Here is a 57,671-nt window from a genome sequence, read left to right as displayed (position 1 = left end):
TCCTTTCAATGCCCGAACGCCATTGGAATATGTCTTAGTTAAATTATTTATTTCGAGTTGCATAACAAGAAGGTAGGGAGTATTTGGTTTTAGCTACAAAAAAGCGAATATGATAAAAGTACTCGAAATCTATGACCAAACTTTTGCAGGCGGTTTATATTGAGGCTGAAAAGCATAAAAAAACTCCGCTAGCTGGCGGAGTGAACGTTATCGAAGTAAAAACAGAATGATTACGCCTTCGGCCGTTTATACAGCGGCACCGTGCTACATGGTTCTCCAAAAAGCAGGCTTTGAGCAACGGGACGTAGTAAACGTGTGATTTCGACATAAGCGGCCGTTGGAACAGGCACTTTCGAACAACCTTTTACCACAACACGAGCATCGCGATAATCCTCGGGATTGATCTGGGCAATCGCATCAAAATAGAGCTTCTCTTCCAGGTCAGTCAGATTGCCGAACACAATGGTATTAGCGTAAGGCTGTAGCTGAATCGTCAGAAGCATATACGCCCAAGTGGGCACAATGGCATCTTCGGTGCAGGTGATGGCTACGTTTTTGCCTGTATATTGGCTCCAGTCGTGCTCTTTCAGAAAAGCCCGAAAGTCTTTTTCTTTCAAAATTAACCCCATGAAGAGGTTGTCTTTCAAGTCATAAACAACTCGCTCACCAGCGTGGTAATAATCTTCCAGATCAAGTGTAACAAGGCCGCTATTGGCAACGCGATTGACGATTTCAGCTTCCATTTTTTCAGGTATCAGTACCTCATGAACAGTAAGCGGTGGCCTACCGTTCACTACCCTTCATTATCTATCTCCGTTTATTAAAATCTGAACAAGCTCTCGGCTTTTTTTGCTACTTTTGCTCTCATATACATTAATGAACCGCCTTAGACAATTGGCCCATGAAATTTATAGTTTCCTCATCAGTCCTGCTTAAAAACCTTCAACATATAAACGGGGTTGTGGCAACCAATCCAATTGTGCCAATTCTCGAAAATTTCCTGTTTCGCATTGAGGATGGGACACTTACCGTGACGGCTTCCGATTTGCAAACGACGATGACGACGCAGATTCCGGTCGATGCCAGTGAAAATGGAGCGATTGCGATTCCCGCCAAATTATTGCTGGATACGCTTCGCAGTTTGCCCGAACAGCCCGTTACCGTAAACATCGATACCGAAACATTCGGCACCGAAATTCTGACCGACAACGGTCGCTATAAACTCTCGGGCGAAAATCCGATTGACTTCCCAAAACTGCCAACGGTCAACAAAAATATGTCGGTCGAAATGACGTCGGACGTATTGCTAAGCGCCATCAACAACACGGTTTTCGCAACCAGCACCGACGATCTGCGTCCGGCTATGACGGGAGTTCTTTTGCAGATCAATGATGACAACGCGACGTTCGTAGCCACGGACGGCCACCGACTCATTCGTTACCGCCGGACTGACCTTGGATCGTCGGCCAGCACATCGATCATCATTCCGCGCAAAGCCCTGCAATTGTTGAAGGCTTCGCTGCCTGAAGGTGTAGCTGTCGTTGCCGAATTTAGCCAAGCCAATGCATCGTTCACATTTGGTCCAACGCAATTGATCTGCCGCCTGATCGATGAGCGTTTCCCAGACTACGAAAATGCCATTCCGACCAACAACCCGAACGTGATGACCATTGGTCGGACGGATCTGTTGAATTCGCTGAAGCGGATTATGATTTACGCCAACCGCACTACGCATCAGATTCGGTTATCGCTTAAGACAAACTCCCTGACGATCTCGGCAGAAGATTTAGACTATTCTAACGAAGCCAACGAGAAACTCCTCTGCGACTACGACGGCGATCCAATGGAAATTGGCTTCAACGCCAAATTGATGTCGGAGGTATTGAGCAACCTGAGTGCCAAAATGATTTCTCTCGAAATGTCGGCACCCAATCGTGCGGGTCTGCTTATTCCGGCCGATAAAGAGGAAAACGAAGACATCCTGATGCTGGTCATGCCCGTGATGTTGAATACATACGCATAATTTTTATGAAGGAGTGAGGAGCGAGGAGTGAGGAGTGAGAAGTTGTTGATAGGCCGTTTTCATGCGTCAGCAACTTCTCACTCCTCACTCCTCGCTCCTCACTCCTTTTGTCTTTATGAAAAACCGTACCGCTCCGGCCCTTATATTCATTTTCATTACGCTTCTTATTGATGTTACGGGGCTGGGAATTATTATTCCGGTTTTCCCGAAACTGATTGAACAACTCATTCACGGCAATATTAGTCAGGCGGCAAGCTGGGGGGGCTGGCTGTCGTTCTCCTATGCTGGCATGCAATTCCTTTTTTCACCCATATTAGGTGGATTAAGTGATCGCTTCGGACGACGACCAGTCTTGTTGTTTTCGTTATTCGGTTTTGGCGTCGATTACGTATTTCAGGGCTTTGCGCCAACCATCGAATGGTTGTTTGTCGGGCGGCTGATTGCGGGTATTACAGGCGCTAGCTTTACAACGGCTACTGCTTACATCGCCGACATTAGCACGCCCGAAAAACGGGCTCAAAACTTTGGGCTTGTTGGGGCTGCGTTTGGCGTTGGCTTTATTTTAGGACCAGCCCTTGGCGGATTCCTGGGGCAGTATGGGCCGCGCGTACCGTTTTTTGTAGCGGCAGGCTTAACAATAGTTAACTTCCTGTATGGCTTTTTTATCCTACCTGAATCACTTGCTCCCGAACATCGTCGTGCGTTTGATTGGAAACGTGCCAATCCGGTTGGGTCTTTGATGCGATTAGGTAAATATCCCGTTATTCTAGGACTGGTGGCTTCTTTAGTGCTGGTTTACATTGCCGGTTTCGCGGTGCAGGGAACCTGGACATTCTATACGATGGAGAAATTCAAATGGGATGAGAAAACAGTTGGCTTGTCGCTGGCTACCATTGGGCTCTCTTTTGCGATTGTGCAGGGAGGATTAAGTCGGATTATTATTCCGAAATTAGGTCAGGAAAAATCCGTGTACGTTGGCATGATGTTCAGCGCGATTGGATTTGCCTTATTTGGCTTTGCTAATCAGAGCTGGATGATGTTCGCCTTTATGGTCGTTTACGCGCTGGGTGGCATTGCGGGGCCATCCATTCAGGGAATTATCTCGAATCAGGTTCCAGCGAATGAACAAGGCGAGCTACAGGGGGCCTTAACCAGCCTGACCAGTACGACGTCTATTTTCGGGCCGCTCATTATGACCAATCTGTTTTCATTTTTCACGTCACCAGCAGCCCCCTTGTATCTGCCCGGAGCCCCGTTCTTTTTGGCGTCGTTACTGATTATTGTGAGTGCCAGTTTAGTTGGTCGTGGCTTGAAACGACAGACGGTGGCCAGTTGATTTACATCCAGCCTAATCCAAAACTGACGTACTTCTTCGTGAAGTCGGGTTTTAGAACCCGACTTCACGGAATACATTAGGTAACACGCTACAACTCCTTTTTAAACTCCAGCCGGTCAAAAACCAGTGTATCGACCTTCCCGGATATACCAAGGATAAAACGGGCTCTGGCTTTCCCAAGCCAGGCTTTCGTATAAGGCCCGTAAAATGTATCGTAATGCCAGTGCGCCAGATTCGCGTTCAAGCTATTATCATTTACGTTGATAACTAGTTGATTTCCCTGTACACTCACTTCGGCCTTACCATACAAGGGGCTGGTGTATTTTCCGGCGTAGGCTGCCAATGGCAGCGATGGTGATGTGTTCAGCACCCGTTTGTCGAGAAATGCTTTCTCGGCTTTTTTGCCCTGTTCTTTTAAGCCATCATAGAGCGTCTTAAACTCGGCACTCCAATCCCGATTACCGCCTAAGGCAAACCAGTCGAAGGTTTTATAAACGAGTGCGTGGCGAACTTCGGCGTGGTCGTAATTGCCGAATACGTAAACACCCAGTTTCGCATCAGGCAGTTGCGCCGTTATAGCCGTCAGACCTGATAGGCTACCCGTATGGAAATTAACTTTATGGCCTTTGTAATCGTGCTGGTACCAACCCAGGCCATATGTTCGCCAGTTGGGTTTCAGGATTTGCATGGTTGGGTACTCGTCTTCGGGAAAAAACGTTTGTGGCGTAAACATCTCTTCCCAGGTTTCAGGCTTAAGCAAGCGACCACCGCTGTATTTGCTACTGTCGAGCATACAGATAACCCACTTGCTAATATCCTCCGCCGACGACCAGACGGCTCCCGCCGAACCAATTTCACTATCGGCACCATACTCAATGACTCTTATCGTGTCGTTAATAGTAAAGTGCGGTTTGGTCAGGTTATTGTCTTTGATGTAGCCTCGCTTGGGTGCCGTCCGGTTCATTCCCAAGGGCGTAAAGATTCGCTCTTTCAGAAATTCAGCCCATGTTTTTCCAGTAATTCGTTCGATTACACGACCGGCGGCTGAGTAAAATGTGTTCTGATAGGTAAACCCAGCCCGAAAGGGATAACTTGGCTTGACCATCTGCATACGACGAAGCATTTCATTGACCGGAATCGTCATGGCTCCGGTCATAAAATCGGTGCTGCCGATGCCCGTATCATGAATCAGTAAATCACGAATTTTCAGTTCGCGAGTAACATAGGCATCGTACAGTTGTAGTTCAGGCAAGTATTTCGAAACGGGGTCATTCCAGGCAAGTTTCCCTTCATCGACCAGCATACCCATCAAAGCAACGGTCATGGCTTTCGTGGTAGAGGCACAGGCAAATAACGTCTGGGTATCAACCGGATCAGGTTTGCCTAGTTCGCGAACGCCATAGCCTTTTGTGAAAAGAACTTTATTGTCTTTGACAACGGCGATCGATAAACCGGGAACCTGCCACTGCTTACGAACAGCTTCGACATAGGCATCGAATTCCTGAATTTGTTTGGGAGAAATTGGCTTTTGGGCAGAAGCCGTGAGGGAGATCAGGGTAAGAAGAAGTACTAGTCGTTTGCTCATATAGGTTAGCGGTATCGTGTGCTAAGCTCAATGTACAAACAAGTCTATTTCGCTCTAAAACGATCACAGGATTTACTGGACATCTCCTAAAAAATGTTCGGTAAATCCTGTAATCGTTTTGTTAAATCCGTAGAGTTTTTTGTCATTCCGACGTAAGGAGAAATCTCAAGCTTGCCTAATACTCAAGTTTAAGATTCCTCCTTACGTCGGAATGACAAAAAATAGAATACCCCTTATCACGCTACAACCCAAAAACCACATTAAACTTAAGCGTCATTGCATCCTCAGTCTTGAGACCCATTAACGATGGTCGTTCAATGTTATAATCACTCATGTTTACGGGAAACTCGCCAGTTAGTGTCATTTTACCACCAGCATCTTTGCGAGTAGCCTCCAGTGTAACCGGCTTGGCCACACCATGAAAGGTAAGCGTGCCTTTCGCGGTCAACGTCCCATTTTCGCCCGCTTTAATATCCGAACTAACAAACGTAACGTTGGGGTATTTCAGCCCATCCAGCACTTCCATCGCGTGCGAATCTCGGTTGTTGTTATCACTATCGAACGACGATACTTTTAAGGAAACAGCCACGCTTTCGGGCTGTTTGGTATCGTCGTTGTACATGATGGCACAGTTTACCTCTTTACTTACGCCATCCCACTTATGCAACGGATGCTTAGCCGAATACGTGACCGTCGATAAGGCTTTGTCAGCCATAATCTTGCGCTTGGTCATCGGTGCCGAAGTAAAGGCAAAGAGAATCCCGATGGCTAACCAATAGCCATACTTAAGCGTATATTTCATGGTCTTAGAATGTTAAAGAAAGTATCGAAGCCGCATAGGCCCCAAACGTGGTATAGGCAGCCGCTCTATGGATAGGCTTCAGGTCCGGATTGTTATCAATCATACCTGCAAGAATATTGGTGGCTACCATACCCGTTAAGTGAACAATGGCCAGATACTTGTGCAGTTTTATTGACGTAAAACCCTTTTTTGCACCCACTACAGGCGGAGGGGCCGTAAGTGACAGGAGCAGCGTAGTACCATAGGTAACGTTGATCAACGCAGCCGACCGTTCGTGCCATTTTTTGGTATCGACATAATCCTGCCCTTTGGCATTATATAGTTTTGCTCCCAGAAGTCCCTGAGCCACAAATCCAGCTAGCGTCACAAACCCACCAATCTGGTGTGCCACAAGCATAGTTCGTCGAATTTTCAGCTCATGCGCACGTCCTTCTGGCGTTAACGGCGCAATATTCATGGTTCGCAACAGCCCTTTAGGTCCCCAAAATGCCCGTTGTGTAAAAATCATTTTATGGGGCAACAACGGTTGCGATTCGGTCGAATCGGAAAGGCCAGCCAGCAAATCAGTGGCCGAAGCATCGGTTTTTGCTGGTGCAATAACGGTATCCCGACGAGCAGCCGTCGAATCCTGGGCTCGGAGCCCTCCTATCCCGAGCCACAGGAGCACGGCAACATGAATGTACTTCATCGAGCAAAATTTAGTTGTTAGGCAGTCACTGTTAATGTATTTCCATCCGTACTCAGGGATGTTTTATATTGCGTCAGGGCTTTAGTAGCCGGGCCTACTTCTACAGCACCGGTCAGACTGTATTCTGAACCATGATTTGAGCAATAGATGTCGTCCTGAGTAGCTCGGTACTGTACTTCCGTCCCTTCGTGCGTACATGTTTTGGAGAGCGCGACGAATGAACCACTTGTACTTTTAGCTACAATCAGGCTCCCAATAATTGCGTACTGACCCGCTGTTTTCAGCTTACTATAATTTGAGTTAGTCAAATCAATGGTAAAGCTAACGGTTCCAGCCGAAGCATCTGCATTGCCCGTTACGCCAGCCGCAGGCGTTACAACTGTACCTCCCGGCGTGCCATCGCTACTACTTTTCGAGCAGGCAGTTAGTCCGGTTCCCATGCAGTAGAAAGCCATCAGGGCGGCACTGCTCATACCAAGGCTACGCATAAATTCTCCGCGATTCATTTGGCCGGTTGTTGGATTGCTTTTCATTTGGTCGATTGTTTTCATGTAGTTACATTAATTAATAGCCTCCTGTAGGCTACCATCTGTAAATGTTCACATCATAATTTATAGCGGAGAGAAAAAAATGCGCCGGTGCTCAATAAATTGACTTTAAAAAAACCTACTCCTCGTAAGGGTGCTTTCATAAATGGCTCAACCTGCCACGATAACCGTCGGCTGATGGAGCGTTCGTAGCCTATCGATACGTTTAAATTACTGAAACCATAGCCACCCGTACCTCCACCAGGTGGACTCCATTCGGTAGGTTGATTGTACGTATGCGGAGGGTACGTATAGGTATAATCTTCCTGCTTCATGATATAACTGGTTACGCCTGCACTAACAAACCAGCGAGTTGGCAATCGTCGCTCGTCCAAGCGTGGTATCACAGCAACATCGTAGCGTATATTGATCGGTATATCGAACATATTGCAACGACCATCAACCATATCCGGCGATTTCATAGGCGGTTGCCACCAAGCCGCTGGTGCCGTATACTCGCTCGGCAAGGTTTTATAGACTTTCGTACTCTTAATCACGCCAGCCTGAACACTCCACCGAGACGCTAGCCGATACTCCAGTAATAGACCAATATTTGTACCCGGACGATCAAAGTTTTTCAAGCCAACCGTACTTAAATCGGGCGATACCACAAATCGAACGCTCAAGCCCCGCATAGGCGGCAGCTTCGGTGTAACTTGCTGGGAAACAGGAGCAGGTTCTGCTTCAACCGACCGATTCGTAAACGTGAGCGACTTTGGCCAACGCGCTGGCCGACTTGCCAGTTCATTGATCTCTGGTAATACTTCAGTGGTAGCCTCACTCGATTCAGCAACACCTACCTTATTTTCGGTAGAGGCAACATCCGGTGTGCCGGGCTCCTGCCCTTTTGCTACAGATCGTTTACTAAACGACGGAGTAGAGGATAACGCATAGGCTTCTGTTGAAAAAGCAACCGAATTTCGCTGAATACTACGCCGTTTTCGGCTTGCTAAGCTACTTTTATTTTCAGACGAGAACGGCCGATTTAGGCGATTCGTCAGTAGGTCTGCGTTATCGGTCACCAGGGATGTTTTGGCAAGCCGTGAAGCATTTGCCCGGGGCTTGTCCTTTGTTTCCTTTTGCCTGTACGCCGATGTTACTGGTTTTGTTGCAGAATTCCCTTTAGGACTAGCAAGCGACTTAACCCCTGAGGCTTCCGTTGCCGTACGATTGGGAGCCTCAGTTGCCTTCGCCGAAGTTGTTTCGGTAAGCCTGATAGTCGATTTTTCAAGTCGATTTTCTGAACTACCTGGCTCCCTTGCCGTCTCTCCCCGATCAACCAATTGTCCAACTTCTCTAACCTGTTGTTCGGAAGAACGCGTAGGTTTTGTTTCTGCTGATTCTGTATTGGCTAATCGGGGCGTTTCGGCCTGCGATACTCCTTTAGCGGTACTCGTTAAGGCTGTTCCAGAACTTGTTATCTTTTTCGACGAGGTAACTTTACGGCCAGAATTCGCTTTATGATAAACAAACCAGCTACCACCCGTCAGCAGCAACAAAAGCGCGACAGGCAAGCCCCAACGGAGCAGGTTCTTCCAGTTTAATGCACCGCTGGGTGTGATGCGGTCGTTGGCATCCAGGCGGGCTTTCATGTCCTGCCAGGCTGCCGGATCGAACGGGGTATCGAACTCTTCTGCCGACTTTCTGAAGAGCCCGTCCAATTGGTCATCGGTTAGCTCTGGCATACTCGTCGTAGTTTATGTGTTTCAATAGTTGGCGCAGATTTTCGCGCGCCCGAGCCAGGTTCGATTTCGACGCACCAACCGAAATGCCAAGTTGTGTGGCAATTTCTTCGTGCGTAAATCCTTCCATAACATACAAATTAAAAACAAGCCGATAGGCCGGTGATAAGCGTTGAACGAAGCCTAGTAACTCCTCGTGCGACAATTGACTGAATGCATCGGCCGCTTCTGAAACAGCTATCTGGGCAACCTTATCAACATCTTCGTGCTGGTGACGCACTTCCTGCCGATAATGGTCAATAGCTGAATTAATCAAAATGCGCCGAAGCCAGCCTTTAAACGGTTGCGCCGAGTCATACTGCTCCAATCGGGTAAAGACTTTCAGAAATCCATCATTCAGGACTTCCAAAGCCTCATCGCGAGTGGGTGCATAACGCAAACAAACGCTCATAGCATACCCATAAAACTGCCGGTACAGCAATTCCTGACTTCGCCGGTGGTTGCGCAAACAACCCGCCAGAATGTCGGTTAAAGCCGGTATGTTAGGAGCGTTGGACAAAGCAAGTCAATCTATGGGTTATCGCTTACAGTTTACTATTCATGGCTAGAAATCGCCTACCAACCAGAATTACCTTTTATGGATTTGGTGCATCAACCGAGGTAGCATTTACTACCGGCCACACACCAGGCCTTGGAACACTCACACCTTTGGTACTCCCTCGCTGCCCATTATCTGAGCCAAAATAGTAGAGCGGCCAGCCTTTGTAGGTAAGTTGTGTTTTCCCAAAAACCGTAATCGTTGCAAAATCTGTTTTCTTCAGTACCGAAGGGACTTCTCCGAGCGTAGCCACCTGGAAGATTGGCCAGGTTCCGTCATTGCTAAAATCGGACTTGGTGTATTTGTTAACGTTCTTCTTATCATTCGCAAACGCATAAAGCGTACGCCCAGTACTATCGGTCAAAAAGATAGAATTGCCCGTACCTTCTTTCGTATCAAATGTATAGCTTTTGCCATCATTACCAACTAGTTGGCGCGATGCAAGCTGAACCGTGTAGTTTGGCTTGGCCACCATCCATACATTGCCCACATTTTCCCCTGCCACATCGCCCGCTTTTGCATCATTCTTAAAATAATAAAGCGGCCAGCCTTTAAAGGTCGTTTGCTTGGCACCATCAGCCCGCGTAATCGTTGCAAAGTCAGACGCTTTCAGGCTTTTACCAAGTGTAAGATTTTCCTGGTAAAATATGGGCCAGTTATCCCGACAAGTTCCCGAGCAGGTTGCATCACCCGCTACGTCGGGGGCAAAAAAGTAAAGTGTTCTACCACCTTCGCCGGTTAATACCTTACCGAGTGTAGTTGTACCTACTTCTACCGAAGCCACGGTAGTCGGATTTTCTTCATCCTTGCAACTTAGCAATGCGACCATTAAGAAGCTGGTCAGCACCACGAAGCGATTAGCATACATGAATGATTTCATTCTATCAACTGTGTTTTAATGTGAGAAAAAGAACAGTTGAACCGGTTCAGTGGGCAATACGGGAGGCTTTATGAAAGGGTTGCGTACGATGTGAAAAGTTTTGTAGAAATACTCAGACAGGCAGGCAATGACCAAGCATAATTTCCTGATTTTCAGGCGATAGTCATATATAGCAGTAAAATTCTACGCTTGACTCTTTCTGACAACCACCTGACTAAGCTTGACAACCATCTAACCACTCTTGCCTATTCTTTATCTGCCCGACGGTCGGCCCGGATTTCAGGAATTGTGTCGGGATCGATCAAACCCAGAGAGGCTGCGTGTTCGGCGGCCGCTACCGTGTCGTTTACCAGCAACATCGGGACATTCTGGGCCGCTGTTGTTCGAATTAGCTCCCGAACCATCTCGTCCCGCCGATCTTCCGACACATCGCGAATGTAAATGGCCCGGATTCGACCCGGATTTTCGCGAACAACCTGTGCGTAAATTTCGGGATCTTGCTGACCGCTGTCGCCAATGAGCACAAAGGGCAGTTCTGGATTTACGTCCATCACTTTCCGAATCATAGCCAGTTTGTGCGTATGGTGTCCCTCCGACGAGAGGAACGACGGCGATATGCTAAAATCGCGTAGTAAAATTGGGCCTTTGGGAATGCCCTGAATTCGAAAAAAATCGACCAGCAGATCGTACAAATTCCAGGGGCTGCTCGACACAAAATAAATTGGATTGAATAGCGTCGTAACCGGCCCGCTCTGCAACGCCCGATAAAAAGCAGCAATTCCGGCAAAGGGCAAACGAGTATAGGCGTTGCCCAGAAATGTCAGACGGGCGGTCTGAAGCAGGTTGGTGGCATCCGTTACGAGCACCGTATCATCAATATCAGAAATTACCCCAAATTGGCTGAATGGGGGCGAAATCATCAAATACCCATCTTTCATAACCGGCTGGTTAGTCGTTTCTTCTGTTGAAACGGGCTGCATAATTCCATCCAGTGAATACCGAACCGGAAACCATACGCGACCAGGCGCCAGGTCGGTAGGTGGATGAATGGTCACCTCAAAATAACCATCCTTATCGGTGGTCGTCGTGTACGTTTGACTAAACGCTTCGATGCGCACCGTAACGCCCGGTACTTCATCACTCTCAAAGCGCTGGTAGGTAGCCAGTAAGTTTTGCCAGAACGTATCCCGATCGCTGGGTGTGCTTAAATCTCGCTGGCGCAAAACGCGGCCTTTCAGCCAAACTGCCCCCGGAGCAGGCCCGCCAAAACCGCGATAGTAAATAATTCGATACGGTGTTTCGGCATCCAGTCGTTCAGAAAGTCGGCTTTTGAGCCGATCAAACTGAGTCTCAACGTCAGTTGCTGTATTTACTAAAAAATCTTTCCAGGAAGACATAAGCTAACAATCAGATAGGTTTATAGGAGTCAGGACTCGTTTTTTAGCGAAGATAATGGAGCGATTTTCGGCCATCCGGGGTTTAGTGGTAACTTTGGCAATCGATAGACTATACCATTAAGTAAAGGCGGGTAATAAATTTGCCCTGATTGCCACTTGCAAGATTACTTCCTATCGACAAATCACTACTAAAAACTATGAGCAAGCAAATTGTTTATACCAATCAGGCGCCAGAGCCCATTGGACCTTATAGCCAGGCTGTTAAAGCGAATGGAATGCTGTTCGTCTCTGGCCAGGTTGCCATCGACTTAGCCCCTAAAGGCGATATTAAAGCTGAGACGTTGAAAGTAATGGAGAACATCGGTGCTATTTTGACAGCGGCTGGTCTGGATTATAGCAACGTTGTCAAATCCACCATTTTCGTGAAGGACATGAACAACTTCGCAGCTATTAATGAAGTCTATGGCCAATTCTTTACCAGCGAACCGCCCGCCCGCGAAACGGTCGAAGTTGCCCGCTTGCCCAAAGATGTTAACGTTGAAATTTCAGTGATAGCTGTACAATGAGTGAATGCGTGAATGAGTGAATGAGCGAATGAGTGAAAACATGCGTCAGCTATTCACTCATTCGCTCATTCACCGCTTCGGCGGCCCGGTCATTCACGCATTCGCAATTATTACTCTCCTATGTCAACTCCTGTACGCGTTCGTTTCGCACCTAGTCCTACTGGCCCGCTTCATATTGGCGGGGTGCGCACTGCGCTTTATAATTACCTGTTCGCCCGAAAAATGGGCGGCCAAATGCTTCTCCGAATCGAAGACACCGACCAAAATCGCTTTGTACCGGGAGCAGAAGATTACATTCTTGAAGCTCTACGTTGGGTAGGCATTCAAATCGACGAAGGTCAGGGAGTCGGTGGTCCACATGGGCCCTACCGCCAATCGGAACGTCGGGAAATTTACCAGAAAGAAGCTCAACGGCTAATCGACGAAGGTAAAGCCTATTACGCCTTCGATACGGCGGAAGAGCTGGATGCCATGCGCAAGCAGCTTGAAGAAGCCAATGCCCCTGCCGCGCAATACAATGCCATTACCCGGACAAAAATGCGCAACTCATTGACCATGAAACCCGATGAGGTTCGTGCCCGTATCGATGCTGGCGAACCATACGTAATTCGCCTGAAAACACCACGCAAAGAAGAAGTTCGGCTAAATGACCTCATCCGGGGTTGGGTCAATGTGCACTCATCGGCAATTGACGATAAGGTATTATTGAAATCGGATGGGTTGCCAACTTATCACCTCGCCAATATTGTGGATGATCACCTGATGGGCATTACGCACGTCATTCGGGGGGAAGAGTGGCTGCCTTCGGCTCCGCTCCACGTATTGCTGTATCGTTACTTAGGCTGGGAAGATACCATGCCACAGTTTGCGCACTTGCCGCTCTTATTAAAGCCAGAAGGCAATGGTAAACTCAGCAAACGGGATGCTGACCTCGGTGGCTTTCCGATTTTCCCGCTTCAATGGACCGATCCCACAACGGGTCAGGTAGCGAAGGGCTTCCGCGAGGATGGTTATCTGCCTGAAGCCACCGTCAATTTCCTGGCCTTATTAGGCTGGAATCCCGGTACTGAGCAGGAACTCTTCACGATGGACGAACTGATTGCCAGTTTCGACATTGCGCAGGTTCATAAAGCAGGAGCGCGGTTCGACATTCAAAAGGCGCAGTGGTTCAACCATCAGTACATTCGTCAGCGTTCTGATGCCGATCTGGCCCCCACCGTTCAGCAACAGGCCGAAGCTGCTGGCTTTGTTTGTTCGACAGAAAAGGCGGAGAAGATTGTAGCGTTGCTGAAGGGTCGTGTCAATTTCGCGCACGAAATCTTTGCAGAAGCTGGTACCATTTTCAACGCACCAACTTCGTATGATGAAGCCATTGCTACGGCGAAATGGAATGATGATGCCGTGCGGGCCGTAACCGCCTTCCGCGACGCGTTACAATCCTTTGAGGGTGACTTCCTGGCTGACAATATCAAACACACCCTGTCAGATACCATGCAACAGGCAGGCATTAAGCAGGGAAAAATCATGCAGGCTATGCGGCTGGCTCTCACCGGCTTAGGCGCAGGTCCCGACCTGATGCTGACGATGGAAATTATTGGTAAAGATGAAACGATTGGGCGGCTGGAGAAGGCGTTGGAGACATTGAAGGTGAATGTATGATGTCAGATATATGATGTATGTTTAAGTGACCAAAGTACCCACCTAAACATACATCATAGCAAATGAGTCAAAAAACGAATATTACTAAAGACAAAAGCTTTGCGTTTGCCATACGCATAATTAGGCTAGAGCAATACCTCCGAAAAACCAAGAGAGAAACCGTTTTAAGTAAGCAATTACTGCGAAGTGGAACCTCAGTAGGAGCAAATATCCGCGAAGGCTATAATGCGGAATCAGACGCCGATTTTATTCACAAGTTTGGGATTGCTCAGAAAGAATGCGACGAAACATGTTATTGGCTAGAGTTGTTAAACGCAACAGACTATCTTGACGAAAAACAATTCCATTCCATATATGCTGATGCCGAAGCGCTTCTTAAAATCATCAAGAGTATTATCTTGACCAAGAAACAAAATCGCGTTTAAGCCATACATCATATAGCCTATATCATATATCCCTTAATCATGGCAAAGAAAAAAACAAACCCCGATGAAAACGATAAACCTCGCGTTCATAAAGAACTCGAAGGTTTCGATATTCAGATTAACTCATTCGGCGAGATCACGACGAGTTTTGATATCGACCGGATCAACCAGTTTCTGAATAAAACCGTTGATGACAAAAAACTTCGCCATCGCACCGATCTGAATCTGAAAGGCGATTCCACGCCGGATGATCAAGAACCTGATGAGGAAGACGATGATCGACTCTTCGATGAGACAGATAACGATCTACCCGACGACATCAACCAGCGCTAAAAGCCCGACCTGCTAAAATGCCCGGTCGGGCTTTTTTTGTACCGCTTATCAGAAAAACTATTCGCGAATTGCAGGGGTTTATGTAGTTTTCCTTTACAAATAACCACTAACAACACTCAGTATGTACTCTCACGAAATCGACTACAAAATCATTGGTGAAGACATCCAAATTGTAGAAATCGAACTCGACCCCAACGAAACCGTTATTGCCGAAGCTGGCTCCATGTTGTTTATGGAAGACGGTATCACCTTCGAAACCAAAATGGGGGATGGTTCGCAACCTGATCAGGGTTTTCTGGGTAAACTCCTTCAGGCTGGGTCGCGTATGGTTATGGGCGAATCGTTGTTCATGACACATTTCACGAACCGGGGTGTTGGCAAGCGTAAAGTTGCTTTTTCGGCTCCCTATCCAGGTACGGTTATGCCGGTCAATCTGGCGAATGTATATGGCAACACGCTCATCGTTCAGAAAGATGCTTTCCTGTGTGCAGCTCTTGGCACAAAATTGAGTATTCAATTTAACCAACGACTGGGTGCGGGTTTCTTCGGTGGCGAAGGCTTTATCCTCGAAAAAATACAAGGCGATGGTATGGCGTTTATTCATGCCGGTGGCGTTGTGATCGAACGAACCCTCAATAACGAAACGCTACGGGTCGATACGGGTTGCGTTGTTGGTTTCGAACCAAGTATCAACTTCGATATTCAGCGGGCAGGAGGTCTGCGTAGTATGGTATTCGGTGGCGAAGGCTTGTTCCTGGCTACCTTACGCGGTACGGGTAAAGTCTGGATTCAGTCGATGCCAATCTCTAAACTGGTTCAGCGCCTATCGCCCGGTAGTGCACAAAGCCATAAAGAAAGTGGTTCGGTGCTAGGCCAGTTGGGTAATCTGTTTGAAGATTAATGTCTGAACCGCACGGGCGGCCCCGCGGGATTTTCAGGATTTAAATGATTTTCTTGATTTTTCTCTGCCATTCATCGTGGTGAAATATTAATTCAACCAGTTTAGGACATTTTTAGAAAAAATCATGTTAATCACTAAAATCAAATAAATCCCGGTTCGGATGGAAGTTATTTGCACTAACGACAATTTTGCAACCCCTGTACTGGCGTTTTACGCGGAGTTTGGCGTGCAAACCCCAAAACGCGATAAAATGTATACGATTCGTCAGGTAAAACGGCATACTACCGGCGAAACGGGTGTCTTGCTAAACGAGATTAAGAATCCCGACGTGCCTGTAAAACATCCGGTTATGGGCGAAGTCTGGTTTGAACCTACATTCAATATCAACCGGTTTGCAACGTTGATGGGTCAGCCTGTACGTCAGGAAGAACTAGAAGACGTAAATGCCTAACAGAATTTACAGTATATAGGCAAAGCCTGGCACCAAATCGCCGGGCTTTGTCGTTTTCTTTTTTGTCATGCTGACGAAGGAAGCATCTTCGGCGGCTGTGTGTTCTGCTTATAGCTACCGAAGATGCTTCCTTCGTCAGCATGACAAAAAACACTGGTGCAGACGTATTCACTCGCTCTTTTTATTGGTTTGGCGCTTGCTGCCTGTAGCAGCAATTCCTCCGAAAACTACGTTCCGAAACCAAAGGGGTTTCCCCGTTTCGACTTGCCCACAGCTCACTACACGCCCATCGACCCCACGCACCCATACCAGTTCGAATATAATAGCATTGCCCGGATTTTGCCGGATACCTTTGCCAGAGCAGAACGAGACTGGATTTTCATTAATTACCCAGCGTACCATGCCAGTATCCAGTTAACCTATAAGCCGGTTAACAATGACGTAAATCGCTTGCGGGCTATGCTTGACGATTCGTATAAACTCGCGGCTCGGCACAACATAAAAGCCTATGCGATTGAAGAGAAAAAACTCCGCTTAAAGTCAGGTCTGGAAGCAAGTGTTATTGACCTGTCGGGCGAAGTGCCCAGCCAGGTGCAGTTTATTACGACGGACTCAACGAAGCATTTCTTACGCGGAGCACTGTACTTCAACACCGCAACTGAAAACGACTCACTGCAACCCGTTATTCAATATATTCGCAAAGACATATTGCATCTGTTGAACACCCTGAAATGGAGAAAGTAAATTGATTTACGATGAGCGAATTACGATTTACGATTTGCCGGACATTGATCCTGGCTTTATTTGCGCTTTCAGCGGCTAATGCGCAAACGAAGAAACCGCCAGTTAAGGCACCGCCTAAACCAGCAGTCGCAGCAATAAAAGCGCCGGGACAAGTCATTTACGAACAAAACTGCCTGACCTGTCACCAAACAAACGGCTCTGGCGTACCGAATCTAAACCCACCCCTACGTGGTACCGATTGGGTTCTGGGCGACAAAACCCGACTCATCAATGTGCTACTGAAAGGTTTACAGGGGCAGGAGATTGAAGGCGATATGTACGATAATGCTATGCCTGCTCATGACTTTCTAACCGACGTCCAAATTGCTGACGTATTGACCTACATTAGAAGCAGTTTTGGCAACAAGGCCGACGCTATTACAGCCGACGAAGTTAAGACCGCGCGGGGGAAATAGTTTTTCTGTTTCAGGTTCAAGGTTCCATGTTTCAGCCAATAAACTTGAAACCTTGAACCTGAAACAAACTCTTACGTCTGAATCACGCCCACCGAGAAAGGTTTCGTGATAGGAGCATGGTTGGCCGCAGCAATCCCTTCGGAGAGAATTTGTCGGGTTTGAAGCGGGTCAATAACGGCATCGACCCAAAGGCGGGCAGCTGCGTAGTAAGGCGATAGTTGCGCGTTATATTGGTCTGTAATCTTGGTCAACTGAGCCTGTTCCTCTTCGGGCGTCATGGGTTGGCCTTTCGCTTTTTGAGCCGCCACCTGAATTTGAAGCAGAGTTTTTGCGGCCGACGCTCCACTCATAACAGCCATCTGCGCCGTTGGCCAGGCCAGCATCAATCGTGGATCATAAGCTTTCCCACACATGGCGTAATTGCCGGCTCCGTAGCTATTTCCGACAACGACTGTAAATTTCGGAACAACGGAATTGGCCATTGCACTCACCATTTTGGCACCGTCCTTAATGATCCCCCCCTGCTCGGCGCGGCTACCTACCATAAAACCCGAAACGTCCTGCAAAAACACTAACGGAATCCGTTTCTGGTTACAATTCATAATGAACCGAGCGGCTTTATCGGCGGCATCACCGTAGATAACCCCACCCATCTGCATTTCAGTCGGTTGGCCCGTTCTTCCTTTAGCCTTGACCACTTTGCGCTGATTCGCCACAATACCCACAGCCCAGCCGTCGATTCGTGCATAACCACACAAGAGCGACTGACCATAACCAGGTTTATACGCATCGAACTGTGAGTTATCCACAAGTCTATCCACAATTTCCTGCATATCGTAAGGTTTTACACGATCGGAAGGTAAAATCTGGTAGATTTCTTCAGGATTTTTAGCGGGAAGAGCTGGCGTAACGCGATCAAAACCTGCCGTTTCGTGATGGCCAAGTTTATCGAAAATTCGCTTGATCGCATCCAGGCAACTTTTGTCATCTGGATACTTGTTATCGACAACCCCAGAAATATCGGTATGGGTCGTAGCGCCACCAAGAGTTTCTGCATCGACATCTTCGCCAATAGACGCTTTTACCAGATAGGGGCCAGCCAGAAAAATAGACCCAGTGCCCTCTACAATCAGGGCCTCGTCGGACATGATGGGCAAGTAAGCGCCACCCGCCACACAACTGCCCATTATGGCCGCCACTTGCAAAATACCCATTGCCGAGAGGTGGGCGTTGTTGCGAAATGTCCGACCGAAGTGTTCCTTATCGGCGAAAACCTCATCCTGCAAAGGCAGATAAACACCAGCGCTATCGACAAGATAGATGATCGGCAGGTGATTCTCCATCGCTATTTCCTGCGCCCGAAGGTTCTTTTTGGCCGTAATCGGGAACCAGGCCCCAGCTTTCACAGTGGCATCGTTAGCCACAATAACACACTGTCGGCCCGACACATAGCCAATTCCCACAACGACTCCACCAGAAGGGCAGCCGCCGTGCTCAGCATACATGCCTTCGCCAGTAAACAAGCCAATTTCGACAAAAGGCTTATCTGGATCGGTGAGATAGGCAATTCGTTCGCGGGCGGTCAGTTTGCCTTTCCGATGCTGATCTTCAATTTTTTTCGGACCGCCACCAAGTTGCGTTTGGGCAGTTCGTTGGGCGAGTTCGTCGAGCAGGGGTTGGAGAGCGTTCATAAAGAATAGTGCGAACGGTCTGCCATTGCGCGGGACTGCCGTGCGGTGGTAATCCGCTCCTGAAAATTTAGAAAAGGCGGGGTCACTCCCGCTCTACTTTTTGGACGAATCGGCAGGAATAACCGTTGTAACAGTTGTACTGGCCGTCGGAGCTACATATGGTTTTTCTTTCTTGCCAAATACTGAAAACTGTACGTACCGTTTAGGATGCTCACGCAGATCGGTTAACAGTTTTTCCAGGCTGGCAGCGGTTTTATTAACGTTGCTATAAAGCGCTTCGTCGGAAGTCAGCTTACCCAATGAACCGCGTCCGTTGTTGACATCAGCCAATATGCGCTGTAAACCCTCAATCGTTTTATTGACAGTCCCTAAAGTTTGCTTCAATTGCAAGCCCTGCAGCGAATCGGCGAAGGTATCGGCTTTGGCCAGAATGGGCTTAAGTTGCTTCTCGGTTTCGACCAAAGAAGCCGCCAAATGGCTTACACTGGCCAACGTTGCTTTCAGACCGGCCCGATTTTCGGCAATGGTTAAATCGAGTGTTTTCACACCGGCATCGGCACTTTTCAACGTCTGATTCAACATAACACCTGTTTGATCAAACTGACTAACAACACGATTCAACTGGTAAGTCAGCGAATCTACGTTGTTCAGAACGGGGAGTGTTTTCTCCTTAATCAGCGCCGACAAGCCCGTTTCTTTAACAGCCAGTAACATACCCCCGTCTTCGAGTTCAGGCTTTTGAGGATCTATGGTCAGTTGAATCAACTTACCTCCCAACAAACCGTCATCGACTAAAATAGCTTTTGTTCCTTGTGTAACCCGAATGTCTTTTCGAAGCTCTACCGTAACCAGAAGCTTATTTCCTTTATTCTGTAAAATTTCTATTGATTTAACCCGACCTACTGATAAGCCATTGATTCTAACCGGATTAGAAGGCACTAACCCATCAATATTATCGTAAATAACCTGGTATTTATTTGTTGAATTAAAAAAATCCGAACCCTTTAGAAATCGAAATCCAAAGTAGAACATCGCCAGGGAGACGACAGCTAATAAACCTACTTTTACTTCCTGCGAAACTTTCATGCGTTGTGTGAAGGTGAACCGCCCATTGGGCTGTACCAACCAGATTGGTTAGACGTATAACCAACTTTTGAGTCCATTTGTCCCGAAAAGTCAGGGAATTTAGTGAAGCGCCTGTGTTATGTACCCTATGGTATGTCGAATACCTGACCAACTCAATCTATTGCGCAACTCCCTACCCTCCTGCTTCAATCTCTTCTTTATAGCGTAGGAATGCTTTATAAATGGCATCGGTCATTTCGTCCTGGCCCTCTTCTGATCGTAAATAATCCTCTTCATCAGGATTGGTCAGGTACCCACTTTCAATCAGTACGCTGGGCATCGTCGTTTTCCAGAGTACGATAAAACCAGCCTGTTTAACGCCATTACTTTTTCGACTGGCATTGTACCGAAAACTGCGCTCCAGTTTTTCGGCAAAATTAATGCTACTTTCAATGAACGCATGTTGGTAGTTAGCCAGCATGATGGTCGCTAAAGGCGAGTTAGGGTCAAATCCTTTATAGGTCTGCTGGTAATTTTTTTCCTGCAGAATAACCGCGTTTTCGCGTCGGGCTACATCCAGATTACTTTGGGTTCTGTGTAAGCCTAGTGTGTATGTTTCGGTACCATATACCCGACTGCTCGATGGGCTGGCATTGCAGTGAATAGAGATAAATAAATCGGCCCGATTTCGGTTGGCGATAGCACCGCGCTCATATAAATCGACAAAATGATCGGATGATCGCGTATAAATAACCCGAACATTTGGATGCTTCTCCTTAATTTTCCGCCCTAATTGCAGAATTAGGTTTAGGTTGATCGTTTTTTCTTTAGCATAACGACCATGTGTGCCAGGATCTTTACCCCCATGACCCGCGTCCAGCACAATAGTGCGGAGTTGGTTGGGGGCATTACTCGTCGACGAAGTTGTTTCGGTATCCTGAGAGCCAGCCCGGCGAATGGTGTCCTGTTTTAGCTCAGAAACTAAAAAATCGGGCGTAGTTAAGGCGAGTAGAGGAACTACTACCAAAACCAGCGTTGTCATTATTCCGGGAGCCGGCAGGTTCATGGGTTTAATAATATTTAACAGCCGAAATCGTCTCAAAGCAATAGGTAGGATAACTGTTCATGGATACCTTTGTAAGCCATAGACTTAACGGACTTTTGGCAAATATAATTTTTTTAATAAACTCGAAAAAAGCATACTTTATTTTGTGGTCCTTACACACACGGCCGATATGGATACAGACTGTTTTCAGTCTTGCCCTGCTTTTGTGTACGCTTAACGTGCTAGGGCAGGGTAAGCCATCAACTCAAAAAAGAACCATTCCCGCAACAACCACTCCTCGCTCACAAACAGCGATGTCGCAGGAGAGTGATCTGGAACGGGAGCTTAATCAGAAATCGTCTGTACCCAATCGCCTTGGTCCTAGTCCATCTAAAAAGAATAGCGTACCCTCCAATACAGTTCAGTCAACCAGTAGCGATACAATTCGGTCTCGTCCAGTTGTTGCCTCCAGTGATTCAATACGATTTGACTCACTAAAGGCAATTCGGTTTCAAGTGTCAAAACTGACTCCTCGAGGTATTCAGTTGGCTAACGTTTCCTTACCGCGTTCAATTTCACCGGCTATAGTTCGTCCGGAACGTGTGGCCGTTATTCCTTTTAAGCCCGTTTATACTGTTGCAATACCCCAAACTAGTCCTGTCAAAAAGCCGGTTATCGCCCAGATAGCCTCCAAGTCGCTTCCATCGAAACAAATGCAGCCGGGTATTGTTTCGCCCAACGTAGTTCGTCCAGAAAGCCCGATTAAGCCCAATCCATCTAAGCTAACGCAGACGAGACGAAATCAGGCAAAAACAACAAAACCTGGCAGTACCACAGCGCGTAAACCTACTGTTTCGGCTGATTCATCACAGATTGCTGCAAGCGACTCGGTTAGCGCGGATTCCACACAGGTACCCGACGCGTTTAAAACTACTGTCAACTATCAGGCCAAAGACTCAACTATTTATGCTGCTGATGGTCAAACTGTCGAATTATTCGGTGATGCCAGCGTGATTTATGGTGATATATCTTTAAAAGCCGACTATATACGGCTGAATTATTTAACCAACGAAGTCTACGCCAAAGGCCGTTACGATTCAACTGCCAAAAAACTGATCGGTCGACCCATCTTTCAGGATGGCGAAGGCAAGTATGATGCTAAAGAGATTCGCTACAATTTTCAATCCCGAAAAGGGCGAATTCAGGGCGTTATTACGCAACAGGGCGAAGGAAATATACGAGGTACCACGGTTAAAAAGGATGCTGAGGATAATCTCTACATAGGCAAGGCGATTTATACAACCTGTAACCTGGCAACCCCACACTTTCACATCAATGCCAGTAAGTTAAAGGTTATTCATAACACACAGGTTGTGGCCGGGCCGTTCAACCTGGTCATTAACCAGATTCCGCTACCCATTGGCTTACCTTTTGGATTTTTCCCATTTCCGAAGCGGAAAGAAATTGGGGTTTCTGGAATCATTGTGCCGCAATATGGGGAAGAGCCAAACGGGCGGGGGTTTTATCTTCGCGACGGTGGCTATTATTGGGCGGTTAACGAAAATCTTGGTCTTCAGTTTAAAGGCCAGATTTATTCGCGCGGAAGCTGGGGGTTAGGAGTCTCATCAGCGTATAACAAACGGTACCGCTATAGTGGATCGGTCAACCTGCAATTCAACCGTAACCGCTCCGGCGACCGGGTCGATACCACCCAAAAACCACGGAGTGACTTCTCGTTTACCTGGTCGCACTCACCCGTACCACGCGGACGGGGCAGTTTCTCGGCCAATGTCAACGTTAGTAGCAACAGCTATAACCAGTTTAACTCCTATAGTACCCAGTCGTACATCTCCAATGTAGCGGGGTCGTCGGTACAGTATAGCCGCACGTTTGGGCAATACGTACGGGCGGGTGCCAACGTACGGGTGAACCAGCAATTCGGCCAGGTGAATCAGGTAACGGGCGTTCGGGCAAATGGGAAAACGGACGTATCGTCAGACTTCAACTTTGGTGTGAATCAGATTGCGCCATTTGCGCTCAAAGGTGGTTCGGGCCGCTGGTACGAAAGTTTCCGCGTAGGCTTAGATGTCAGTGGGTCTATTGGCGTAAGCAATACCATCAAAACCCAACTCGATACAACCGGTTTAGGCTTCCCGGTTGTTACAGGCTTAACAACCATTAGCGCCCTTCAACGCTATCAGGATAGCCTGACCCGTGTTAATAATCTTCGCCTTGGTATTGTTGCAGCCGATCCGACTTTAATTGCCTTTAGCTTTGCCAATGCAGATCGAATCTGGCAAAATCGGGTGATACAAGCTCGCTACAGCATCCCCATAGGATTACCAAACGTTAAACTGTTTCGGTACATTAACCTGACACCAGGCATTTCGCTGCAAGGGAATATATACACGAAAAAGTTGTCTCAGAATATGGCTGCCCTCGAGGAGAACGGTTCCATAAAGATTGATACGGCCAGAGGCATTTATGCATCCTATAACTTCGCGACCAGTGTCAGTATGAATACGCGTTTTTATGGAACGTATTTCCTTCGAGGCAAACGCATTGAAGCCATTCGTCACACCATAGCGCCTTCTATTTCATTTAGTTATACGCCTGACTTTACAAATCCGGCCTTTGGTCAGGTTTTTACAGTTGTGGGCAAACCAGGCACAGCTACAAATGATATCTTGATGAGTTTACCAGACTACCGCCGTAAGCTATCGGTATTCCGGGGAATCGATGGCGCAAGTACTAGTAGTGCATCGAGTTCGCAATCGGCTTTCATTTCATTCGGGGTTGTAAACCAGTTGGAAATGAAAGTCCGAACCCGAAGTGATTCATTGGGGCAGGAATTTAAGAAGATTCCGATTTTTGATAACTTCAGTATTAATGGAAGCTACAACTTCCTGGCACCTGATTATAAGCTATCGCCGATCTCGGTTAGTGCTAACACTCAGATTTTCAAGAATATTAGTTTTAACTTTTCATCAACATTCGACCCTTACGCAACTAAAGCTTACGGTGGTACAGCCCAGTATTATTTCCCAACAACGGTAACTGCGCTAACTCCGCTGGCTTATTCGCCCTCTATTCTGGCGCTGCGAGCTGGGCAAGAATATACCGGTCAGCAATACATTCGGGTACCCAATCTGTACGCCTTCCAGGCCGGACAAGGTCTGCTTCGCTTAACGAACTTGCAGGCTTACGTGAGTGCACGCTTTGCTCCAAAACAAGCCGATAAGAAGAAAAGCAGCCCAAATGCATCTGATGCGACTATGAAAGCCATCAATAGCAATCCGGAGCTTTATGTCGACTTTAATGTACCCTGGTCAATGAACGTGAGTTATACATTTGGCCTGACCAAACTAACGCCTGAACTATCGCAGGTGGTGCAGGCGCTGACACTAACGGGTGATCTGAGCTTGACTCCAAAGTGGAAAATAACCATCAATACAGGCTACGATTTTGCTTATCAGAGCCCTACGCTCACCACCATTGGCATTAACCGCGACTTACACTGCTGGGAAATGGCGTTCAACTGGACACCTTATTCTGGTAACAATTTCCGTTCTGGTAACTACTCATTCGATTTACGGGTACGGTCCGCTATCTTACAGGAACTTAAGCTGAGCCGTCGCCGGAGCTTCTATGATCGGGGCGGATTTTAGACGTTATAACTGATCGTGGTTTTTCTAAATGAAGCTGTTTAAACTTTCTAAAATCAAGTACTAATCGCTACTTTTTTGTCATCCCGACGCAGGAGGGATCTCCGGTATTATGGTTCTTTAGGCAGTTACCGAAGATCCCTCCTGCGTCGGGATGACAAAAACACTACTAAATCAAAAGTTTAAACAGCATCAATATCACGATCAGAAGGTGTCAAGTATATTTATTTAAGAAAAAAGAATAATAAACAAATTAACCCCTTCACTAACAAGCGAAAAAGTACTAACTTGCCCTAACAATGCTTTTTTAAGACCGATTCTTATGACTGACCGGGACAAACAACGGCTTGACGAACTAGAAGTAAAAACAGCTTATTTACTGGCCCGGCAAGATCAGCAGGAAGCTAAAATGAGTCAAATTATGGCGCGGCTAGTCTACCTCGAAGCTCGTCAGTATCGGCTTATGAAGGAACTCGGTATTCAACCCGAAAAACTCGATACGCCCCAAACTGCTCAGGATGATGCCCAGGCCATCAACCTAACGAGTATTCCAGAACAACGACTGAATTAGTGAAAACTAGCCTACAGATACATAGGTTAGCGTATTCGTTCGTTATAGTTTCCGTATGAAATCCGCTCTCTCGCGCACACTCCTTATTGTTGCGATATTAATTGCCGTCAATATACTGTCGGCCTTTGTCTTTTTTCGGCTCGATTTAACTCAGGAAAAACGGTATACCCTTTCTGAAGCCACACAGACATTGTTGGCCAATTTGCCCGATGACGTTCATATCGATGTGTATTTAACGGGCGATCTTCCTCCCGGATTTAAACGGCTCGAAAATGCCGTTCAGGAAACCTTAGACGGCTTTCAAGCTGAAGCGGGTACTAAAATCACCTATCGATTTATTAATCCTGATGACGTTACTAGTCCCGATGCGAAGAATAAGCTAATTGACAAATTACAGCAACGAGGCCTTTTCCCCACAAACCTGTTTGATAATGAAGGAGGAAAGCGTACCGAAAAGTTGATATTTCCAGGCGCGATTGTCTCTTATCAGGGTAAAGAAACACCTGTACTCCTGCTCAAAGGGAACAAAGCCGCTTCACCACAGGAACAATTAAATCAGTCGTATGAAGGGGTTGAGTTTCAACTAGCCTCGGCGATTCAGAAGCTGACGCAGACCAAAGAAAATCGCCATCGGGTGGGTTTGTTATATGGGCATACTCAAGTGCCACCTTCTCGTTTTTCGGATTTGCTTGCATCAGTCCAACAGAATTACGAACTGTTTTTCGTTGACATGACCAAGCCCGGCCCCATTACCGGCCTGGATCTGGTACTAGTTCCAAAACCCGATAAGGCTTTTTCAGAAGATGAAATCTTTAAGCTTGACCAATTTGTCGTAAACGGGGGGCGAGCGCTGTTTTTCGTGGATGGCCAACGCGTTGATAGTGTTAGTAACGAAGGCACCTATGCCCAACCGCTGAGCCTGAATCTTGACGACTTATTCTTTCGTTGGGGGGTTCGTATTAATCGCGATGTCGTGAAGGATTTGTACTGCGCACCTATTCCGCTCAACGTAGGCAATCTGGGCGACAAGCCTAATATTCAACTAGTTCCCTGGCGGTTTTACCCTCGACTTAACAATTTCGGCACATCCGGCAATCCGATTGTCCGTAACCTGGATGCTGTGGTAGGGCATTTTGTAAGTACCCTCGATACGGTTCGATCAGCGGGTATTCAGAAAACACCTTTGCTGTTAACCTCCCCCTATACGAAACTACTAAAAACACCAGCACTGATTTCGTATAATGAAGCTCGTCAGCAACCAGATCCGCAAACGTACAACGAGGGCACTCACATTATCGGTTGTTTGCTTGAAGGTAAATTCCAATCGTTGTTCGCCAATCGAATTCTACCCGGCGACCCACGCGCTGCTGGCTTTAAAGCAGAGGGTATAGCTTCCCGGATACTGATCTGTTCCGACGGTGACCTGATCATTAATGATGTGGATTACAAACGTCAAACGCCTTATCCACTCGGCTTCGATCGTTACACGCGTACTACCTACGCGAACAAAGATTTCGCCTTAAACGCCATTGACTATCTGGTCGATCCAAACGGCGTAATCGAAGCTCGTAATCGAACCATCACGTTACGTCCTTTAGACAAAATTCGCGTCGACGCAGGTCGTACAGGCTGGCAGGCGCTTAATCTTCTGGGACCACTGGCCCTGTTAGGAATTGTAGGATTAGTTTGGCAGGTAGTTCGGCGCAGACAGTATGGTCAGTGAACACAAGGAACTGTCAATCCTTTGTATGCTGTTCAATGTGTATATTTACCTGCTAACGACTGAGATACTAATGGAAACCAATCAGCAAACTCCCATAGCTCAACCGACTCCTGAACTCACAGCGCATGAGCGGGCTGTAGCGATTATGAAACGGCTAGTGGCCGATAAACGTCAGGCGGAAAAGGACATCGTTGAAAAATTTCACACAGATCCACTAATTCAGGCCGCTGTGGCAGAACTAAAGCGCAGACGTGAAGAGCGAGGAACAGCAGTCATCTAAGTATGATTTTATTTATGTGGGGGGTGAACGAAATTCTTACACCTTTATCACCGACTTATTAATTACTTACGAGATTCAGTTTAAACCAACACCTTATCTGTTTGGTGAGGATTTTGTATTGGCTGATGACATTGTTGAGCTAGTTATAAAAGTAGCTCACAACCCAACGGAACGGCGCCCTCCGCTCGACGCCCTCATTGCTCCAACGGTTGCCGCTATTATCAATGATTTTTATCAAAAGAGCAGCTTAACGATCACGATTTTCATTTGTGATACGGCTGACCGAAAACATGAAGCTCGCTGGCGAAAATTCAATCGCTGGTATGATCATTTTGCTGCCACTGACTACGTTCGAATCGACGATGCTTTTCGAGATACTAAAGAGGAGTTACTCTACCATTGTGCCCTGATCGCTAAAAAAGGTAATCCATATTTACGTGAAGTTGGATTAGCCTTTCTTGATCTAATGGCTGATTTTAACGCAGCTAAGTAAGGAGGATTACTCCACCGAAAACTTCACCAGCCATTGCCCTACTGTTGCACTGGTCAGGTTAAAAATCAGATTTGGAAATAAGCCCAATAGCAATGCCATTACCCCCAACGGAATGAGCATGAGTTTTTCGCGGGTGGTTAAATCGGAGAGGACCGCCGTTATCCCAGCTTGCGATTCGAAGGGGCGAACCCAGGTAGGGCCAAAAAACATGCGTTGAAGTGTCCACAGAAAATAAGCGGCCGCCAGCAGAATGCCTGTAGTGGCAATAGCTGTCATCCAACCCGGCAGCCAGCTCGATTGAAAACCGCCCATCAGGGTGAATAATTCACCCACAAATCCGGAGAAACCTGGCAAGCCGAGCGAGGCAAAAAAGGCAATAACGGTAAGTGTTGTATACCGTGGCATAGGCTGCATCAGACCACGATACGAGTCAATCTGACGATCGTGAGTACGATCATACAGAACGCCGACAATCAGGAACAGCATCGCCGACAATACGCCGTGACTCACCATTTGATAGATAGCGCCATTGATACCCTCCGCCGTCAGCGACGCAATACCTAGCAAAACAAAGCCCATGTGCGATACCGACGAGTAGGCGATCATCTTTTTAAGGTCACTCTGCGCCAGTGCGTTTAAGCCGCCGTATACGATTGATAATACACCCAATCCACCTAACGTCTGCGCATATTCGGCAGCTCCGTCGGGAAAGAAATCCCACACAATTCGCAGAAAACCATAACCACCAATTTTCAGCAACACACCAGCCAGTACAACCGATACCGGCGTAGGGGCTTCAACGTGCGCGTCGGGCAACCAGGTATGCACGGGAACAATAGGCAACTTAATAGCAAACCCTATGAACACGGCCCAAAAGGCCAGCATTCGGGCGGGTAAACCGAGGATGATCGGTTCAGCGGCTGGGTTCAGAAAGGCGTTCGGCAAATAATTGCTCCCGTCAGCCAGATAACGCATATCGAAAGTGTGTACGATCTGCGCTGGATTTAACTGACCATTTTGCAAATACGTCTGCAACGTACGAACCACATCGTCGGAGACCGACGATGGGTCAGCCACCAGGCCGGCAACAACTGCTGTACTGACGGGGTCCATGACAGACAAGTACAGGCCAATCATGACCAATAAAATCAGCAACGAACCCAGTAGTGTGTAGAGAAAAAATTTGATCGATGCATACTCCCGGCGTGGGCCACCCCACAAACCAATCAGGAAGTACATCGGCAAAAGCATGAATTCGAAGAACAGGAAAAACAGGAAGAAATCGAGCGCGACGAAACAGCCCATAATAGTCCCTGTCAGCAATAAATAGAGCGCGTAGTAAGCTTTAGCTCGGTGTGTCAGCGACCAGGAAGAAATAACGCCAACAAGCATCACTACTGCCGATAACACAACTAGCGGTAGGCTAATCCCATCGACACCAACCAAATAGTCAATAGAGGCTATGCCCAGCCTTCCAAGGGGTAAGGTGATCCAGTTAGCCTGTTCAAGAAGTTGGTAACCCGCCATGCTGGCATCGAATGTTACATAAGCGGCACTGGCCAAAACAACTTCAGCAAAAGTTATTCCTAAGGCTATCCAACGAAACCGTACCGACAGACCTTCTGGCAGCAATGCCACTGCCAGCGAGCCGAGTAACGGAATAAAAATAAGTAATGAAAGAATCATATATACCCTATAGAATCCACCAAAGTACCACTAGTAATCCAATTACAGCCGCCGTAATGTACGACTGCACCTGGCCATTTTGCACAGAACGCGTTACTCGCCCAAGTTGGCCAGCCAGCCAGGCGATACCATTCACAAGGCCATCAACAACAGATCGGTCGAGCACGCGCGTCAAGTGGGCCAAAACGACCGTAGAAACGCCTACCCTATTGACTAAGCCATCAACAACGCGCTTATCTGCCCGACTCAGGGAAGCCGCCAGCCTATGTGTTGGGCTAATGATAAGGTATTTATACACCTCATCTAAAAACCCGTACGAAATCGATAGCTGAACAAACAGGGAATTCGCAGAGGGTTCAGTCATTCGAAAACCAATCCACCCGCCGATCAAAACAAGACCAATCGAAACCGGAGCCAGCCACCAGAAGGAAGCCTCCTCAACCAAAGGTAGTATCTGAAAAAACCAACTCTCATGCGCTGAGAGCGGGTTGATTGAAAACCAGAACCCGATCGACAAAATAGCTAACAGAACTACAGGGCCACGCATGAGCCAATCGGGTTCGTGTGCCTGAGTCAGCGGAATTTCTTTATTGCGATAATCGCCAAAGAAAATAAGCCGCCACTGCCGGGCCATATAAAGCGCCGTAAGTCCCGAAGAGAGCAAAAGAATTATCGGGATGCCGTAGGCTAATGGAGTGTCCTGACTCGTAGCCCAACTAAATGCTCCCCCTAAAATCGCTTCTTTCGATAGAAATCCAGACAGCAAAGGCAGTCCAGATAAAGCCGCAGCACATATCGTATAACCAATGAACGTGGTTGACAGCACCTTTTGTAGCCCTCCCATATGCCGCATGTCCTGCGTATGCACAGCGTGGATGACAGCCCCGGCGCTGAGAAATAAGCCTGCTTTGAAAAAAGCATGTGTCAGTAAGTGGAACATAGCTCCGCTTACATTTCCGGTTCCCATACCAACCACCATCAAGCCCAGTTGCGAGACTGTCGAGAAGGCTAGAACTTTCTTTATATCTGTCTGAAAAAGGGCCGAATAACCACCCCAAAGCGTCGTAATGGTGCCTACTAAGGTGATAACAACTAAGGCATCGGGCGATAATAACGGGTGAATTCGGGCGAGCAGAAAAATCCCGGCGGCAACCATTGTGGCAGCGTGCAACAAAGCCGATACAGGCGTGGGGCCCTCCATCGCATCCGGAAGCCAAGTCAGTAACGGGAATTGGGCCGATTTACCAACACAGCCCATAAACAGACAAAGCCCCAGCGCAGTTGGTGTAATAAGCCCTGCACTTTTTACTGTCAGCGCGTCGAAGTCGAGTGTCTCGAAGTAATAGTAGGTAAGGAAAATACCAATCAGAAAACCAATATCACCTACCCGATTCATCAGGAAGGCTTTCATGGCCGCTTTTGAAGCAGCCTTCCGTTCAGCATAAAATCCGATTAACAGATACGATGCTAAACCTACCAATTCCCAGAAGGCATACATGATGAGCAAATTACCAGCCATCACAATGCCGAGCATGGAACCAATAAACAACTGTAAGTAGGCAAAATACCGGCGCAGTTTTGGCTCGTCATGCAGATAGGAAACGGAATAGATTTCGACAAGTAAGGCCACAAAGTGCACCAGAATGAGCATCATGGCAGTCATCGCATCGACCCGAAAGCTCATGGGAAACGATACTCCTGACAGGATTGCCCAATTCAACGGGACAACTACTGACTGCTCTGTTAAATTTAATGCCAACAGAATTGATAAGATCAAGCCAGCGCTGGTCAGTATAATAGCCAGTCTCTTCGCTACACGGCGGCTTGCCACCGCCAATACCAGAAATCCAGCAAAAGGTAGTGCAGGCAAGACGAGCGTTAGCAGGTGAAGTAGTTGAGAATTATCAACGGGCATTCGTAGTCGGTCGGAATTGGCCGCAAATATCCCGATTATACCGTGTGGAAGCAAATCGCATGGCAGTCTCTCCCGCCTTATTTACTTTTTAGTAGTTTTGCTTTTCCACTTCCTAAGCCAGTTCCCCTATGACACCTACCGTATCGATCAATCTACCCTGGGTAGAATCCCCATTTTTCAATCAGGAACTCCAACAGGCCAATCTCGATCCAGTGCTGGCTGAGCAAGTTCGGCAGTATGCTGAGGATGGCTATCTAATTTTCGACCCAGAAATTGACGAATCAGTCCTGGATGCTGCTCGGGAAGGGGTAAAACCACTGTATGGCAACGAACTTCGGACAACCGATGCCTGGCAAACCATTCCAGCCGTTCGTCAAATTGCGACCGCGCCTAAAATTCTGGATATGCTTCGCGTACTCTATCGTCGTGAGCCAATTCCTTTTCAAACCCTCAATTTCCCGGTTGGAACCCAGCAACGCACCCATTCTGACTCCATTCACTTCAATTCGATTCCCCAACGATTCATGTGTGGTGTTTGGGTCGCTCTTGAAGATGTGCATGCCGATAATGGGCCACTTCATTATTACCCTGGCAGTCATAAACTACCTTTCTATGATCTGGTTGATTTGGGCTTGAAAGGGTCGGACGCAAAAACGACGGAAGAGATTTACGGAGGAACGTATAAACAATATGAAGAGCGCCTGAGTGAAGTTGTTAAAGCGCATGGATTGAAAAAAGAAACGCTGAATATGCCCAAAGGGAAGGCCATTATCTGGTCGGCGAACTTACTGCATGGGGGCGAAAAAATTCTGGCTCCTGGCTCCTCACGCCATAGCCAGGTAAATCATTATTTCTTTGAAAATTGCATTTATTATACGCCCCTTCGATCTGACTCAGCTATTGATAAACTTTACGTTCGAAAAATAACGAACATTGCAACTGGTCAGCCTGTTGCAAACACCTATTTTGACCAAACGCTAGCTTATAAGGGTGAAGGATACGCCAAGCGATTCACCATTCCCGAATCAATTCTAATGTTGGGCCAGTATGTACCTAAATTCCTACTGCGAATGCTGAAACGGTAAAAGGCGATCTGTCAGAACCCGCAGATTAACTCGTTTTCAACCAACCCGTAATACTCAACCGTTCACGAGTGGCGGGCAAAACCTCATGTTCCAGGCGACCACTTTCAAAACAAACCAATCGGCCACCAATTGGCGTAATTGTCTGTTGCCGTTCAGCTTCTCCATGCTGACCAGGTAAATAAATGGCTAACTGACCACCGTCGGTTTCCTGCCAGTCCGTATTCAGGTAGCAGATGACCGAAAGTTTTCGACGCGAATCACTCCGAAACTGATCGAGGTGGCGTTTATAGAATGTGCCAGCCGGATAGAGGGCGTAATGAAATTCAAACTCACGCAGGCCTAAGTAACAAGTTTGGTTCACATATTGAACAAACTCATCAATGCGTTGCAGAAAAGCCGCTTCTTCAGGCGTAGCTGTGGCCTCATCGATCCACAAAATTTCATCCCCCCGAATTGTATTTTCGACGATTACCGACTGATTACCAATACCAGCGGCACGAAACTGTCCGGCACTTCGACGCTCGTGGAGTCGATTAGCAAGAGCGGTAACTTCGCCAAGACTTAAGAAGTTATCCGTAACGCCATAACCATCGGTCAAAATGCCGTCAATGATTGGCTCAAAAAATGGATTCATTGTTTTAGTTCGTTCAACTCGTCCAGCTGCGCCGTCCGGAAATGGCGATACACTTGCAACACGATGGCCAATGCTACTGCCGATTCTGCGGCTGCCACAACCATCACAAACAACGCCAGCATCTGCCCCTGTAAGCGATCAGGATCGTATTGACTAAAGGCAACAAGGTTAACGTTCACACCATTGAGCATTAGTTCAATGCCCATCAAAACAACAATAGCATGGCGCTTTAGAAGCACAACAGCGAGGCCAATACTAAACAAAGCGGCTCCTACAATCAAAAATAAATGGCTATCAACGGGTTGCATTTCGAAACGATTTTGCCAGAGGTGATGCTAAATAGGTGGCTCCAACGAGGGCGGCCAATAGAAGAATCCCTGCAATTTCAAACGGGACCACGTACTCCGTCATGAGTTGTTTGCCAATTGTATTCACGGTGCTTTTCCAGCCAACGGGCTGATTTAGGAGTGCAAAATTTGCCCTCATCAGCAACGTAAAAAGAGCGCCAAATAAGCCACTAGCCACTAGTCCCGCAAGGACCCACCCAGCCCAGCCACCAGCCCGATTCAAGGAGACAATACGATTCGGTTGTTGGCTATTCACATCATTGGGGGCTTCAGGTTTGTGCGTCAGCATAACCCCAAAGATGACCAGTACTAAAACGCCCCCTACATAAATCATAATTTGAGCAATGGCCAGAAAATCGGCGCTGGCCAACACAAACAGACCGGCTACGCCAAGTAATGTGAGCAGGAGAAAAAAAGCAGCATATAGCACGTTCCGAGTGAACAGAACGGCTAAGGCCCCAACAAGGCTTAGGCTAGCAAACGCATAAAAGGCAAGTTGAATCACTGATTTATCTGTTTTAATTACGCCGACTCACCTTCGTTAGGCTTTGGTTTAGGCTTCATCGTTGGCCGAAAAGAGGGTTTTGGTTTAGCAGGTTCAACCACTGGTGTGTCCTCTTTTTTCTCATCGTTATCGGTTGCAACAGTTGCCTCTACTTCATCAACCGTAGGCGTCGTTGCCTTAGGTTTCATAGTAGGCCGGAAACCTGCAGGCTTAGCAATTGGCGCATCCGGCACAGCTGCCTCCACTGGCTTACTTGTCGACCCATCAGCCGGTTTTACTGGTTTCATAGTCGGCCGGAAAGTCGGTTTAGCAGAAGAGGTTTCGGGAGTTGTTGGTGTCTCCGACTTGGGTCCTTCAGGTTTAGTTCCGCCGGGCTTCAGCGTTGGTCGGAAAGCAGGCTTAGCCTTAGCAGGTTCAGTCGCCAATGGTTGATCACCCTCCTCTAGTTTCGCCACCTGAGGTTTCATGGTCGGTCGGAAACCGGCAGGTTTAGTGACTGGCACATCCGGTTTTGCTACTTCCGTCGACTCATTTGGCAACTCTTCCGTGGACTTTGCCGGCTTCATCGTTGGCCGGAAAGCAAGCTTAGCCTTAGGGGGTTCAGACGCTTGTGGCTCTTCTTCCGACACTTTCTCCTTCACAGGAGGTTTCATGGTTGGTCGGAAACCTGCAGGCTTAGCACTTGGTGTTGGCAGCACTGGTCCCGTTTCTGCCGGTACATCAGCACTGGGGCTAGCATCGGAAGCGGGTGGTGGAGATGGCGCAGCCACGCTGGGTTTCATCGATGGCCGGAAACCTGCTTTAGGGGGTACTGGCTTCGCATTTTCAACTTGCTGTGCATCAGCAGGCACATCCGTAATATGGATTACCGTTTTCTGAGCTGGCTCGAAAACGGGATGCTTGGTGGTTTCTATAGCGCCCTGAGCTATCTGCTCCATTTCCTGAGGAGTGGCGTCTGTGAGCGGGTGTTCAATAGAAGAACCTTCGGAGTTTGCAGGCTCAACTTTGGCAGCTGGCTTTACGGTTGGCCGGAATACAGGACGAGCTGGACTTACTTTAGGGGCAGCAGGTTGAGTATCCGCCTTGGCAGTCGGAGCCGTGGCCGCTGCTTTGGCCGCTATCTGAGCTGCTTTAGCGGCCTCTTTCTCGTATAGGAATTGCTCGTATAACGAACGCTTCTCATTAGCTTCTTCCTCCGTCAGATTCGAAAAATTATAGGTTAGTTTGCCTAACTCAAACTCACTATAATCGAATTTTTTATCCATCGTCAGGCATTCGGTCGGGCAAACTACTGTGCACAGGCCACAATAGCAGCACTTAGCCATGTCGATATCGAACTTGGCTGCATACAGTCGAATGGGAGAGCCATCGGATGCCCGCCCTACTTCTTCAGTAGCTTTTATCGCGTCGATTGTGATGCAGTCAACCGGACAAACTTTGGCGCATTTATCGCAAACGATACAATCGTCGATTTCGTTACGAAGCCGATAGCGACCATTATCTGGAATGGGTAATTGTTCGTGCGGGTATTGGAGGGTGACTAATCCATTCTGAAGGTCAAAATAGTTATCACTCGCAATACCTTCGGGAGTCCGGCGATGAGTGGCATTTCGAAGATGCCGCAACGTGAGGCCTAAGCCCTTGATCGTTGTCCGTATGCCCGATTGTATGTCCTTGAAGTACGACATTTTCTAAATGATAGAATGAGTGAATGATAGAATGAGTGAATAGCGATCAGCGTGTACTATTCACTCATTCTATCATTCACTCATTCAAAATTAAATTGGCGGAAACCGTTCTGGATCGGATTCGCTCATGAGTTCATAAACCGTTTCGATTACATCGTCAACATTTGGTTTCGAGAAATAATCTCCATCCGAACCATAAGGTGGCCGATGCGGCTTTGCCGATAACGTTCGTGGTGCCGAGTCCAGATAACGATACGCGTTCTGACCGTCAAGTACCTGCTGCATCATATAGGCAGAAGCGCCACCCGGCACATCTTCATCAGCAAAAAGAACCCGATTCGTTTTTTTAATAGATTCAACAATGATTTGATGCACATCGAAAGGTAAAAGTGTCTGTACATCAATAACCTCTACACTCACGCCCAGCGGCACTAACTGGTTTGCGGCTTCCATCACAATCCGGCACATCGACCCATAGGTTACAACCGTTATATCGGTACCCAAACGAAGTATTTCGGGAACTCCCAACGGTACGCAAAACTCGTCCAGATTACTGGGTAACGATTCTTTAAGCCGATAGCCGTTTAGAGATTCAATGAGCAACGCCGGGTCGTCGCCTTTGATAAGCGTGTTATAAAATCCTGCCGCCTGCGTCATATTGCGAGGCACCAGAACGTGTAATCCACGTAAACTACCCAGCATAGCACTCATTGGAGAACCAGAATGCCAGATCCCTTCCAGTCTGTGACCGCGCGTTCGGATAATAAGCGGGGCCTTCTGTCCGCCTTTGGTGCGATAGAGTAGCGTTGCTAAATCGTCGGTGAGGGTTGCCAGCGTGTAATAAACATAATCGAAATACTGAATCTCGACAATTGGCCGCAAACCACGCATAGCCAAACCAATACCCTGACCAATAATGGTTGTTTCCCGAATACCCGTATCTGTAATGCGTAGTTCGCCAAACTTCTCCTGTAAACCGGCAAAACCCTGATTTACGTCACCAATTTTCCCAACATCTTCGCCCAAGGCTACAACACGAGGGTCGCGGGAAAACAAATTCTCAAAATAACGCTGAAGAATCTGATAACCATCCAGGTGTAAACTATCGTCAGAAAATGTGGCCGGAACTGCCCTTACTAACATAGGTGAATCAGGCGACTCACTATATAAATGCGAGCTAAAGCGATCATAATTCTCGGCATTTGTACGATCTAACCAAGCTTTCAATCGCTGGTTGGCACCACCGGTATCGGTCCGTAGCAAACGGAGAGCCCTTTTAACAGCAGTTACCGCATCTCTACGAATTGGGCTAATTGTTTTACGCAACTCTTCCCGGATCGCCATCAATTCGGCAGATTTCGAATTATGCCGAGCCGCTTGTTGAAGCAAATCAATGGCTTCGTTAAAATCACTTTTCATCGAATCCTGAAACGCATTCCAGGCTTCAATACGGCTTTGTTTGGTAATTTGTTTGGCCTCAGTTTCAATTACGTCCAGTTCTTCTTCAGAAGCATATCCATTCTCCAGAATCCACTCCCGGAACACCCGATTGCAATCATACTCAGCCTCCCAATCCAGGCGGTCTTTCGACTTATAGCGCTCGTGCGAACCTGATGTTGAATGCCCCTGTGGCTGAGTAAGCTCCTGTACATGAACCAGCACCGGAACGTGTTCTTCACGGCAAATCTGGGCTGCTTGCTGATAGGTTTCGACCAATCCAACATAATCCCAGCCTTTTACCGTAAAAATTTCAATTCCTTTATCATTCCCGTCACGCTGAAAGCCAGCCAGCGCTTTTGAAATACTTCCTTTTGTTGTCTGATACTCAACGGGCACCGAAATACCGTAGCCATCGTCCCAAACCGACATAAGCAGTGGCACCTGTAATACGCCCGCTGCGTTGATCGTCTCCCAGAACATCCCTTGTGATGTCGATGCGTCGCCAACGGTCGCAAAAACGATTTCGTTGCCGTTATGCGAAAAATTCGTCAGATAGCTTAGGTCAGGATTATTTCGGAACAACTTAGAGGCATAGGCCAACCCCACTGAACGTGGAATTTGTCCGGCCGTAGGTGCAATATCACAGACAGAATTATAAAGTTCAGTTTGGTTTCGCCAAAGTCCCTGATCGTCGAGCCAACGAGTGGCATAGTGACCATTCATGGAGCGGCCACCAGTATTGGGTTCGGCATCAAGGTCTGTATGCGCGTAAAGCTGGGCAAAAAATTCCGGCCAGCGCAATTCGCCCAAAGCGGCAACAAACGTCTGGTCCCGATAATAACCCGATCGGAAATCACCTCGATTAAAGGCTCGGGCAGCAGCTAGCTGAGCGAGTTCTTTTCCATCGCCAAAAATGCCGAACTTAGCCCGGCCCCCCATAACATCACGACGACCTAGCAGACTCGCTTGACGACTTTCATACGCCAACCGGTAATCCGACAGGATTTTTTCACGACTTAAAATATCAGTCGAGCGGAGTTGTTCGTTTGCTATCACAACAGAGCTACGGATTGAAATCGTCAAACAATCAATTAATCGATGAAGTGGTTGGAACCGAATACTTCGATTACCAAACGAAAGTAAAAGTAAGCTAAAACAAGACAGCTTTCAAAAAAACGATTTTTTGAGTTTCTTTGTTAACCGAACAACAACCTGCAAGAATTGGCAAAGTGTTTGCTATGATTGGGGTTTGTAAGGGGTAAGCATCTTAACAACCAAATCATAATTCCGTTTAGTCCAATGAAAAAAATTTTTTCACTTTTCGTAGCCTTATTTGTGTTAGTCGCAGTTAGCTACGCCCAGAAGGGAGTTCTGAAATTTGCGAAAGAAACGCACGATTTTGGCAAAGTTGAGCAGGGTAAACCAGTAACGTACGTATTTGAATTTAAGAATACAGGTACTGATCCGGTTGTTATCAATGATGCACAGGCATCTTGTGGCTGCACAAAACCAAGCTGGACTCGTGAACCAGTTATGCCAGGTAAAACGGGTACCGTATCGGCTACCTTTAATGCTGCCGCTGCTGGTCCATTCAACAAATCGGTAACGGTAACCAGCAACGCTGAAGCTGGCCAAGCTGTTCTTTACCTGAAAGGTGAAGTAGTTTCGGCTGCCGCTGCTGCGGAAACAGCTGCTGCTCCTGCTGCTGCTCCAGCCGCTAAAGACAAGAAGAAATCTACAAAAACTTCACGCTAATCTACTGAAGGGTTAATAGTGTTGTCAAGAAAGGCATCTGGTAGTCTACCGGATGCTTTTTTTTGTGCTTAAGAGCTCCACTCTCGAATCTTCAGACGAGCCATAATATCAACTTATTCTACTCCTCTCAGCACTAACTCTTAACATCTAATTCTCAACAGGCATATTGCGTTAATATGTCATTTCAATTCGTTAGCCAGTATATACAAAACCACCAACGGCCTGATTAATCAGGCCGTTGGTGGTTTTGTATGATGATAACTTACTTACGGTTTTGGAGTCGTTAAAGCCGTCAACCACGCTTTACAAGCATCTGGCCAAGTGTTGAGCGACCCAAATTTAGCTGTACGCATTCCATAACCGTGTCCACCAGTTGGGTACAAATGCATTTCGGCAGGGACTGAATTTTTCAAACAAGCCAGATAAAAACTAATACTATTTTCAACTGGCACAGCTTTGTCATCTTCGGAATGTACCAGGAATGTGGGTGGAGTTTGGGCTGTTACCTGCAACTCATTGGAATAATAAGCGACCAATTCTGGGGATGTATTTAGTTTCCCCAGCAATTTATCGCGAGAGCCGGTATGTGCTTTCTCGCCAAAGGTTATTACCGGATAAAGTAAAATGGCAAAGTTCGGTTTTGCCAATTCATTGGCTTTAGCTCCGCGATTGTAATGCGTAGCCAACGTCGATGCCAGATGGCCGCCTGCCGAGAAACCCATCACGCCAATTTTTGTCGGATCAATCCCATACCGAGTTGCATTCTGACGAATAAGTACCATTCCCTGCATGGCATCCATCAGCGGCACCTCTTGCTGATTAGTCATAATTGCAGGATCGGGCAAACGATACTTTAGGACAAAGGCGGCCACTCCCATTTCATTGAACCAGTGCGCTATATCAGATCCCTCATGACTGGCAGCCAGAATTCCATACCCACCACCCGGACAAATCATAACGGCAGCCCCTGTCATCTTCGCCTTCGAAGGTAAGTAGGCCGTTATAGTTGGAACCGATACGTTACTAATTCGAAGAATACCATTGGCATCCGTTTCTGACTTTTCCGTAATCTTAGCTCCTGAAATTGCATTAGGAATAGCTTCGTCTGGCCAAAGCTTGATTACTTCCTGCGCTAAAGCGATTTGCGGTAATAGAGCACTAACAATCATACTAAAAAGGAGAGCACGCATAAAAATAACAGCTATACAGATAGAGACTCAGTTAAAAACTAAAAAAGCCGACCTGTTGGTCGGCTCTACTCATATTTCTACTTCTGTATCAGAATCGGACGATGTATCATTCGAACCTCCGTGTAGTACATCGATTAGCTCTTTTACGCGATAAACTGTTGTGTTATAACGATTTCCAAGAATAATAATAACGTATTCATCTTTGGGGCTAAACCAGAACATCGAATTATACCCTTTCCACCAACCCGAATGATAAATATATTCAGGCTGATTGGTATCATTCAGCATCATACGAAAGCCATACCCGTAATTCTTAGCTCCTTTCCGTTCGAAACTACGGGGAACAAATGCTTCTGCCAGTAGTTTTTTCGGCAATAAACAATCACCATTTAGGGCTCTATACCATCGAAATAAATCACCCGTAGTAGAATAAATACCCTTATCGCCAACAACATCATCATAGTAATCTTTCGGAATCCGGCGATTCCATTGATATCCTGCTGTTCGATGGTGATTGATTGAGTCGTTCTTGGTTGTCGCCACAAAGGTTTGGTGCATACCCAACGGCTCAAAGATAGTCTTGTGAATAAACGTCTCGTAGCTTTGGCCAGTTGCTTTCTCAATGATAGAGGCCAATACCATATAGTTCGTATTACTATAACTAAAACCCCGGCCAGGAATATTATAGGCTTTAGGCGTTGGCTTCACAGTTGCAAACCAGTGCATTATGGTTGCATTGGATGGGTAAGGTTTTTCCTTTTTGTAAAAGTTCACCTTCATACTATCGTCGAAGGCATATTGATAATTTGGCAAGCCACTACGATGGCTTAGCAACTCACGAATTGTAATACCGTGATATGGGAAATCAGGATAAAACTTTTGAATCGTATCTTCAAATTTCAGCTTGCCAGCCTCAATCAGTTTTAGTGTACCGACGGCCGTAAATGTTTTCGAGAGCGAGGCTAGTTGAAACTTCGAATCATCCACTAAAGTATCCCGCTGATTACGCTCAAAATGGCCTAACCCGAAGCAATGCTTATAGAGAATTATGCCTTTCTGGGCTACCAGCACATTCCCGTTTAAGCCACCGCGTACTTTCTGCTGAAATATCTCATCAATCTGTTGAGATTTCTTATCAGCGTTAATCTGCCGGCGAATAGTCATTTCCTCATTTGAGGTAAATATCTGTCCATCAGCACAGGTACGCATTTCTTTCACCGACCGGTTCAGATTTTTTTGGGAATCCTGTCCGCATGAAATTCCAACTCCAGTTACAATCAAAATACTTAACCAACTCCAAATTTTATTCGTCCACACCATCCTCGCGCACGTTATTTCATAGTTATTATACTGACCAAGTTACAGCAAAACTAGGATTTGCTGAAGATATCACCTCTATTTTCTATTAAAATAACGTGAAAATTTGTTAACGGTCTCGATAGTAATGGGTTACTTAAAATCCGCGACGAGGAGAAATAATTACGGAACGTTGGCCACTTAATACGCCCGACTTTCTCAAACCAATATAAACGCCTACACTATTCGGTAGCAGATCACCAGCATCAACGGCGATGGAACCATTCAGTACTGTTCCACCAAATACATTTAGTGGTATAGCCGCTGTAAGTAATCCCGAAAATTGCGATGGAATTGTAAGATAAGGGACTGCATAAGTGCCTGCATTTTTGCTAAACGAAAGGCGGGCCGTCATATCCACTTTATTGAACACTAATGCACTCAGGCCTATGTGGTAAACACTAACCCGATTATTAGCAATGCCATATCGGGGGGGTAATGATGGATCTACTTCCTGCTGCGGAGTAAGAAAAGGGGTGCCTATCGTACGGCCAAAATAAGTCCATCCATCGATAAACTGACTGTGATTAAAATAATCATCCCGGCCTCGTCGCTGAGGATCTTCAAGAATGAATACGTCTCCTCCCTGGCTACCAGTGAACATATATTCAAAGGTAATTTGGCGTAAAAAAAAGTTTGATCCAGTTGGGTTTACCCGATTCTTTATGCGTAGCCCATTTAGACCGTCTTCAAGATTTGTACCATAAAACAAAGAACCATCATCATATGGAAATTGCCGATACACATAAAGATTCCAATTATTTAAATCTATATCAGCAGCAAGATCAAGTGAGCCTAAGTGATTACCAATGCGGTTATCTTCAAATGAAGTAATGCTTTTGTCATTAATATAGTCGGCTCCTCTGGTCCCAAAAGCAACTGCGGGAAAATAACGAATATTGGATGGCAATTTTCCGTCTACAGCAACAATTGGACCTAATATAGTAGGATCTGCTTGACCTGCCCATATTACCTCATGATTAAAGCCTCCATATAACCTAAAACGCCATGAAGGTTTTCCTATTCGACCATAAATGTAAAATTGATGTAGGTAAGACCCCGTTACTAGTCGGTCAGAGTTCTCAAACCAGCCATGCGCGAAAGCTCCCATAATAGAAACTACGCCTTTGGTAAAAGGAATTGCAGTATAAGTGGGCAGACCAATTTGGATTTTAGGTATAGGCAGCGCATTACCTGACCAGGCATAGGCACCTGTTGTTAGAAGAGTGTCTACCAATCCAACAATCTCTTTTCGGCGACCAATGTAGAGTTCAAAAGCACCAACGCGACCTTTGACATACGCTTCTGGAATTATAAACTGGTTTGTTGCCCCTGCGTTAGTAACAACATCCAATCCATAACCCCAGTCCGTTTTCGGTCTATAACCAGTAGTATCTTTGGGATGATAATCAGAGCGAAGAGCAGCCTTTAATCGTAATGTTGGATTCTGAAGAGGAACTGTTCCATATTGATTGGCACGCAGCCAAAACGGCGTTTGCGCTGATGAAGCTAAGCCCCCTACTTCTACTTGATATTGATTGATACGTTGCCCATAAATTAATGTACAATTGGCAATGGCAATTACTCCATACCAAATCCGCAAAAATAAAAATCTCATAGAGAATAGGGTAATTAGGTCATTTGTCAGTCAATAGCAATTACTTGCCACGACCCTGTGCCATTACCCGAAGAGTTTGGGCAATAATCCACATATCGAAAAGGAAGGAACGACGTTTAGGATAGAGCAAGTCATAACGCAATCGCTGAACCATTTCATCGATATTGGCGGCATAGCCGTATTTGATTTGACCTATAGATGTAATACCAGGCTTTACACTTAATAGAGATCGGTACTCTGGAGCAACTTCAACAATTTGATCAATAAAGTACTGTCGCTCTGGTCTCGGCCCAACTACAGACATATCTCCAATCAATACATTATAAAATTGAGGAATTTCGTCAAGACGAGTTTTACGCATGAATCGCCCCCAAGGTGTAATTCTATTATCAAGCAGTCCACCTGAAAGCACTGGCCCAGTCTTTTCAGCGTCTACATACATACTACGAAACTTATAAATTTTGAAAGGTTTTCCTCCTTGCCCAATTCGTTCCTGTGCATAAAAGGTTGGCCCAACTGATGTTATCCGGGTTATAACTGCAATTAGCAGAAATAAGGGTAGCCCTAAACTTAATGCCAGCAACGAGAAAATGATGTCAAATGATCGTTTTAATATACTTACACGAAAATCAGTAAGTAGACCGGTGGAGAGATTTAGAACGGGTAATACATCATGGTATTCAATCGATGTGCTCCGCGCCAAGAATCCTCTGAAATCCACTAAAATTTTCACTTGATAATCAAATGTTTCAGCCTTTTCTGCAATATATTTTAGTCGTTCATTATCCATGTAAGGCATACAACAATAAACGCAATCAATATGATTAGTGCGGATATAGTCTACTAAGCCTTCGTATCCTCCTTTAAGGTATCCAGCATTTTCACTAGTAGATTCATCAAAATAGCCGCAAAAGTGGAAGCCCATTTCTGGATGTGCATCGTAGAATGCACGAATTGTGTTTGCTAATTTACCATAACCGACAACAATGTAACGTCGGTTATTATACCCTCTTGCCCTGTATTCCTTAAGAAAAAATACGCCACCAATTCGAATAGCTATACCAAGAAGCAAAAAGATTATATAAGTAACCAATAACTGTTCGCGAGAATAATAATAGCCTTGAATCGCGATCCAGCAAACTGCAATAATAGCAACATGAATAAAGGTCAACAAAAGAAGTTGCCGTACTAAGTGACCAGATTTAAATAATTGCCGAGGGTATATATAGGGTTTTAATGCTAGTATCTCAATTAACCAGATTATATTGAAAAGCCACCAAAGTGATGCATAGGGCGCTTCCGCAACAGCTTCTAAATTACGAAACGTGATCCAGTAAGCACCTAAAAAAGCAATATTAAGGCCCAAGAAATCAACGATTACATGGAGCGGAAACAACAGTATGGAATAGCGATGCCTCATTCCCTTTAGATTTACTCATTATAGCCATGCAATAGTATTGTCAGCTATTTACACTAAAAATAATAGATCAAACTTATGAGATAATACGAATATTATCTTACGGTTCAAAACCGGCTGGCAAATTAGTGACAATTATCGTCTTAAAAAAATCCAATATGTTAATAGCTATATTGGTAAGTTAATACGGAGGGGGATGCACGCTGAACTGTGTCAGCAGAATTTTAGCCGAAGCGATGTGATTTAACGCGCTTCTCAAATATTATGCTGAACTGCTTGATTACTTCTTTCCAATTGTAAGTCGTTTCCATTTGACCTGCCAATCCTGGATGGTTAGATAAATCAACTTTTGTAAGGCCACATCTGTTGAAAACGCCCTCTTCTTTTTAGTCACTTTGCGTAACTAAAAAGAGATACTTTTCAATCGTGTTATTGGTTATGATGGTGAAAGTTAGAGTTTTACCCTGTTATTCACCTGTGACATAGTTCAGCGAGCAGTCTCGATTGGCTAATAAATAACACCCTAAAGACGCGTATACTGAATGCGAGTCTTTAGGGTGTTATTATTTTTCTGGGGCTATTTTTTGACTATACGAGTGACAGCCTTTTTCTGATTAGATTCAATTATTGGTATATATATACCATCGCTCAGAGCAGATGGCGTCCATTCCAGACTGTGCTGTCCAGCAGATTGGTTTTCGGACTTCACTAATTGTCCTATAATTTTCCCTTGAGTATCGATGACCCACAAATTTACAATTCCATCATCAGGAAGGTAATATTTGATAGTAGTTGATTGTTGGAACGGATTAGGATAGGCTGTCAGCTGGAGTGCAGATTCGCTATTTATCTCAACGCTTTTTATCTGTGCAACAAATGTACTGCCATTTTTCGCTTCAAAACCAGGCAACATAGTGACTGATTGACCCGCTTGGTATTCGACATGAGCAGCTTTACCAACAATATTTATAGCTTCTATTGTCTCTACTGCCTGTTCTAAATACTGACCTGCTTTTTCGTAGGTTATTTGAATACGCAATTTCTGCTGAGGAGCTTGTGCCATCCCATTAATGGCCAAACAACAACCCATAAGTAGGAATAAAAGTCGCATATTACTTACGGGCTTTAGGTTGAAGTTTATTAACTCGCTGTTCTAATTGGGCACTTTTCCGCTTCAACGCATCGTTTTGCTTCTTCAATTCGATGACATAAAGTGTTAATTCTTCAACTTTCTCAAGCAGTTTCGATTGCATTTGTCCTACATCTACACCTTCTTTCACAACCTCTTCGGCTGAGGGTATACCAGGCAGGTGTTTTTCACGGTTAATAAATGTCTCAACATCTTGTAAATTACGCAGTTTATATCCTTGATCAAAAACACGGTCTGACCAAGCATCGGTACCCTTTATAGCTACTTTTACTTTTTCTGTTAATATACCGTCGGCAACATACAAACGGTAACCGACTGGGGTTTGCGCTACTCCAGGTCCTATAACAACACCTCCATTGTTATCATTACGCAAGTTATCACCATCAATGACCCAGTTTGCGTCATCGGCTGCCATCCGAGCTGAACCCGTAGTACTGCCTAGTACTACATCACCATTGGTATCAACTGTCAAAAATTTATTTGCGCTCAAAATTGTTGCAGGACTCGTTGACTTAAGGTTTGTCAATCGTAAGCCAGATGTATTTGTGGTGCTACTCACCACCTCCAATTTATTAGCTGGAGCAGATGTACCAATACCTATATTGGTTCCATTACCTAGTACAATGCTATTACTTTTATTTACTTGCGCATAGGCCCCAATAGCTACTGCATTAGTGATTGTAGCTGAGGTAGAGGCCACATCTGCTGCAAACCCTATTAATAGATTATAGTCGCCATTACTATTAACACCTGCATATCGGCCAATGGCTGTAGTATGCTGCCCAGTGGTATTATGTAACAAAGCGCCATCTCCGATGGCAGTATTACCTAATCCAGACGTATTTGAACTACCAGAACTATTTCCCATAAATAAGTTGTAGTTGCCAATACTATTGCTGCCACCTGCTTGCTGGCCTAAAAATAGATTACCAAGTCCAGTAGTATTATTTGTTCCGGCTAATGAACCAACAAATACATTGAAACCACCAGATTGATTATTTAGACCAGCTTGATAACCAATGAAAGTATTTGCTGTACCTGTATTAGTCGTACCTGTATTTGCTCCGACAAATGTGTTTTGCGAAACCGTACTTCCTCCAGAACCTGCCAATGAACCTAAATAGGTATTACCAATTCCGGTGGTGTTAGCGCTTCCCGCATCAGCCCCGATGAAAGTGTTATTACTTCCCTGCGTATTGACATAACCAGCTCCACTACCAAAGAAAGCATTATAGTTACCCTGAGTATTAAAATAACCCGCATTATAACCTATAAATGCATTATTATATCCCACTCCATTGGTATAACCTGCATTTGACCCAACAAATGTATTCCGAGCTCCAGTATTATTACTAAATCCTGAGCTATATCCTACGAATGAGTTGTCTTGGCCAGATGTGTTTTGGTTACCAGCAGAAGCACCCAAAAATGCGTTCTTGGTGCCTGCCATATTTTGTATACCTGTCCCACGACCAATAAATAGGTTACTGGCACCACTCATGTTTTGATTGCCAGCGCCTACTCCTACTAAAGTATTATCAGAACCAGGCGTAGCTGATGATGGTGTAGTAGCCACATAATTCGTTTGGGCAACTCCTGTCAAGGCCAACGAACAGCAACTAAGTATTAGTAATATTTTTTTCACGTTCAATAGATTTATAAGTAAAACATTATTAGGAAAAGGCACCAGCGTTCGGTTGTATTTAGTTTATAAAGAACAATTACCGGTATTTATCCACAAAAAACTATGCAAAAGCATTTTTTCATGGATAATCGTCACAAAATTTATGCCGTATTATTCTAAATAATTTAATAACCACTTTAACATATAGTTATTGAATTCGAAAGGTATCTGGTCGTAAAGTAGAAAATCAGGTATTTTAAGCCTAATGACACTGTTTAAGTGGAAATGATTAGCCTTACAAGCCCTTTATCTTGATAAAGGGCTTGTAAATATAACGTTAAAAACTCTACTCATTCTTTTTTTTAATATACCTAAACATTTCGCCCTAGACGAGCTTAATAACAATTAATCATTTCTTACAATAATTTAGCCAAAAGAACAAACTGCCTTCGCATGAAAGATTGCATTTCTCTCAAATATATTGCAACTAACTGAATATAAATAGCCTGCCCACAGTTTGGCGTCTAATTAATCAGCTAACGGCCTATGTCACCAATATCTTATATTATTATCTTTTATCAATAAGCTTCTTAACTAATTGCTTTAATTCGTCAATATCAGCTTGCTGCTTTTTATTGACCTGCTGTAATTGGATACTGTATAAGGTTAACTCCTCAATTTTTTCTAACAATTTAGCATCTGTCTGATGTAAATCATTACCTTGCTCCGTCATCTCTTTGGCAGAAGGTACGCCTGGCAGATGTTTATTTGCTTGTATGAAGAGCCTAACTTCATCTAAACTCTTCAGTTGGTAACCATCTTTGAATACATAGTCACTCCATTGTGCTGTATTTTGTACAGCAACTTTTATCTTTTCCGTTAAAATTCCATCAGCAACATATAGCTTGTACCCTTTTGGTATATCCATACTACTATCACCTATGGAAACTATTCTATTTTCAGATTGAATGATTTCATTATTAAGTGTCCAAGGATATGCTGCGGTTCGAAGGCCTCCAATTGAAATACTAAGTAGCGAGAGATCAACTCGGCGTAAAACAACATCACCTGACTCATCTACAGTCAAAAATCTATCATTAGTAGCTCGTACAGCCGTATTTGCATTAGTCAAATTAGTAAAACGCAATCCACTATTACCTGAGGTACCTTGAGTAATTTCCAGTTTATTGGCAGGAGCTGTATTACCAATACCCACATTTGCACCATTACCCAAAATAATACTATTACTTCGGCTCACTTGAGCATAAGGACCAATAGCTACAGCATTATTAATGGTTGGAGTAGAGGAAGATACATCGGCCGCGAATCCAATCATCACATTATAATTTCCATTATTAATAACGCCCGAGTACTGGCCAATAGCTGTGTTGCGTTGACCGCTGGTATTACGTAATAAAGAACCGTCTCCAATAGCCGTATTACCTATTCCCGTGGTTGTAGCACTACCAGAAGCATTCCCCATAAATAAATTATAAGAGCCTGTAGAATTATAACCAGCCTGCTGGCCCAAGAACATATTGCCAGTTCCCGTACCGTTACTAAATCCAGCCTGACTACCAATAAAAACATTTGCGGTACCAGATGTATTAATATAGCCCGCTTGGTAACCTAGAAATGTATTACCCGTACCAACAGAATTAACTGCTCCCGTTTGAAAACCAACAAAAACATTATTGGTACCACTCGTATTTTGAATACCGGACAAGTTACCTATCAATACATTTCTGTTGACAAATGAAAAATTGTTCTGAGCCCAAACTCCATCAGCGTTCATTATAAGAAAACCAATAAATAACCAGAGTATATACTGTCTAATAATCATTATAATGTTGATCTGTACTGAATTTACACTCAAAGATAGATCAAATATTTATCTTGAATAAACTTGTTGTTGACTTCGTAAACTGTGGTAATGATAACTAGTCGAATTTCTATAGCCTATGAGGTTTTATCGTATTTTCGGCAGGGAGCTACCAATGTTTGTTTTTTGACGTGGCACAACCAGGTTAAGGAACTTGGCTGTACCACGTCAAATCAATTAAAGCGCTTCTTCAGCTTTTCTATTTCCGCCTGAAGCCGTTGGTTCACTAATTGCTGTTGCTTATTGATCGCTTGTTGCTCCTGGTTAGCCTTTTCCAATTGAATACTATATAGGGTCAGCTCTTCTATTTTCTTCAGCAGTTGAGCATCCATCTTAGCCACATCTAGCCCATGGCTAACTACTTCCAAAGCTGACGGCACCCCTGGCAAGTGCTCATGCTTTCGAATGTATTGCTCCACTTGCTTCAGAGGTTGAAGCTTGTAGTTAGCTTTAAATACAAAGTCGCTCCAGTCAGCAGTATTTTTCACCGCCACTTTTAGCTTTTCTGTAAGAATACCATCCTCTACATATAATTTATAACCAGTTGGAGTTCGGCTCATCTTGCTACCAATAATTACGCCTTCTCCATTAGTAGTCTGTACATATTCTCCAGAGGCTGTCCACAATTCTGCACCCAATCGGGCCGACCCACTACTAACCAAAATCACATCACCACTAGAATTTACGCTTAGAAACTTATTCTGATTTAAAGCGCTCGCTGGTGAGTTGCTGGTTAAATTAGTTAATCGTAAGCCTGATTGGTTGGCTGTACCCGGAGTAATTTCTAATTTATTTTGAGGAGCAGATGTACCAATACCTACTCTAGCATTACTTCCTAGTATAATACTATTACTTTGGTTCACCTGAGTATATGCTCCAATAGCAACTGCATTTGTAATTCCCGTATTCCCTGAATTTACGTCAGCTGCAAACCCAATTAATACATTATAGTCGCCATTACTGTTAACACCTGCGTATCGCCCAATGGCTGTAGTGTGTTGGCCAGTAGTATTATGTAATAAAGCGCCATCGCCGATAGCAGTGTTACCTAATCCGGTAGTGGTTCCACTGCCAGCGGCATTTCCCATAAAGAGATTATAAGATCCAATGGAACTATAGCCCGCTTGCTGGCCTAAAAATAGATTACCTGTACCTGTGGTGTTATTAAAACCTGCCTGCGAACCAAGGAAGACATTAGCTTGGCCGGTGGTATTTGCATTACCTGCCTGATTACCTAAGAAGGTATTACCTGTGCCAGAGGTATTAGATCGACCCGTCAGATATCCTAAAAAAGTGTTTGCTCCACCTGTATTACTAAACCCTGTCTGATAACCAATGAATGTGTTCTGGGTTCCCTGTGTGCTATTGCCTGATTCAATTCCTAAATATGTATTAAAAGACCCAGCGACCGGTCCCCTAAGAATTGTCTGCGCATTATACTGTAATGAATAACCTGTGGGCAGGTTAATATTACTATTTATAGTTAATGGACTTCCCGCAGGTACATCAATAATCTGTCCCAAGGCCTGTATATGTTTCATATATAGGCAAAGAACGATAAGGTAGTAAATAGTAGGCCTCATACTAAATTTAGATTAGTTCTATTTTTACAATGAAGTATTGAATTAAACAGGGCATTGTTGAGGAAAGACGTATTAGATTTCTACGTATCCTTAGAGTAATTAATGGGGTATTTTATTATTCCCTCCATTTTTTGCACTTTTTTCCTCCTGCGATACCCCAATCAAATTCTGCATTCGTTTAACCTGATCGGCTAATTGTTTATATGCCATTTCATTTGCAAGCACTTTATCTTTAAGTTTTTCTACTTCAGCGTTAAGATCTTTTACCGCTTGAACTAACGGCATGACAAATAGAGTATAGCCCAAGGTGTAATACCTACCACCTTCTTCCTGACGGACACCTTCGAAATCATAGCCTACTTCTTTAGCTGCCGCTTCAACATCCTGAGCCAAAAAACCGCTGTGCAAAACAGTATCATCTTTAATATTGCTTACCGAATAACTTAATAACTTAGCTTCCTTAAGCTTGTTAATATGATAAGTAACAGGGTTAAGCTTAGTTATAAAATTCAGTCCTGGAACATTAGCCCGAATGTCTTCTTTAATACGTTTATCGGAAAGAGTAGAGATAGTTTGCACATTACACCGAAGTGAGGATATACTATTATCACCCAATACAATTTGATTACTGGCATTAACAATTGCATTTGCCCCAATCGCAGTTGCGTTATTTAGATTTCCAGTTGAAGGGCCTGAATTATAACCCAACGCTGTATTATAACTACCTGTCGTATTATTTTGCAGAGCAATAGTTCCCGAAGCCGTATTATTAGCTCCTGTTGTGTTAAGTCTAAGGGCTAGATTACCCGATGCCATATTTCCTGGTCCACTTGTATTATTTAACAAGGCGGAGCCACCAAATGCGGTGTTATCATGCCCGTCTAAATTGTTATACAATGCATCTGTACCAACAGCTATATTTGAATAACCAGTTGTGTTCGTAGCGGACGCATTAGAACCTACTGCAGTATTTTCGTAACCTGTAGTGTTTTTTTGTAAGGCACCCGCCCCTGAAGCCGTATTATTAGCTCCTGTTGTATTACTCGTTAAGGCAACTGTGCCTAATGCGGTATTGTTATTTCCACTACTATTGGTCATTAATGCAACTGAACCTAAAGCGGTATTACCCTGTCCGGTGGTATTTGAATACAAAGATCTGTAGCCCGAAGCTGTGTTGTTCTGCCCAGTGGTATTAGAAAGTAGTGCAACAGTTCCTAGAGCTGTATTACCAGTACCACTAGTGTTGCTAGTTAAGGCCTGCAAACCTAAAGCTGTATTATAGTTACCGCTTGTACTACTGGCCAATGCTAGAGTTCCCAAAGCTGTATTACCTGTTCCAGTTGCTCCACTACTAAAGGCAAGATAACCCAAAGCAACATTATTTTGTAATTGATCAATTCGGCCTGAGTTTTGATTATTTACTCTAAAATATAAAGGAGTGTTATCCGACGTTCCAAGAAAATTACCACTAGTTGTACCGGCATTTCCGCTTAAATTCCAAGAGTTACCAGCACCATTGGCGGCTCCTCCCGCTGTCCATATTGGGACACTAGGGCTACCTGTATTTACTTCAATCTGATTAGTGCTACTATTGTAAATTAGCAGCCCGGTAGCCGGACTTTGAATTTGACTTCGTAATGAAGTAGTTACAATTGGAGGTAATAAACCTCTATATGGACTACCTAAACTATAAGGGCCTGAAATGACCTGAAGCGACGCAGAACTGACTATAGTCCCAGAAGATGGGCCTATGCGTATCTGGGAATACCCTTCACTAATTACTAACCAAACCAATAAAGTGATTTTCCAGCCGTTTGTAAACACTTTTCTCATGATCTACACAAAAAAGGATTAGTGATCAAAACAAAGAAGATAAAGCCTAACTTTCTACGAGTATTACCAGAATTAAACCACGTTGAAGGAAGGCGCTTTTTACTCTAAAAACTCACAAGATGCCATGTTGTTTATAAATAACAGAGAATATCTTTTTCTTCTAAGTTATTTTTTAATTAACTATTTAAAGGCAATTCCACTGGGGTTGGGGTGTTCAGCAAATATATTAGCACAAAAGCACAAGTTGGCAAAACGCTGATATGATTCTATAAAAATCTAATTTAAGATTCTATATATACTTACTATTTTTACGTTATTCTTAAACTTACTTGCGACCAAATACCTTAATTAGTACACATTAACAACTGTTAGACTAAATGTAATTAGAGCTGTAAATGAACCGTTACAGAATACAACCACAAAGCTCATTTGGTATGTCCATAAACCCAGTTTTTGCTCGCAGAAGGGATTCCCAATTTATTTCTAAAAGGATTGAAGTCCGATGCTGGATATCTTGAGGGACATACTGTAGTGGATTACTAGAGCGCGTTGAAGCATTCTAGTTTCTTCAGTCCAATTTGGGAAGACTATTTCAAAAGCTGACTCAATATTGATTCGGGCGATTTTATAGTCGTTTGTAAGTGAGAAAAGAATATGACTAACTAAAAAACATTCTAAATATAATTAGTTCAGAGCTAAGCATTCTTTAAGAAACACCTATTTTCTAATGATTTGATGCCTTGCCTTGAAATACTTTTAACTAATTAAATACATCGGAACTTAGATCTATAGCCTTAAAAGATATTGGGGTAGATCTAAATTTTCAATAAAAAGCTAAATCTGTCCATCTTCTAGAATCTAACAAATCACTTTTCACCAAAATTAGATAAATAATGAAAGTGTATAATAGCCCTAAAAGCTATTTTTCTTGAGAATTTTTTCTTACAAGTTTAAATTATTAATAATGTATGAAATACATATTTTTCTGTATGCTACTGCTTAGCTTGATAAGCTCTCTACCCTTTTTGGTCGGATTTACTAACGACATATCCGTAGTTAATCAAGAGCAGGAAATGGGTTCCCCTATTCTCCCACCAATAAGTGCTAACTGGGTTGCAACAGACGGAGCTGGGCGAAATTTGCCTACATATAGCACTACCGGTAAATTTAAGCGAAATAAATATGCAGGAATTTTTTATTTCCTTTTACACGGGCAATACCATGATAAAGCTGTTTATGATATATCGGCTTTAACAAAAGCGAATCCAACTAACCCGAATTACGGTCCAGAAAATACCTGGCATTGGTGGGGTGAACCTGAAGTTGGTTACTTCAAGGCAGATGACCCTTGGGTCATTCGACGTAATCTACAGTTGCTGGCTCTAGCAGGTATTGACATACTTTTTTTTGATGCAACTAATACTGATCCTTATCTATCAGTAGTTAATAAACTCTGTGAAATATCGATAGATATGCGCCATAAAGGAATTCCTACACCCTATATATGCTTCGTTACTTATACAAAAAGTGCCGAGACTGTTACGACTATCTATCGGCAATTCTATGCACATAATCGTTATTCCGAACTTTGGTTCAAATGGCAGGGGAAGCCATTGGTACTAGGGAAGATAGAAGAAATGACCGATCCTAATATCCGAGATTTCTTTACCTGGCGATATAGCTGGGCTTGGACAAACAGCCGTAATGAACCACACCACTGGCAGTGGCTCGATCGAACTCCCCAAAATTATGGATGGGATAAAGATCATACTATTCCAGAAGAAATACCGGTGGCCGTTGCCAGTCATCCATTTGATAACAATATAGGTAAGAGCTATCGGCAGGGTCATATAGGAATATTAAATAAGCAAAATATTACGACTCAAACTTCCCAAGGATTATATTTTGATGAACAATGGAAACGTGCTTTACAAGTAGATCCATCGGTAGTTTTCATTACAGGATGGAATGAATGGGTTGGGCAACGTTTTATAAACAAGCAAACAGATTCAGTCGCAAAAATAACGCAAACAAAGTTTATTGGTAAACCCCTAAAATCAGGACAAACATTTTTTGTTGATTTATATAATGAAGAATATAATCGAGACATAGACCCTATGAAAGGCGGTTATACAGACAATTATTATTACCAAATGGTTGCTAATATCCGCCGATTCAAGGGCCTACCCACTCCTGAATTAGCTACTCCTGCTCGCACAATTACAATTGACGGAAAATTTACAGAATGGACTGGTGTAAAGCCAGAGTTTGTTGACCCTATTGGTGATACGATGCATCGCAACTGGCTTAGAGCTGACAATAAGATTTATTATGTAAATAATACGGGGCGTAATGATATTACTCACAGTATAGTAACCCATGATCGTAATTTTGCTTATTTCTATGTCAAAACAGTCGACAAATTAACCCCTTCAACCAATAAAAACTGGATGTTGCTATTTATTGACACCGATCAATCAGCCAAAACTGGCTGGGCAGGTTATGATCTTTTAATAAATCAGACAATAAAAGGAGATAAATCAACAATTAGTAAATGGGGAGGTAAGTTCTGGAAACCTATAGCCACTACAACTGTCAAGTATACGAATAACGAACTCGAGATCGGTGTACCATTAACCTTCATTCGGAAGGCTAATAATAAGATTAATATAGACTTTCATTGGGCTGATAACATTCAGAAATTAAACAGTATAAGCGAGTTTTTTACCAATGGCGATAATGCTCCAGACCGGCGATTCAATTATCGTTATACTAGTCAATAATTTTAAAATGTTTATTTATTCCTGTATTGATGAAAAATCTGTGAGAATTTTACTTAAGCCCGATGGAATAAGCAGTTACCTGTTTCAAATCGCCAAAATTTGATTAAAAAATTCTCCTTATGAATCGAAGCGATCCTTCGTACCCATATTAAGCGTAAAGAAAAAGTGTCATTCTTATTAACAGCTTTCTACACACTTGAGACCAAAATACACTAAGTCAAAGGACAGAAGATTTAATGAAATTTCATTACCTTTGACTTAGTGTATTTTGCTTATCATTAATAGCTACCAGCGCTTACTTCCTAATTAGGCGGTTAGATATATGTTGCTGTCCTGCTTCTAACGTACATATATAAGCGCCTGTAGGCAACTGATCGGCTAGCCACTCAACTTCATAACGGCCAGCCTGTTGAAGTTGATTGTTTACCAGCCTACCTACTACTTTACCCTCAGCATCGCTAATAAATAGATTAGTGACGGCAGTACTTGCTAATTGATAAACAATAGTTGTTTTTTCAACAAACGGATTAGGATAGGTCTTTATTAATAAATGGTCAGAGTGGCCATCCCCCAAGTTAATAGCCGTGTATTCTGTATGAGCAGCAAATATGGAACCAGCCTTAGCCTCAAACCCAGGGTTGAGTAAAATAGATTTCCCTGCCCGATATTCAACTTGCTGACTAACCGATACAATATTACTGGCAATTAATGACTTAACTGCCTGCTCTAAAGGTTGTGGATAGTAAGTGGCTGCCAGTGTGCGAGTCAGATCTTCTTTCTGGGCTAGGGCCAGAAGACTCGTGAACCAAAAACAAATGAAAGCTAATGACTTTTTCATGTTACTTATTATTAAGAAGTTCATTTATGGCTTTCTTCATTTCTTGATTTTCTTTCTTTAGCTCAAGCATATACAAAGTCAGCTCTTCAATCTTCTCTAATAATTTGGCATCCATCTTACCCACATCAATACCTTGCTTAGCCACATCATTGGCTGAAGGTACGCCTGGTAAATGCCTATGGGTTTTGATATAGCTCTCAACGTCGCTTAGACTACGTAATTTATAGTTATCCTCAAATACATAGTCGGCCCATTCACCAGAGTCCTTTATCGCTACCTTTACCCTCTCTGTCAAAATACCTCCGGCAACATATAGCTTATAACCAGCTGGCAGTCGATTGATGTTACCACCTATAGTTACTGGACTATCATTATTTGACTGAATTGTCGATCCATTTAGTGACCATGGAAGTGCTCCTGTTAATTGTCCTGCATCCGCACTTAGGCGCCCGCCAGGTAGGGAGCCTAAGCCTAAGTTCACTCCTAGGCCTGCCAGCACTACGTCGCCATTATTATCTACCGTTAGTACTTTGACTATTGGGTTTTGCAGACTAATTGACAGGCTAACTAGTGAATTAGATGCTCCAGTTAAATTAGTGAAGCGTAGTCCTGACTTATTGGTCGTTCCGGCCGTAATTTCTAGTTTATTGGCCGGGGCTGAAGTACCGATCCCCACATTAGCTCCATTGCCCAGCACAATACTGTTACTCTGATTTACTTGAGCATAAGGTCCAATAGCTACGGCGTTGGTAATAGTAGCTGAGGATGAAGATACATCTGCGGCAAAACCGATCATCACGTTATAATTGCCATTATTATTAACACCTGCATATTGACCAATAGCCGTGTTACGCTGACCTGTTGTATTGTGTAGTAAGGATCCATCACCGATAGCCGTATTACCTAATCCAGCCGTATTACCAGCACCGGAAGAATTTCCTATAAATAGGTTGTAGTTCCCCGTTGTATTACTGGACCCTGTTTGTTGCCCTAAAAACATATTTCCTTGACCAGTAGTATTAGCCACGCCAGCCTCACTACCAACAAAAACGTTAGCGATACCAATACTGTTTGCATAGCCTGCCTTATAACCTACGAATGTATTATTTCCTAAAGTTGAGTTAGCATACCCGGCCTGATAGCCTATGAACGTGTTTTGTGAACCGGTTGTGTTTCCATTGCCAGCTTGAGCGCCTAAAAAGGTATTGAATGTGCCACCAGAAGACATATTCTGTCCCGCATTGACACCTACTAATGTGTTGAACACACCAGGAGTTGTTGAACTTGGGGTCGTAGCTACATAATTATTTTGTGCTACTACTACTGTTGGCAATAGACTTAGTAATACGTACAGTACCCTTTGTGGCAAAGTTGAGTAATTAGTTTTCATTAGTTCCGTTTGATTAACTTAGTGAATTTATAAATTGATCATATTCAGATATTTAAAAATTAATATCCACATAAATCTCCACTTAATTTTATATGTTTTATTTTAAATTTACTATGTGGTAAAAATGACAATATACTAAAGCCTTGTACAGAAGAAACATTGACTAAATAACTCAGTGAGGTAAGTGATCTAAAGCTACGGAGTAGCCTAACCTCTCCTTACTAAAGAAAGGTAGACTGGATTAGACTGGGGTGGTCCTATTTAGCCGGACACTTCACTTTTGAGAGTTTGATAAAACAGTTTGGTA

General features: G+C 44.7%; 49 protein-coding genes and 1 pseudogene (1 of these 50 running past the window's edge). 18 read left to right on the top strand and 32 right to left on the bottom strand.

Translation table 11 applies throughout. The features are described 5' to 3' along the window. Window positions 1-63, bottom strand: partial view of an ABC transporter ATP-binding protein gene (locus ACYVGR_RS17205; protein WP_460958842.1) — the 5' end (the start) only. 837 nt of this gene lie to the left of the window's left edge; only the first 63 of its 900 coding nucleotides appear in the window; the start codon lies at window positions 61-63; its stop codon lies off the left edge, out of view. Window positions 64-230: 167 nt separating this feature from the next. Further along, window positions 231-743 (bottom strand): DUF2480 family protein, encoded by a 513-nt coding sequence (locus ACYVGR_RS17200; RefSeq protein WP_460958840.1) that lies wholly within the window; start codon window positions 741-743, stop codon window positions 231-233. A 158-nt stretch (window positions 744-901) separates the two neighbouring features. Between ACYVGR_RS17200 and dnaN the strand changes: the two genes are divergently transcribed. Beyond that, the gene (gene dnaN / locus ACYVGR_RS17195; protein ID WP_460958838.1) at window positions 902-2,023 is read left to right on the top strand and encodes a DNA polymerase III subunit beta; all 1,122 of its coding nucleotides are present in this window, start codon (window positions 902-904) and stop codon (window positions 2,021-2,023) included. 115 nt (window positions 2,024-2,138) lie between these two features. Then, on the top strand, window positions 2,139-3,359 hold the full coding sequence (locus tag ACYVGR_RS17190; RefSeq protein ID WP_460958962.1) for a TCR/Tet family MFS transporter: 1,221 nt from the start codon (window positions 2,139-2,141) through the stop codon (window positions 3,357-3,359). 88 nt (window positions 3,360-3,447) lie between these two features. On the opposite strand, the gene ACYVGR_RS17185 is transcribed toward ACYVGR_RS17190, so the two are convergent. From ACYVGR_RS17185 to ACYVGR_RS17150, 8 genes are all read right to left on the bottom strand, one after another. Then, window positions 3,448-4,944 carry a serine hydrolase gene (locus tag ACYVGR_RS17185; RefSeq protein WP_460958836.1) on the bottom strand — a complete coding sequence of 499 codons (1,497 nt, stop codon included), beginning with the start codon at window positions 4,942-4,944 and terminating at the stop codon, window positions 3,448-3,450. A gap of 241 nt (window positions 4,945-5,185) precedes the next feature. Next, window positions 5,186-5,746, bottom strand: a complete 561-nt coding sequence (locus ACYVGR_RS17180) for a YceI family protein (protein ID WP_460958834.1) — start codon at window positions 5,744-5,746, stop codon at window positions 5,186-5,188. 4 nt (window positions 5,747-5,750) lie between these two features. Continuing rightward, the gene (locus ACYVGR_RS17175; protein WP_460958832.1) at window positions 5,751-6,434 is read right to left on the bottom strand and encodes a hypothetical protein; all 684 of its coding nucleotides are present in this window, start codon (window positions 6,432-6,434) and stop codon (window positions 5,751-5,753) included. Between the two features lie 17 nt (window positions 6,435-6,451). Further along, window positions 6,452-6,985: a QcrA and Rieske domain-containing protein gene (locus tag ACYVGR_RS17170; protein WP_460958830.1), complete on the bottom strand. Its 534-nt coding sequence runs from the start codon at window positions 6,983-6,985 to the stop codon at window positions 6,452-6,454. 53 nt (window positions 6,986-7,038) lie between these two features. Next, window positions 7,039-8,706, bottom strand: a complete 1,668-nt coding sequence (locus tag ACYVGR_RS17165; RefSeq protein ID WP_460958828.1) for a hypothetical protein — start codon at window positions 8,704-8,706, stop codon at window positions 7,039-7,041. Next, window positions 8,687-9,262 (bottom strand): RNA polymerase sigma factor, encoded by a 576-nt coding sequence (locus ACYVGR_RS17160; RefSeq protein WP_182459080.1) that lies wholly within the window; start codon window positions 9,260-9,262, stop codon window positions 8,687-8,689. Before ACYVGR_RS17160 ends, ACYVGR_RS17165 begins: the two co-directional genes overlap by 20 nt. Window positions 9,263-9,338: 76 nt before the next feature. After that, window positions 9,339-10,181 carry a hypothetical protein gene (locus ACYVGR_RS17155; RefSeq protein ID WP_460958826.1) on the bottom strand — a complete coding sequence of 281 codons (843 nt, stop codon included), beginning with the start codon at window positions 10,179-10,181 and terminating at the stop codon, window positions 9,339-9,341. Between the two features lie 245 nt (window positions 10,182-10,426). Further along, window positions 10,427-11,578: an App1 family protein gene (locus ACYVGR_RS17150; protein ID WP_460958824.1), complete on the bottom strand. Its 1,152-nt coding sequence runs from the start codon at window positions 11,576-11,578 to the stop codon at window positions 10,427-10,429. Window positions 11,579-11,775: 197 nt separating this feature from the next. Here ACYVGR_RS17150 and ACYVGR_RS17145 point away from each other — a divergent pair, with 197 nt between their 5' ends. The 8 genes from ACYVGR_RS17145 to ACYVGR_RS17110 all read left to right on the top strand — a co-directional run bounded on the left by ACYVGR_RS17145 (window position 11,776) and on the right by ACYVGR_RS17110 (window position 17,112). Further along, window positions 11,776-12,144, top strand: coding sequence for a Rid family detoxifying hydrolase (locus ACYVGR_RS17145; protein ID WP_460958822.1), 369 nt, complete (start codon window positions 11,776-11,778; stop codon window positions 12,142-12,144). A gap of 120 nt (window positions 12,145-12,264) precedes the next feature. After that, window positions 12,265-13,803, top strand: a complete 1,539-nt coding sequence (gene gltX, locus ACYVGR_RS17140; protein ID WP_460958820.1) for a glutamate--tRNA ligase — start codon at window positions 12,265-12,267, stop codon at window positions 13,801-13,803. 62 nt (window positions 13,804-13,865) lie between these two features. Continuing rightward, window positions 13,866-14,228, top strand: coding sequence for a four helix bundle protein (locus ACYVGR_RS17135; protein ID WP_182459085.1), 363 nt, complete (start codon window positions 13,866-13,868; stop codon window positions 14,226-14,228). A 39-nt stretch (window positions 14,229-14,267) separates the two neighbouring features. Further along, on the top strand, window positions 14,268-14,561 hold the full coding sequence (locus ACYVGR_RS17130; RefSeq protein WP_460958818.1) for a hypothetical protein: 294 nt from the start codon (window positions 14,268-14,270) through the stop codon (window positions 14,559-14,561). A 121-nt stretch (window positions 14,562-14,682) separates the two neighbouring features. Continuing rightward, window positions 14,683-15,462: a TIGR00266 family protein gene (locus ACYVGR_RS17125; RefSeq protein WP_460958816.1), complete on the top strand. Its 780-nt coding sequence runs from the start codon at window positions 14,683-14,685 to the stop codon at window positions 15,460-15,462. Window positions 15,463-15,622: 160 nt separating this feature from the next. Continuing rightward, complete coding sequence (locus ACYVGR_RS17120) at window positions 15,623-15,913, top strand: hypothetical protein (RefSeq protein WP_460958814.1); 291 nt, start codon at window positions 15,623-15,625, stop codon at window positions 15,911-15,913. 156 nt (window positions 15,914-16,069) lie between these two features. Then, window positions 16,070-16,657, top strand: a complete 588-nt coding sequence (gene gldD / locus ACYVGR_RS17115) for a gliding motility lipoprotein GldD (protein WP_460958812.1) — start codon at window positions 16,070-16,072, stop codon at window positions 16,655-16,657. Between the two features lie 11 nt (window positions 16,658-16,668). Beyond that, window positions 16,669-17,112, top strand: coding sequence for a c-type cytochrome (locus tag ACYVGR_RS17110; RefSeq protein ID WP_460958810.1), 444 nt, complete (start codon window positions 16,669-16,671; stop codon window positions 17,110-17,112). A 71-nt stretch (window positions 17,113-17,183) separates the two neighbouring features. On the opposite strand, the gene ACYVGR_RS17105 is transcribed toward ACYVGR_RS17110, so the two are convergent. The 3 genes from ACYVGR_RS17105 to ACYVGR_RS17095 all read right to left on the bottom strand — a co-directional run bounded on the left by ACYVGR_RS17105 (window position 17,184) and on the right by ACYVGR_RS17095 (window position 20,910). Continuing rightward, window positions 17,184-18,803: an acyl-CoA carboxylase subunit beta gene (locus tag ACYVGR_RS17105; RefSeq protein WP_460958808.1), complete on the bottom strand. Its 1,620-nt coding sequence runs from the start codon at window positions 18,801-18,803 to the stop codon at window positions 17,184-17,186. Window positions 18,804-18,896: 93 nt separating this feature from the next. Further along, on the bottom strand, window positions 18,897-19,889 hold the full coding sequence (locus tag ACYVGR_RS17100) for an MlaD family protein (protein ID WP_460958806.1): 993 nt from the start codon (window positions 19,887-19,889) through the stop codon (window positions 18,897-18,899). A gap of 172 nt (window positions 19,890-20,061) precedes the next feature. Continuing rightward, on the bottom strand, window positions 20,062-20,910 hold the full coding sequence (locus ACYVGR_RS17095; RefSeq protein WP_460958960.1) for an N-acetylmuramoyl-L-alanine amidase family protein: 849 nt from the start codon (window positions 20,908-20,910) through the stop codon (window positions 20,062-20,064). A gap of 83 nt (window positions 20,911-20,993) precedes the next feature. Here ACYVGR_RS17095 and ACYVGR_RS17090 point away from each other — a divergent pair, with 83 nt between their 5' ends. From ACYVGR_RS17090 to ACYVGR_RS17070, 5 genes are all read left to right on the top strand, one after another. Next, a complete protein-coding gene (locus tag ACYVGR_RS17090) occupies window positions 20,994-24,581 on the top strand; it encodes a putative LPS assembly protein LptD (RefSeq protein ID WP_460958804.1) in 3,588 nt (1,195 codons plus the stop codon). A gap of 319 nt (window positions 24,582-24,900) precedes the next feature. Further along, the gene (locus tag ACYVGR_RS17085) at window positions 24,901-25,149 is read left to right on the top strand and encodes a hypothetical protein (protein WP_182459094.1); all 249 of its coding nucleotides are present in this window, start codon (window positions 24,901-24,903) and stop codon (window positions 25,147-25,149) included. A gap of 55 nt (window positions 25,150-25,204) precedes the next feature. Next, on the top strand, window positions 25,205-26,872 hold the full coding sequence (gldG, locus tag ACYVGR_RS17080; protein WP_460958802.1) for a gliding motility-associated ABC transporter substrate-binding protein GldG: 1,668 nt from the start codon (window positions 25,205-25,207) through the stop codon (window positions 26,870-26,872). Between the two features lie 70 nt (window positions 26,873-26,942). Continuing rightward, window positions 26,943-27,152, top strand: coding sequence for a hypothetical protein (locus ACYVGR_RS17075; protein ID WP_460958800.1), 210 nt, complete (start codon window positions 26,943-26,945; stop codon window positions 27,150-27,152). Continuing rightward, the gene (locus ACYVGR_RS17070) at window positions 27,124-27,645 is read left to right on the top strand and encodes a DUF6169 family protein (RefSeq protein WP_460958798.1); all 522 of its coding nucleotides are present in this window, start codon (window positions 27,124-27,126) and stop codon (window positions 27,643-27,645) included. The genes ACYVGR_RS17075 and ACYVGR_RS17070 overlap by 29 nt, the downstream gene beginning before the upstream one ends. 6 nt (window positions 27,646-27,651) lie before the next feature. Here the strand turns inward: ACYVGR_RS17070 and ACYVGR_RS17065 are convergent, their stop codons facing one another. Next, window positions 27,652-29,331, bottom strand: coding sequence for a complex I subunit 4 family protein (locus ACYVGR_RS17065; protein ID WP_460958796.1), 1,680 nt, complete (start codon window positions 29,329-29,331; stop codon window positions 27,652-27,654). 7 nt (window positions 29,332-29,338) lie between these two features. Continuing rightward, window positions 29,339-31,246, bottom strand: coding sequence for an NADH-quinone oxidoreductase subunit 5 family protein (locus tag ACYVGR_RS17060; protein WP_460958794.1), 1,908 nt, complete (start codon window positions 31,244-31,246; stop codon window positions 29,339-29,341). A 128-nt stretch (window positions 31,247-31,374) separates the two neighbouring features. Between ACYVGR_RS17060 and ACYVGR_RS17055 the strand changes: the two genes are divergently transcribed. After that, window positions 31,375-32,331 (top strand): phytanoyl-CoA dioxygenase family protein, encoded by a 957-nt coding sequence (locus ACYVGR_RS17055; RefSeq protein ID WP_460958792.1) that lies wholly within the window; start codon window positions 31,375-31,377, stop codon window positions 32,329-32,331. 25 nt (window positions 32,332-32,356) lie between these two features. Here the strand turns inward: ACYVGR_RS17055 and ACYVGR_RS17050 are convergent, their stop codons facing one another. The 5 genes from ACYVGR_RS17050 to ACYVGR_RS17030 all read right to left on the bottom strand — a co-directional run bounded on the left by ACYVGR_RS17050 (window position 32,357) and on the right by ACYVGR_RS17030 (window position 38,001). After that, on the bottom strand, window positions 32,357-32,965 hold the full coding sequence (locus ACYVGR_RS17050; protein WP_460958790.1) for a 2OG-Fe(II) oxygenase: 609 nt from the start codon (window positions 32,963-32,965) through the stop codon (window positions 32,357-32,359). Next, complete coding sequence (gene nuoK, locus ACYVGR_RS17045; protein WP_182459100.1) at window positions 32,962-33,273, bottom strand: NADH-quinone oxidoreductase subunit NuoK; 312 nt, start codon at window positions 33,271-33,273, stop codon at window positions 32,962-32,964. The genes ACYVGR_RS17050 and nuoK overlap by 4 nt, the downstream gene beginning before the upstream one ends. After that, window positions 33,260-33,817: an NADH-quinone oxidoreductase subunit J family protein gene (locus ACYVGR_RS17040; protein ID WP_460958788.1), complete on the bottom strand. Its 558-nt coding sequence runs from the start codon at window positions 33,815-33,817 to the stop codon at window positions 33,260-33,262. Before ACYVGR_RS17040 ends, nuoK begins: the two co-directional genes overlap by 14 nt. Window positions 33,818-33,834: 17 nt before the next feature. Continuing rightward, on the bottom strand, window positions 33,835-35,505 hold the full coding sequence (locus ACYVGR_RS17035; RefSeq protein ID WP_460958786.1) for a 4Fe-4S dicluster domain-containing protein: 1,671 nt from the start codon (window positions 35,503-35,505) through the stop codon (window positions 33,835-33,837). Between the two features lie 90 nt (window positions 35,506-35,595). Beyond that, a complete protein-coding gene (locus ACYVGR_RS17030; protein WP_460958784.1) occupies window positions 35,596-38,001 on the bottom strand; it encodes an alpha-ketoacid dehydrogenase subunit alpha/beta in 2,406 nt (801 codons plus the stop codon). A gap of 243 nt (window positions 38,002-38,244) precedes the next feature. Here ACYVGR_RS17030 and ACYVGR_RS17025 point away from each other — a divergent pair, with 243 nt between their 5' ends. Continuing rightward, window positions 38,245-38,700, top strand: a complete 456-nt coding sequence (locus ACYVGR_RS17025) for a DUF1573 domain-containing protein (protein ID WP_460958782.1) — start codon at window positions 38,245-38,247, stop codon at window positions 38,698-38,700. Between the two features lie 266 nt (window positions 38,701-38,966). Here ACYVGR_RS17025 and ACYVGR_RS17020 read toward each other — a convergent pair whose 3' ends face one another. The 10 genes and pseudogenes from ACYVGR_RS17020 to ACYVGR_RS16975 all read right to left on the bottom strand — a co-directional run bounded on the left by ACYVGR_RS17020 (window position 38,967) and on the right by ACYVGR_RS16975 (window position 52,353). Next, window positions 38,967-39,890 (bottom strand): alpha/beta hydrolase, encoded by a 924-nt coding sequence (locus ACYVGR_RS17020; protein WP_460958780.1) that lies wholly within the window; start codon window positions 39,888-39,890, stop codon window positions 38,967-38,969. A gap of 69 nt (window positions 39,891-39,959) precedes the next feature. Next, a complete protein-coding gene (locus ACYVGR_RS17015; protein WP_460958778.1) occupies window positions 39,960-41,099 on the bottom strand; it encodes a serine hydrolase domain-containing protein in 1,140 nt (379 codons plus the stop codon). 244 nt (window positions 41,100-41,343) lie between these two features. Beyond that, complete coding sequence (locus ACYVGR_RS17010) at window positions 41,344-42,864, bottom strand: capsule assembly Wzi family protein (RefSeq protein WP_460958776.1); 1,521 nt, start codon at window positions 42,862-42,864, stop codon at window positions 41,344-41,346. 40 nt (window positions 42,865-42,904) lie between these two features. Beyond that, complete coding sequence (locus tag ACYVGR_RS17005) at window positions 42,905-44,284, bottom strand: sugar transferase (RefSeq protein WP_460958774.1); 1,380 nt, start codon at window positions 44,282-44,284, stop codon at window positions 42,905-42,907. Between the two features lie 221 nt (window positions 44,285-44,505). Next, window positions 44,506-44,684 (bottom strand): annotated as a pseudogene (locus ACYVGR_RS17000) (IS256 family transposase); the annotation flags it as partial. Window positions 44,685-44,858: 174 nt separating this feature from the next. Next, on the bottom strand, window positions 44,859-45,344 hold the full coding sequence (locus tag ACYVGR_RS16995; protein WP_460958772.1) for a T9SS type A sorting domain-containing protein: 486 nt from the start codon (window positions 45,342-45,344) through the stop codon (window positions 44,859-44,861). 49 nt (window positions 45,345-45,393) lie between these two features. Continuing rightward, window positions 45,394-47,076: a cell division protein ZapB gene (locus ACYVGR_RS16990; RefSeq protein ID WP_460958770.1), complete on the bottom strand. Its 1,683-nt coding sequence runs from the start codon at window positions 47,074-47,076 to the stop codon at window positions 45,394-45,396. Between the two features lie 547 nt (window positions 47,077-47,623). After that, window positions 47,624-48,898 carry a hypothetical protein gene (locus ACYVGR_RS16985; protein ID WP_460958768.1) on the bottom strand — a complete coding sequence of 425 codons (1,275 nt, stop codon included), beginning with the start codon at window positions 48,896-48,898 and terminating at the stop codon, window positions 47,624-47,626. Between the two features lie 212 nt (window positions 48,899-49,110). Next, a complete protein-coding gene (locus ACYVGR_RS16980; protein WP_460958766.1) occupies window positions 49,111-50,478 on the bottom strand; it encodes a TMF family protein in 1,368 nt (455 codons plus the stop codon). A gap of 141 nt (window positions 50,479-50,619) precedes the next feature. Beyond that, complete coding sequence (locus tag ACYVGR_RS16975) at window positions 50,620-52,353, bottom strand: tail fiber domain-containing protein (protein ID WP_460958764.1); 1,734 nt, start codon at window positions 52,351-52,353, stop codon at window positions 50,620-50,622. A 968-nt stretch (window positions 52,354-53,321) separates the two neighbouring features. Between ACYVGR_RS16975 and ACYVGR_RS16970 the strand changes: the two genes are divergently transcribed. After that, window positions 53,322-55,136 (top strand): hypothetical protein, encoded by a 1,815-nt coding sequence (locus ACYVGR_RS16970; RefSeq protein ID WP_460958762.1) that lies wholly within the window; start codon window positions 53,322-53,324, stop codon window positions 55,134-55,136. A 295-nt stretch (window positions 55,137-55,431) separates the two neighbouring features. On the opposite strand, the gene ACYVGR_RS16965 is transcribed toward ACYVGR_RS16970, so the two are convergent. Together ACYVGR_RS16965 and ACYVGR_RS16960 are read right to left on the bottom strand one after the other, a co-directional pair. After that, the gene (locus ACYVGR_RS16965; protein ID WP_460958760.1) at window positions 55,432-55,974 is read right to left on the bottom strand and encodes a T9SS type A sorting domain-containing protein; all 543 of its coding nucleotides are present in this window, start codon (window positions 55,972-55,974) and stop codon (window positions 55,432-55,434) included. Window position 55,975: 1 nt separating this feature from the next. Beyond that, on the bottom strand, window positions 55,976-57,364 hold the full coding sequence (locus ACYVGR_RS16960; protein WP_460958758.1) for an autotransporter outer membrane beta-barrel domain-containing protein: 1,389 nt from the start codon (window positions 57,362-57,364) through the stop codon (window positions 55,976-55,978). Window positions 57,365-57,671 lie beyond the last annotated feature (307 nt).

It is taken from the genome of Spirosoma litoris (assembly GCF_054776755.1).
Note: the sequence above shows the minus strand (reverse complement) of the source record. Positions and strands in the feature narration are given on the sequence as shown.

Excerpts from the sequence above, each read along its gene's own strand:
- ACYVGR_RS17200 (WP_460958840.1), bottom strand. The coding sequence starts at position 743 with ATGGAAGCTGAAATCGTCAATCGCGTTGCCAATAGCGGCCTTGTTACA.
- dnaN (WP_460958838.1), top strand. The coding sequence starts at position 902 with ATGAAATTTATAGTTTCCTCATCAGTCCTGCTTAAAAACCTTCAACAT.
- ACYVGR_RS17190 (WP_460958962.1), top strand. The coding sequence starts at position 2,139 with ATGAAAAACCGTACCGCTCCGGCCCTTATATTCATTTTCATTACGCTT.
- ACYVGR_RS17185 (WP_460958836.1), bottom strand. The coding sequence starts at position 4,944 with ATGAGCAAACGACTAGTACTTCTTCTTACCCTGATCTCCCTCACGGCT.
- ACYVGR_RS17180 (WP_460958834.1), bottom strand. The coding sequence starts at position 5,746 with ATGAAATATACGCTTAAGTATGGCTATTGGTTAGCCATCGGGATTCTC.
- ACYVGR_RS17175 (WP_460958832.1), bottom strand. The coding sequence starts at position 6,434 with ATGAAGTACATTCATGTTGCCGTGCTCCTGTGGCTCGGGATAGGAGGG.
- ACYVGR_RS17170 (WP_460958830.1), bottom strand. The coding sequence starts at position 6,985 with ATGAAAACAATCGACCAAATGAAAAGCAATCCAACAACCGGCCAAATG.
- ACYVGR_RS17165 (WP_460958828.1), bottom strand. The coding sequence starts at position 8,706 with ATGCCAGAGCTAACCGATGACCAATTGGACGGGCTCTTCAGAAAGTCG.
- ACYVGR_RS17155 (WP_460958826.1), bottom strand. The coding sequence starts at position 10,181 with ATGAAATCATTCATGTATGCTAATCGCTTCGTGGTGCTGACCAGCTTC.
- ACYVGR_RS17150 (WP_460958824.1), bottom strand. The coding sequence starts at position 11,578 with ATGTCTTCCTGGAAAGATTTTTTAGTAAATACAGCAACTGACGTTGAG.
- ACYVGR_RS17145 (WP_460958822.1), top strand. The coding sequence starts at position 11,776 with ATGAGCAAGCAAATTGTTTATACCAATCAGGCGCCAGAGCCCATTGGA.
- gltX (WP_460958820.1), top strand. The coding sequence starts at position 12,265 with ATGTCAACTCCTGTACGCGTTCGTTTCGCACCTAGTCCTACTGGCCCG.
- ACYVGR_RS17135 (WP_182459085.1), top strand. The coding sequence starts at position 13,866 with ATGAGTCAAAAAACGAATATTACTAAAGACAAAAGCTTTGCGTTTGCC.
- ACYVGR_RS17130 (WP_460958818.1), top strand. The coding sequence starts at position 14,268 with ATGGCAAAGAAAAAAACAAACCCCGATGAAAACGATAAACCTCGCGTT.
- ACYVGR_RS17125 (WP_460958816.1), top strand. The coding sequence starts at position 14,683 with ATGTACTCTCACGAAATCGACTACAAAATCATTGGTGAAGACATCCAA.
- ACYVGR_RS17120 (WP_460958814.1), top strand. The coding sequence starts at position 15,623 with ATGGAAGTTATTTGCACTAACGACAATTTTGCAACCCCTGTACTGGCG.
- ACYVGR_RS17110 (WP_460958810.1), top strand. The coding sequence starts at position 16,669 with ATGAGCGAATTACGATTTACGATTTGCCGGACATTGATCCTGGCTTTA.
- ACYVGR_RS17105 (WP_460958808.1), bottom strand. The coding sequence starts at position 18,803 with ATGAACGCTCTCCAACCCCTGCTCGACGAACTCGCCCAACGAACTGCC.
- ACYVGR_RS17100 (WP_460958806.1), bottom strand. The coding sequence starts at position 19,889 with ATGAAAGTTTCGCAGGAAGTAAAAGTAGGTTTATTAGCTGTCGTCTCC.
- ACYVGR_RS17095 (WP_460958960.1), bottom strand. The coding sequence starts at position 20,910 with ATGACAACGCTGGTTTTGGTAGTAGTTCCTCTACTCGCCTTAACTACG.
- ACYVGR_RS17090 (WP_460958804.1), top strand. The coding sequence starts at position 20,994 with ATGGATACCTTTGTAAGCCATAGACTTAACGGACTTTTGGCAAATATA.
- ACYVGR_RS17085 (WP_182459094.1), top strand. The coding sequence starts at position 24,901 with ATGACTGACCGGGACAAACAACGGCTTGACGAACTAGAAGTAAAAACA.
- gldG (WP_460958802.1), top strand. The coding sequence starts at position 25,205 with ATGAAATCCGCTCTCTCGCGCACACTCCTTATTGTTGCGATATTAATT.
- ACYVGR_RS17075 (WP_460958800.1), top strand. The coding sequence starts at position 26,943 with ATGGAAACCAATCAGCAAACTCCCATAGCTCAACCGACTCCTGAACTC.
- ACYVGR_RS17065 (WP_460958796.1), bottom strand. The coding sequence starts at position 29,331 with ATGATTCTTTCATTACTTATTTTTATTCCGTTACTCGGCTCGCTGGCA.
- ACYVGR_RS17060 (WP_460958794.1), bottom strand. The coding sequence starts at position 31,246 with ATGCCCGTTGATAATTCTCAACTACTTCACCTGCTAACGCTCGTCTTG.
- ACYVGR_RS17055 (WP_460958792.1), top strand. The coding sequence starts at position 31,375 with ATGACACCTACCGTATCGATCAATCTACCCTGGGTAGAATCCCCATTT.
- ACYVGR_RS17050 (WP_460958790.1), bottom strand. The coding sequence starts at position 32,965 with ATGAATCCATTTTTTGAGCCAATCATTGACGGCATTTTGACCGATGGT.
- nuoK (WP_182459100.1), bottom strand. The coding sequence starts at position 33,273 with ATGCAACCCGTTGATAGCCATTTATTTTTGATTGTAGGAGCCGCTTTG.
- ACYVGR_RS17035 (WP_460958786.1), bottom strand. The coding sequence starts at position 35,505 with ATGTCGTACTTCAAGGACATACAATCGGGCATACGGACAACGATCAAG.
- ACYVGR_RS17025 (WP_460958782.1), top strand. The coding sequence starts at position 38,245 with ATGAAAAAAATTTTTTCACTTTTCGTAGCCTTATTTGTGTTAGTCGCA.
- ACYVGR_RS17020 (WP_460958780.1), bottom strand. The coding sequence starts at position 39,890 with ATGCGTGCTCTCCTTTTTAGTATGATTGTTAGTGCTCTATTACCGCAA.
- ACYVGR_RS17015 (WP_460958778.1), bottom strand. The coding sequence starts at position 41,099 with ATGCGTACCTGTGCTGATGGACAGATATTTACCTCAAATGAGGAAATG.
- ACYVGR_RS17010 (WP_460958776.1), bottom strand. The coding sequence starts at position 42,864 with ATGAGATTTTTATTTTTGCGGATTTGGTATGGAGTAATTGCCATTGCC.
- ACYVGR_RS17005 (WP_460958774.1), bottom strand. The coding sequence starts at position 44,284 with ATGAGGCATCGCTATTCCATACTGTTGTTTCCGCTCCATGTAATCGTT.
- ACYVGR_RS16995 (WP_460958772.1), bottom strand. The coding sequence starts at position 45,344 with ATGGCACAAGCTCCTCAGCAGAAATTGCGTATTCAAATAACCTACGAA.
- ACYVGR_RS16985 (WP_460958768.1), bottom strand. The coding sequence starts at position 48,898 with ATGATTATTAGACAGTATATACTCTGGTTATTTATTGGTTTTCTTATA.
- ACYVGR_RS16980 (WP_460958766.1), bottom strand. The coding sequence starts at position 50,478 with ATGAAACATATACAGGCCTTGGGACAGATTATTGATGTACCTGCGGGA.
- ACYVGR_RS16975 (WP_460958764.1), bottom strand. The coding sequence starts at position 52,353 with ATGAGAAAAGTGTTTACAAACGGCTGGAAAATCACTTTATTGGTTTGG.
- ACYVGR_RS16970 (WP_460958762.1), top strand. The coding sequence starts at position 53,322 with ATGAAATACATATTTTTCTGTATGCTACTGCTTAGCTTGATAAGCTCT.
- ACYVGR_RS16965 (WP_460958760.1), bottom strand. The coding sequence starts at position 55,974 with ATGAAAAAGTCATTAGCTTTCATTTGTTTTTGGTTCACGAGTCTTCTG.
- ACYVGR_RS16960 (WP_460958758.1), bottom strand. The coding sequence starts at position 57,364 with ATGAAAACTAATTACTCAACTTTGCCACAAAGGGTACTGTACGTATTA.